General features: G+C 67.5%; 51 protein-coding genes. 17 read left to right on the top strand and 34 right to left on the bottom strand.

The genetic code is table 11. The annotated features are described in order from the left end of the window. Positions 1 to 514, bottom strand: a 514-nt coding sequence (locus N5D20_RS20645; RefSeq protein ID WP_279925098.1) for a hypothetical protein, incomplete at its 3' end; no start/stop codon positions are given. Positions 515 to 604: 90 nt separating this feature from the next. On the opposite strand from N5D20_RS20645, the gene N5D20_RS20650 reads away from it, so the two are divergent. Beyond that, complete coding sequence (locus N5D20_RS20650; protein ID WP_010484127.1) at positions 605 to 853, top strand: DUF3297 family protein; 249 nt, start codon at positions 605 to 607, stop codon at positions 851 to 853. Between the two features lie 148 nt (positions 854 to 1,001). On the opposite strand, the gene N5D20_RS20655 is transcribed toward N5D20_RS20650, so the two are convergent. The 3 genes from N5D20_RS20655 to N5D20_RS20665 form a co-directional block, all read right to left on the bottom strand. Then, complete coding sequence (locus N5D20_RS20655; RefSeq protein WP_010484128.1) at positions 1,002 to 2,651, bottom strand: Na+/H+ antiporter; 1,650 nt, start codon at positions 2,649 to 2,651, stop codon at positions 1,002 to 1,004. 117 nt (positions 2,652 to 2,768) lie between these two features. Next, a complete protein-coding gene (locus N5D20_RS20660; RefSeq protein WP_279915210.1) occupies positions 2,769 to 3,560 on the bottom strand; it encodes a class III extradiol ring-cleavage dioxygenase in 792 nt (263 codons plus the stop codon). Positions 3,561 to 3,591: 31 nt separating this feature from the next. Continuing rightward, positions 3,592 to 4,002: a DoxX family protein gene (locus tag N5D20_RS20665; protein WP_197654604.1), complete on the bottom strand. Its 411-nt coding sequence runs from the start codon at positions 4,000 to 4,002 to the stop codon at positions 3,592 to 3,594. Between the two features lie 96 nt (positions 4,003 to 4,098). Here N5D20_RS20665 and N5D20_RS20670 point away from each other — a divergent pair, with 96 nt between their 5' ends. Then, positions 4,099 to 4,980 (top strand): LysR family transcriptional regulator, encoded by an 882-nt coding sequence (locus N5D20_RS20670; protein WP_019336404.1) that lies wholly within the window; start codon positions 4,099 to 4,101, stop codon positions 4,978 to 4,980. Positions 4,981 to 5,027: 47 nt separating this feature from the next. On the opposite strand, the gene N5D20_RS20675 is transcribed toward N5D20_RS20670, so the two are convergent. Next, a complete protein-coding gene (locus N5D20_RS20675) occupies positions 5,028 to 8,090 on the bottom strand; it encodes an EAL domain-containing protein (protein ID WP_279915212.1) in 3,063 nt (1,020 codons plus the stop codon). Between the two features lie 176 nt (positions 8,091 to 8,266). Here N5D20_RS20675 and N5D20_RS20680 point away from each other — a divergent pair, with 176 nt between their 5' ends. After that, on the top strand, positions 8,267 to 10,378 hold the full coding sequence (locus tag N5D20_RS20680) for a M13 family metallopeptidase (protein ID WP_010484133.1): 2,112 nt from the start codon (positions 8,267 to 8,269) through the stop codon (positions 10,376 to 10,378). A 108-nt stretch (positions 10,379 to 10,486) separates the two neighbouring features. Here N5D20_RS20680 and N5D20_RS20685 read toward each other — a convergent pair whose 3' ends face one another. Beyond that, a complete protein-coding gene (locus N5D20_RS20685) occupies positions 10,487 to 11,416 on the bottom strand; it encodes an oxygenase MpaB family protein (protein WP_241885886.1) in 930 nt (309 codons plus the stop codon). Positions 11,417 to 11,725: 309 nt separating this feature from the next. Between N5D20_RS20685 and N5D20_RS20690 the strand changes: the two genes are divergently transcribed. Next, a complete protein-coding gene (locus N5D20_RS20690; protein WP_279915213.1) occupies positions 11,726 to 12,340 on the top strand; it encodes a hypothetical protein in 615 nt (204 codons plus the stop codon). Between the two features lie 39 nt (positions 12,341 to 12,379). On the opposite strand, the gene N5D20_RS20695 is transcribed toward N5D20_RS20690, so the two are convergent. The 13 genes from N5D20_RS20695 to N5D20_RS20755 all read right to left on the bottom strand — a co-directional run bounded on the left by N5D20_RS20695 (position 12,380) and on the right by N5D20_RS20755 (position 24,849). After that, positions 12,380 to 12,724, bottom strand: a complete 345-nt coding sequence (locus N5D20_RS20695; RefSeq protein WP_241885887.1) for a hypothetical protein — start codon at positions 12,722 to 12,724, stop codon at positions 12,380 to 12,382. 18 nt (positions 12,725 to 12,742) lie between these two features. Then, on the bottom strand, positions 12,743 to 13,513 hold the full coding sequence (locus N5D20_RS20700; protein WP_010484137.1) for a LytTR family DNA-binding domain-containing protein: 771 nt from the start codon (positions 13,511 to 13,513) through the stop codon (positions 12,743 to 12,745). Further along, positions 13,503 to 14,762, bottom strand: a complete 1,260-nt coding sequence (locus N5D20_RS20705) for a histidine kinase (protein WP_010484138.1) — start codon at positions 14,760 to 14,762, stop codon at positions 13,503 to 13,505. The genes N5D20_RS20700 and N5D20_RS20705 overlap by 11 nt, the downstream gene beginning before the upstream one ends. 176 nt (positions 14,763 to 14,938) lie before the next feature. Further along, complete coding sequence (locus N5D20_RS20710; protein ID WP_279915214.1) at positions 14,939 to 16,588, bottom strand: M28 family metallopeptidase; 1,650 nt, start codon at positions 16,586 to 16,588, stop codon at positions 14,939 to 14,941. Between the two features lie 347 nt (positions 16,589 to 16,935). Then, on the bottom strand, positions 16,936 to 18,582 hold the full coding sequence (locus tag N5D20_RS20715; RefSeq protein WP_100447564.1) for a CsgG/HfaB family protein: 1,647 nt from the start codon (positions 18,580 to 18,582) through the stop codon (positions 16,936 to 16,938). A gap of 16 nt (positions 18,583 to 18,598) precedes the next feature. Beyond that, entirely contained in the window at positions 18,599 to 19,276 is a 678-nt protein-coding gene (locus tag N5D20_RS20720; protein ID WP_019337988.1) for a hypothetical protein, read from the bottom strand. 135 nt (positions 19,277 to 19,411) lie between these two features. After that, positions 19,412 to 20,512, bottom strand: a complete 1,101-nt coding sequence (locus N5D20_RS20725; protein ID WP_049480830.1) for a hypothetical protein — start codon at positions 20,510 to 20,512, stop codon at positions 19,412 to 19,414. Next, a complete protein-coding gene (locus N5D20_RS20730; protein WP_197646512.1) occupies positions 20,503 to 21,699 on the bottom strand; it encodes a hypothetical protein in 1,197 nt (398 codons plus the stop codon). Before N5D20_RS20730 ends, N5D20_RS20725 begins: the two co-directional genes overlap by 10 nt. Before the next feature lie 107 nt (positions 21,700 to 21,806). Next, positions 21,807 to 23,069 (bottom strand): sigma-70 family RNA polymerase sigma factor, encoded by a 1,263-nt coding sequence (locus N5D20_RS20735; RefSeq protein WP_279915215.1) that lies wholly within the window; start codon positions 23,067 to 23,069, stop codon positions 21,807 to 21,809. 45 nt (positions 23,070 to 23,114) lie between these two features. Continuing rightward, positions 23,115 to 23,471 (bottom strand): DUF1428 domain-containing protein, encoded by a 357-nt coding sequence (locus N5D20_RS20740; protein WP_010484145.1) that lies wholly within the window; start codon positions 23,469 to 23,471, stop codon positions 23,115 to 23,117. 24 nt (positions 23,472 to 23,495) lie between these two features. Next, positions 23,496 to 23,906 carry a VOC family protein gene (locus N5D20_RS20745; RefSeq protein WP_279915216.1) on the bottom strand — a complete coding sequence of 137 codons (411 nt, stop codon included), beginning with the start codon at positions 23,904 to 23,906 and terminating at the stop codon, positions 23,496 to 23,498. 40 nt (positions 23,907 to 23,946) lie between these two features. Continuing rightward, positions 23,947 to 24,369, bottom strand: a complete 423-nt coding sequence (locus N5D20_RS20750; RefSeq protein ID WP_005407887.1) for a VOC family protein — start codon at positions 24,367 to 24,369, stop codon at positions 23,947 to 23,949. Between the two features lie 66 nt (positions 24,370 to 24,435). Continuing rightward, on the bottom strand, positions 24,436 to 24,849 hold the full coding sequence (locus N5D20_RS20755) for a YciI family protein (protein ID WP_043403334.1): 414 nt from the start codon (positions 24,847 to 24,849) through the stop codon (positions 24,436 to 24,438). Positions 24,850 to 25,585: 736 nt separating this feature from the next. Between N5D20_RS20755 and N5D20_RS20760 the strand changes: the two genes are divergently transcribed. Continuing rightward, positions 25,586 to 25,993, top strand: coding sequence for a YciI family protein (locus N5D20_RS20760; protein ID WP_049436979.1), 408 nt, complete (start codon positions 25,586 to 25,588; stop codon positions 25,991 to 25,993). Here the strand turns inward: N5D20_RS20760 and N5D20_RS20765 are convergent. Further along, positions 25,971 to 28,052, bottom strand: coding sequence for an NHL repeat-containing protein (locus N5D20_RS20765; protein WP_279915254.1), 2,082 nt, complete (start codon positions 28,050 to 28,052; stop codon positions 25,971 to 25,973). The two genes, N5D20_RS20760 and N5D20_RS20765, sit on opposite strands and share 23 nt — an antisense overlap. 165 nt (positions 28,053 to 28,217) lie before the next feature. Between N5D20_RS20765 and N5D20_RS20770 the strand changes: the two genes are divergently transcribed. After that, complete coding sequence (locus tag N5D20_RS20770; protein ID WP_279947602.1) at positions 28,218 to 29,738, top strand: hypothetical protein; 1,521 nt, start codon at positions 28,218 to 28,220, stop codon at positions 29,736 to 29,738. Between the two features lie 93 nt (positions 29,739 to 29,831). Here the strand turns inward: N5D20_RS20770 and N5D20_RS20775 are convergent, their stop codons facing one another. Both N5D20_RS20775 and cycA read right to left on the bottom strand, forming a co-directional pair. Then, positions 29,832 to 30,608, bottom strand: a complete 777-nt coding sequence (locus tag N5D20_RS20775; RefSeq protein WP_197602437.1) for a lytic transglycosylase domain-containing protein — start codon at positions 30,606 to 30,608, stop codon at positions 29,832 to 29,834. A gap of 319 nt (positions 30,609 to 30,927) precedes the next feature. Beyond that, a complete protein-coding gene (gene cycA / locus N5D20_RS20780; RefSeq protein ID WP_010484152.1) occupies positions 30,928 to 32,301 on the bottom strand; it encodes a D-serine/D-alanine/glycine transporter in 1,374 nt (457 codons plus the stop codon). A gap of 230 nt (positions 32,302 to 32,531) precedes the next feature. On the opposite strand from cycA, the gene N5D20_RS20785 reads away from it, so the two are divergent. Next, positions 32,532 to 34,148, top strand: coding sequence for an EAL domain-containing protein (locus N5D20_RS20785; RefSeq protein WP_010484153.1), 1,617 nt, complete (start codon positions 32,532 to 32,534; stop codon positions 34,146 to 34,148). Positions 34,149 to 34,460: 312 nt separating this feature from the next. Here the strand turns inward: N5D20_RS20785 and N5D20_RS20790 are convergent, their stop codons facing one another. Continuing rightward, on the bottom strand, positions 34,461 to 35,645 hold the full coding sequence (locus N5D20_RS20790; RefSeq protein ID WP_279915224.1) for an MFS transporter: 1,185 nt from the start codon (positions 35,643 to 35,645) through the stop codon (positions 34,461 to 34,463). Further along, positions 35,642 to 36,820, bottom strand: a complete 1,179-nt coding sequence (locus tag N5D20_RS20795; RefSeq protein WP_049480244.1) for a serine hydrolase domain-containing protein — start codon at positions 36,818 to 36,820, stop codon at positions 35,642 to 35,644. Before N5D20_RS20795 ends, N5D20_RS20790 begins: the two co-directional genes overlap by 4 nt. 228 nt (positions 36,821 to 37,048) lie before the next feature. On the opposite strand from N5D20_RS20795, the gene N5D20_RS20800 reads away from it, so the two are divergent. Both N5D20_RS20800 and N5D20_RS20805 read left to right on the top strand, forming a co-directional pair. After that, complete coding sequence (locus N5D20_RS20800) at positions 37,049 to 37,948, top strand: LysR family transcriptional regulator (protein WP_019337977.1); 900 nt, start codon at positions 37,049 to 37,051, stop codon at positions 37,946 to 37,948. Positions 37,949 to 38,211: 263 nt separating this feature from the next. Next, positions 38,212 to 39,819: an ATP-binding cassette domain-containing protein gene (locus N5D20_RS20805; protein WP_279915223.1), complete on the top strand. Its 1,608-nt coding sequence runs from the start codon at positions 38,212 to 38,214 to the stop codon at positions 39,817 to 39,819. Between the two features lie 184 nt (positions 39,820 to 40,003). On the opposite strand, the gene N5D20_RS20810 is transcribed toward N5D20_RS20805, so the two are convergent. Beyond that, positions 40,004 to 41,329: a GTP-binding protein gene (locus tag N5D20_RS20810; protein ID WP_019337975.1), complete on the bottom strand. Its 1,326-nt coding sequence runs from the start codon at positions 41,327 to 41,329 to the stop codon at positions 40,004 to 40,006. A 69-nt stretch (positions 41,330 to 41,398) separates the two neighbouring features. On the opposite strand from N5D20_RS20810, the gene N5D20_RS20815 reads away from it, so the two are divergent. Then, entirely contained in the window at positions 41,399 to 41,773 is a 375-nt protein-coding gene (locus N5D20_RS20815; RefSeq protein WP_010484159.1) for a MerC domain-containing protein, read from the top strand. 95 nt (positions 41,774 to 41,868) lie between these two features. Here the strand turns inward: N5D20_RS20815 and N5D20_RS20820 are convergent, their stop codons facing one another. Next, positions 41,869 to 42,153: a metal/formaldehyde-sensitive transcriptional repressor gene (locus N5D20_RS20820; protein ID WP_043399874.1), complete on the bottom strand. Its 285-nt coding sequence runs from the start codon at positions 42,151 to 42,153 to the stop codon at positions 41,869 to 41,871. Between the two features lie 52 nt (positions 42,154 to 42,205). Here N5D20_RS20820 and dmeF point away from each other — a divergent pair, with 52 nt between their 5' ends. Further along, on the top strand, positions 42,206 to 43,177 hold the full coding sequence (dmeF, locus tag N5D20_RS20825) for a CDF family Co(II)/Ni(II) efflux transporter DmeF (protein ID WP_197654799.1): 972 nt from the start codon (positions 42,206 to 42,208) through the stop codon (positions 43,175 to 43,177). A 123-nt stretch (positions 43,178 to 43,300) separates the two neighbouring features. On the opposite strand, the gene N5D20_RS20830 is transcribed toward dmeF, so the two are convergent. After that, positions 43,301 to 43,585, bottom strand: coding sequence for a hypothetical protein (locus tag N5D20_RS20830; protein WP_049412167.1), 285 nt, complete (start codon positions 43,583 to 43,585; stop codon positions 43,301 to 43,303). Between the two features lie 90 nt (positions 43,586 to 43,675). On the opposite strand from N5D20_RS20830, the gene N5D20_RS20835 reads away from it, so the two are divergent. The 3 genes from N5D20_RS20835 to N5D20_RS20845 all read left to right on the top strand — a co-directional run bounded on the left by N5D20_RS20835 (position 43,676) and on the right by N5D20_RS20845 (position 45,449). Then, positions 43,676 to 44,092 (top strand): hypothetical protein, encoded by a 417-nt coding sequence (locus tag N5D20_RS20835; protein WP_279915222.1) that lies wholly within the window; start codon positions 43,676 to 43,678, stop codon positions 44,090 to 44,092. A gap of 69 nt (positions 44,093 to 44,161) precedes the next feature. Beyond that, on the top strand, positions 44,162 to 44,542 hold the full coding sequence (locus N5D20_RS20840; RefSeq protein ID WP_227853692.1) for a hypothetical protein: 381 nt from the start codon (positions 44,162 to 44,164) through the stop codon (positions 44,540 to 44,542). A gap of 64 nt (positions 44,543 to 44,606) precedes the next feature. Beyond that, positions 44,607 to 45,449 (top strand): MnmC family methyltransferase, encoded by an 843-nt coding sequence (locus N5D20_RS20845; protein ID WP_279915221.1) that lies wholly within the window; start codon positions 44,607 to 44,609, stop codon positions 45,447 to 45,449. 3 nt (positions 45,450 to 45,452) lie between these two features. On the opposite strand, the gene N5D20_RS20850 is transcribed toward N5D20_RS20845, so the two are convergent. After that, positions 45,453 to 46,421, bottom strand: coding sequence for a polysaccharide deacetylase family protein (locus N5D20_RS20850; RefSeq protein WP_279915220.1), 969 nt, complete (start codon positions 46,419 to 46,421; stop codon positions 45,453 to 45,455). Positions 46,422 to 46,491: 70 nt separating this feature from the next. Next, positions 46,492 to 47,151 carry a hypothetical protein gene (locus N5D20_RS20855; RefSeq protein ID WP_279915219.1) on the bottom strand — a complete coding sequence of 220 codons (660 nt, stop codon included), beginning with the start codon at positions 47,149 to 47,151 and terminating at the stop codon, positions 46,492 to 46,494. 133 nt (positions 47,152 to 47,284) lie between these two features. On the opposite strand from N5D20_RS20855, the gene N5D20_RS20860 reads away from it, so the two are divergent. Next, positions 47,285 to 47,965 (top strand): hypothetical protein, encoded by a 681-nt coding sequence (locus N5D20_RS20860; RefSeq protein ID WP_279915218.1) that lies wholly within the window; start codon positions 47,285 to 47,287, stop codon positions 47,963 to 47,965. Between the two features lie 85 nt (positions 47,966 to 48,050). Here N5D20_RS20860 and N5D20_RS20865 read toward each other — a convergent pair whose 3' ends face one another. Both N5D20_RS20865 and N5D20_RS20870 read right to left on the bottom strand, forming a co-directional pair. After that, the gene (locus N5D20_RS20865) at positions 48,051 to 48,224 is read right to left on the bottom strand and encodes a hypothetical protein (protein WP_005412082.1); all 174 of its coding nucleotides are present in this window, start codon (positions 48,222 to 48,224) and stop codon (positions 48,051 to 48,053) included. Positions 48,225 to 48,233: 9 nt separating this feature from the next. Beyond that, a complete protein-coding gene (locus N5D20_RS20870) occupies positions 48,234 to 49,046 on the bottom strand; it encodes an alpha/beta hydrolase (RefSeq protein WP_279915217.1) in 813 nt (270 codons plus the stop codon). 221 nt (positions 49,047 to 49,267) lie between these two features. Between N5D20_RS20870 and N5D20_RS20875 the strand changes: the two genes are divergently transcribed. Together N5D20_RS20875 and N5D20_RS20880 are read left to right on the top strand one after the other, a co-directional pair. Then, a complete protein-coding gene (locus N5D20_RS20875) occupies positions 49,268 to 49,747 on the top strand; it encodes a DUF4440 domain-containing protein (RefSeq protein WP_010484170.1) in 480 nt (159 codons plus the stop codon). Between the two features lie 75 nt (positions 49,748 to 49,822). After that, positions 49,823 to 50,239, top strand: coding sequence for an XVIPCD domain-containing protein (locus tag N5D20_RS20880; RefSeq protein WP_010484171.1), 417 nt, complete (start codon positions 49,823 to 49,825; stop codon positions 50,237 to 50,239). Between the two features lie 62 nt (positions 50,240 to 50,301). On the opposite strand, the gene N5D20_RS20885 is transcribed toward N5D20_RS20880, so the two are convergent. From N5D20_RS20885 to N5D20_RS20895, 3 genes are all read right to left on the bottom strand, one after another. Further along, the gene (locus N5D20_RS20885; protein ID WP_029379926.1) at positions 50,302 to 51,372 is read right to left on the bottom strand and encodes an XVIPCD domain-containing protein; all 1,071 of its coding nucleotides are present in this window, start codon (positions 51,370 to 51,372) and stop codon (positions 50,302 to 50,304) included. A gap of 35 nt (positions 51,373 to 51,407) precedes the next feature. Further along, complete coding sequence (locus N5D20_RS20890; RefSeq protein ID WP_010484173.1) at positions 51,408 to 51,983, bottom strand: hypothetical protein; 576 nt, start codon at positions 51,981 to 51,983, stop codon at positions 51,408 to 51,410. A gap of 143 nt (positions 51,984 to 52,126) precedes the next feature. Further along, entirely contained in the window at positions 52,127 to 53,272 is a 1,146-nt protein-coding gene (locus N5D20_RS20895; protein ID WP_010484174.1) for a YncE family protein, read from the bottom strand. Positions 53,273 to 53,355: the final 83 nt, after the last annotated feature.

Genomic DNA, 53,355 nt, shown 5'->3' on the forward strand with positions numbered 1-53,355 from the left:
CCACGTTCAGCAGCGAGCACAGCGCCAGCATCGCGTCGTCGTCGCGGGTCAATGCCATCACGCCGGTGAAACCGTCGCTGCCGGCATCCACGCTCCACAGCGTGTAGTTGTGCTCGCGCAGGCGGTCGAAGGCGGTGGACATCAGCTGCACGCCGTCCAGGTCTTCGGCGAAATCCTCGTCGTCCAGGTCGCCACCCCAGTCCAGCTGCAGGTTGAAGCGCGCCGACAGCTCGTTCACCGCCGACTGCAGCGATTCCAGGTCATCGCGCTCGACCTCGAAGCCGGACTGCCAGGCGATGGCCGTGAACAGTGCCGGCACCCAGTCACTGTCCGCTTCCAGCGGCTGCCCGTCCTCGGCCAGGTGCTCGCGCCAGCGGTTGAACTGCTGCAGGGCCAGCTCTTCGTCGCCCGGGTTGATCAGCACCAGCAGGTTCCAGACCCGGGCCTCGAAGCCGTCTTCGTCGAAGTCGTGGATGTCTTCCTCGAAGTCGAAATAGTCGCTGTTGTCGGGCATGGCGGAACTTCCTCTGGGGCAGGCCGGCATTCTACGGTTTATCCTGTGCCGCTGAAGCCGGCCTTGGTGGCCGTCACTGTGAATGAAGCGATGAGCGATACCCCTCCCGACCACCTGGCGATCAACCCGGCCAGCCCCTTCCATGATGCGCAGGCGCTGGAGCGCGGCGTCGGCGTGCGTTTCAACGACGTCGAGCGCGACAACGTCGAGGAATACTCGGTCAGCGAAGGCTGGATCCGCGTGCAGGCCGGCAAGGCCCGCGACCGCCGCGGCAACCCGATGACCATCAAGGTCAAGGGCAAGGTCGAGGCGTATTTCCTGGACACGAAGCCGGAGTAACCGGCACCGGCATGTAGAGCCGAGCCTGTGCTCGGCTGCTTTTCGTTCCGGGTTCATGACGCCTGAAGCAAGCGTAGCCGAGCATGGGCTCGGCTCTACATGCCAGGGCGGAATCCGCGTCAGCGTCAGCAACGCCCGGTCCCAGGCGTCATTCGCGCTTGCGCGACTCCAGCAGGTCCAGGTTGCGGATCAGGCGCCGCGAGATCTCATCGGAGATCACCCCGCGCCGGGTCAACCGGAACAGCTCCTCGCGCTCGGCATTGAGGCCGGCACTGCGCAGCTGGCGGTAGCCCATTTCCATGCGCCGCACCTTCTCCGGGTCCACGTCGGGCCCCTCGCTGTCGCGCTCCAGGTGGCGCTGGTACAGCAGGCTCACCCGCGACGCGGCGTCGTTGTACAGCTGCACGTTCTCGGTGTTCTGGTTCATCACCAGCTGCTGGCGCATGCGCTCGACCCCGGCCAGCGCCGCCTTCGACGACAGCCGGCGCGCCAGGTCCTCTTCCTTGCGTTCACCCGAATCGGCCGGCAGCTGCAGGCCCTTCAGCAGCTGCGGCAGCGCGATGCTGGCGCCGAGCAGCGAGAACAGGATCACCGAGGCGGCCAGGAAGATCACCAGGTCACGTGCCGGGAACGCACTGCCATCAGGCAGGAACAGCGGCAGGGTCAACACACCGGCCAGGGTGATCGCACCGCGCACACCGGCCACCGAGGTCGCCACCACGATGCGCCAGTTCGGTGCCTCGCCCCGCTCCAGGCCGCGACGGCGCGCGCGCAGCAGGTTCCAGCGCAGCGACAGCCACACCCACAACAGGCGCAGCACGACCAGCGCCAGATTGATCACCACCACATACACCAGCAGCCACCACGCACTCTGGTGGCCGGTCTCGTTCATGGTGGTGGTGGCGCGTTCGACGATGCCTGGCAGCTGCTCGCCCAGCAGCACGAACATGATGCCGTTGAAGCTGAACTGCAGCATGTTCCAGACCCCGGCACGCTGCACGCGCATGCTGCCGGAGACGCGGCCGGTCAGCTCGACATAGCTCATCGCGATACCGGCGGCGACCGCGGCGAGGATGCCGGAGGCGTGGATCTCTTCGGCCAGCAGGTAGGCCGCGAACGGAATGAGCAGGTTGACCAGCATCGCCGCGCCCGGCTCTTCGCCGAAGCGGCGCCACAGCCAGCGCTGGAAGGTCGACACACCAAGGGTGACCGCCACGCCCACCGCAAGGCCGGCCACGGCCACCCACACGAAGGTCAGCGAGGCCGTGGCCAGCGAGAACGTGCCGGTCATCACCGCAGCCACCGCGAACCGGAAACAGACCAGGCCCGATGCATCGTTGAGCAGCGACTCGCCTTCCAGGATGTGCATCAGGCGCTTGGGAATCGGCGCCTTGGAGGCGATCGCACCCACTGCCACAGGATCGGTCGGCGACACGATCGCCGCCAGCGCGAAGCACACCGCCAGCGGCATCACCGGAATCAGCCAGTGGATCAGGAAGCCGGCGCCGATGACGGTGAACACCACCAGGCCGAACGCCAGCTCGAGGATCGCGCCCTTGTCGCGGAACAAGCCCTGCTTGGGAATGCGCCAGCCATCCAGGAACAGCAGCGGCGGCAGGAACAGCAGGAAGAACACTTCCGGCTCCAGCGCGTGGCCGCGGTTGAACACCCCGGCGATCACCGCGCCCAGGCCGATCTGCACCAGCGGCAGCGGCAACGAGAACGGGAGGACGCGAACCAGGTAGCCGCTGGCGACAACGGCCACCAGCATCGCCAGGACGACTTCAATGGTATGCATGCTTCTTCCAGGAAGCGGCGCGCGGGGAGGGTCGAAGGCCAGCGCCGGAAACCCGGAAAAAACTACCACATGCGGCCACGACCGCGATGGCCGGGGCCGCCGCGCGTCAGCCCCGGCTCATGCCGCCCCGTCGAAGCGGTACAGATCCATGGCGAGGAAGCCGGCATCGATGCCGGCGTCGATGCGGCGTGCACCGAAGCCGCCCTCGCCGGCCGCGCCCATCGCGAAGAACAGCGGCAGCAGGTGCTCGTCGGTCGGGTGCGCGCGCTCGGCGAACGGCGCCTGCCGGCGGTAATCGAGCAGGGCCTGGCGGTCATCGGCGGCCAGGCGCTGCTCCACCCACTCGATGAAGGGGCGCACGTACGGCGCTTCCTTGCCGTCCTGGTGGTCGCCCCAGTCGTGCAGATTGTGGGTGATGCTGCCGGAGCCGACCAGCAGCACGCCCTGCTCGCGCAGCGGCGCCAGCGCGCGGCCCAGCGCGAACTGGTGCTTGGGACCCAGCAGCGGCTGGATTGACAGCGGTACCACCGGGATGTCGGCCTGCGGGCGCAGCAGCCGCAGCGGCACCCACGCACCGTGGTCCAGGCCACGCTGCGGGTCGAGTGCCACCGGCAGGCCCGCAGCGGCGATGCGGCCGGCCACCTCTTCGGCCAGCGCCGGATCACCCGGCGCCGGGTACTGCAGTTCGAACAGCGCGCGCGGGAAGCCACCGAAGTCGTGGATGGTGGGCGGCTGCGGATGCGCGCCGACCAGCGGCTGCCGGCCCAGCCAGTGCGCCGAGGCCATCACGATGGCACGCGGCGTCGGCAGGTCGCGCGCCAGCTCGGCCAGGCGCACACCGACCTGGCCCGGATGCAGGGCAGTCATCGGCGAACCATGGGAGATGTACAGCGAAGGCAGGCGGGACATGGAATGCTCCAGTTGCAGGATCAGGCGGCGATCAGCGCGAACGCAGTGTCCACTTGCCATCGCCGACCAGGAACAGCACCACCAGCGCCAGTGCCCAGAACGCCGGGTATTCCCAGCCGCCGCCGGCATTGGCGAAACCGAAACCGTTGGCGCCGTGCACGCTGACGATGGTGCCCAGCAGCAGCGGTACGCCGACCAGGCCCACCCAGCGCGCATAGACGCCCAGCAGCAGCGCGACAGTGATCACCAGCTCGACGCCGATGGTGAGGTAGCCGAGCGCGCCGGGCAGGCCCAGCGACTCGAAGTACGCCGCCGTGCCGGCCGGGGTGAATACCAGCAGCTTGGTCAGCGCATGGGCCAGGAACAGCACGCCCAGGGCCAGGCGCAGCAGGGTGGCGCCATACGGCGCCAGCGGCGAAACAGGAGCGGTCGTGGTGTGCATGGCAAAGCACCTTGAAGGGAGTGGGCACAGGTTATTGCGCCTTCACGGACTGATAAATACGATCGATTGACCGTATTTATTTCAAAAGGCGCAACAATGGATACCCTCGAGGCGATGCGCGTGTTCGTGGCGGTGGTCGAGCGCAATGGCTTCAGCGCCGCCGCCCAGGCTCTGGACATGTCCACTGCCGGCGTCACCCGCCAGGTCGCCGCGCTGGAGAAGCGCCTGTCCACCCGCCTGCTCCACCGCACCACGCGCCGGGTCAGCCCGACCAGTGCCGGCGCCGCCTACTACGCCCAGTGCGTGCGCCTGCTGGCCGAATTCGACGCGCTGGAGGCCAGCATCGGTGCGCAGGCGCTGGAGCCCTCGGGCACGCTGCGCATCAACGCACCGGTCAGCTGGGGCATCGCCCGTCTCGGCCCGCTGCTGGCCAGCTACCGCGAACGCTTCCCGCAGGTGGAACTGGACCTGGCCCTGTCCGACCGCCTCGTGGACATGGTCGAGGAAGGCTACGACGTGGCCATCCGCATCACCCGCGAGCCGGGCCCTACCCTGATCGCCCGCCGCCTGGGCGAATCGCGGGTGAGCCTGTGCGCCGCGCCGGCCTACCTGGCCGCACGCGGCACCCCGCAGACCCCGCAGGACCTGCAGGCACACGCGTGCCTGGGCTACAGCTACTGGGCCGCCGGCAACAACTGGCCGCTGCAGGGGCCCGGTGGTGAGGTGAAGGTGGCGGTGAACAGCCTGCTGCACGCCAACAACGGCGACGTGCTGCGCGAAGCCGCGATTGCTGGCATGGGCGTGATCCTGCAGCCGGATTTCCTGCTGGAAGACGCGCTGGCCGATGGTCGCCTGGTGCGCATCCTGCCGGAGTGGGAGGCCTCGCCGATCGGCATCTTCGCGGTCTACACCAGCCGCAGCCACCTGGCACCGAAGGTGCGCAGTTTCATCGATCATCTGGTGGAAAGCGGGGTGTAGACGAGTCTGGTGTTTGCCGGCCAGCGACCGGCAAATCCGAGATCCGCTCAGGCAGCAACTTCGTCCAGCGCATCGATGATCCGTTCCAGCGGTGCCGGCCGCCCCAGCAGGTAACCCTGCACCTGGTCGCAGCCGTGCGCGGCCAGCCAGTCCAGCTGCCCCGGCGTTTCCACGCCCTCGGCGATGATGGTCAGGCCCATGCTGTGGCCCAGCGACAACAGCGCGCGGCAGATCGAGGCATTGCGCGGATTGGTTTCCACGTCGGCGACGAAGCTGCGGTCGATCTTCAGGATGTCCAGCGGCAGGTGCTGCAGGTAGGACATGCTGGAATAGCCGGTGCCGAAATCATCCAGCGACACGCTGATGCCCTGCTCGTGCAGGCGCTGCATGGTCTGCATCGCCTGCGCCGGCTTGCGCATCAGGCTGCTCTCGGTCAGCTCCACGTGCAGGGCACCGCGGGCCAGGCCGAAGTCCTGCTGCGCACGGGTGAACTCGGCCACCAGGTCGCTGTTGAAGAACTGCACCGCCGATACATTGACCGCGATCGGCAGCTCGCCCCAACCGGCCTCGACCAGCCGGCGCTGCGCTTTCGCCGCCGCGCGGATCACCCAACGGCCCAGCGCCAGGATCAGCCCGGTCTCCTCGCACAGCTGGATGAACTCGTTGGGCGGGATGAAGCTGCCGTCGGCCTGCGGCCAGCGCAGCAGCGCCTCCAAGGCGGCCGGGGTGCCATCGCTGGCATGCCGGATCGGCTGGAAATAGAGCTGGAATTCGTTGTCGATGGCGGCATGGATGCGCCCGGCCAGGCGCAGCCGGTCGGCCAGCCGTGTGGTCACCGCCGCATCGAACCAGACCACCACGTTGCCCTCGGCGCGTGCCGCGTGCGCGGCCTGCGCGGCCATGCCGATCACCTGCTCGGCACTGTGGCCGTCACCGGCGGTGTGCACGGCCACGCCGATACGCGGTTCGAACTGGTGCAGTGAATCCTTGCCGCGCATCGGCGCCGACACGATCTGCAGCAGGTCGTCCAGCACGCGCTGGGTATCGTGCTCGGCACCGATGGCCAGCACGAAGTCCTCGGCTGGCTGGAAGGCCAGCGTGCCACAGCGCGCGCCCAGGCCACCGAGCCGGGTCGCCATCGACTGCAGCACCGCATCGCCGATCTCGCGGCCCAGCGTATCGGCCACCAGCTGCAGGCCGCGCAGCTGCACGAAGGCGATGGTGTAACCCTGTTCCTGCTCATCCAGCTGTTCGGTCAACGCACGCACGTTGAGCAGGCCGGTGGCCGGGTTGTGCCGCGCCTGGTAGGCCAAGTCGCGCTCGTAGGCCAGCCGTTCGCTCACATCCTCGGCCAGCACGAGGCACGCCGGCTGTCCGTCGAAATCGAGTTTGGACAGGTGTGCGCGCACCTCGAACACGCTGCCATCCTTGCGCCGGTGCAGGCGCACGGTCGCGTCCGGAGGATCGCCCACCTGTGCGCGCTGGATGGCACCACGCACTTCGTCCCAGCCTTCGCGCGGGCGGATGTCGAGGATGCTCATCGCCAGGAACTCCTCGCGACTGTAGCCGTACTGGCGCACGGCGGCATCGTTGACCTCGATGAAGTGCAGCGTGTCCGGATCGAACACCCAGAACGGCGCCGGATTGCGGTCGAACAACAGGCGGAAGCGGCGTTCCACCTCGCTCATCTGCTCGCGGGCCTGGTAGCGCTCGCTGAGGTCGGTCAGCGCGCCGATCATGCGGCGCTCGCTGTCGGCCACCTCCACCCGCTGCCCACGTGCGCCCACCCAGCGCACTGCGCCCCCGGGCAGTACCAGGCGGAACACCTGGTCGAGCACCGCGCCACCGGCGAAGGCCTGGTCGAAGGCCTGCTGCAGGCGCGCGGCATCGTCGCGGTGCACGCGTGCGAAGAAATCAGCCACCGGCAGCGCATCGGTCTGCACGCCAAAGATCTCGCGCGCCAGCGGCGACCAGCGCAGCAATGCGGCGTCCTCATCCACGTACCAGGTACAGACACGACCGACCTGGTGCGCAAGACGCAGCTCGGCGTGGCCTGTTTTCAGCTCCTCGGCCATCGCCTGCTGGCTGCGGGTGCTGCGGCGCACGGCATACAGCAGCACCAGCAACACCGCGATGTAGGCCAGTACGATCGCCACCGACGCCTGCAGGTAGGGCCACCAGGGCGCGAGCACGTCCTCGTCGGCCAGGCCGACCTGCACCGCCAGCGGGCTGCGTTCCAGCGTGCTGATGGTGATGATGCGCGGCACACCGTCGACGACGCCCGGCATGCTGCCCAGTTCGACCACCGCCTGCTTGCCGAGCAGGTCGCGGCGCGGGAGATCGTAGCGACGGCCCACCGTGCCATGCGGATCGGGTACGCGGGCCAGCATGTAGCCCTCGGCATCGCTGATCGAGACCAGTCCGTTCGGGCCAACATCGAGCCCGCCGACGATGCGCTGCAGTTCGCCACAGCGCAGCCGCGCCAGCAGCCAGCGTTCATCGGCCATCGGCAGCGCCAGCGGGACCACCCAGCCACCGTCGCTGGCCCGCTGCGGCGGGCCGATGTACAGGGCGCTGCCCTGGCCACGACGCTGCGGGTCGGTCCACAGCGGCAGCTGCAGGTCGCCCTCGCCGGCCGTCAACGGTCGGCCATGGCGGTCGAGCACGGCGATGCTGTGCAGTTCGGCATGCCGGCCCAGCACCCCGCCGATGGAGGCATCCATCAAGGCCGGCGCCTGCGCCGGCACACTGCGGAACAGCTCGGCGGCGTCGGCGGCGATGCCGGACATGGCCCGCTCCAGGTTGCGCAGTTCCAGCGCCAGCAGGCGCTCGCTGCCCACCGCCAGCGCCCGGCTCTGCCGCTGTGCCGCTTCCAGGCGGCGGTGGTAGTCATTGACCAGCATGAGGGTCAGGCCGGTTACCAGCAGCACGCCCAGCAGCACTCCGCCCCAGGTAATGGCGCGCAGCGGGCGGGCCAACGCGCGTTTCAGCGCGGGCATCGGCGGGTGTTCCTTGTGCAGTCGGCTGGCTTCATGCGCGAACGAATCCTCCACGTCCCCGACCTCAACGGCCGGCGGACGCCATTCTTGACGCCTGACCCCACCCCGCATGGCCACCTCCCCGTGCCCGCGCAGGGTTCCCGGGCCCAGCATGCACCACCCCGGTGACGGCGTGAAGATCGCTTCCGCGCGTTCAGCCAGATCCCGCACAGGGCAGGTGCCACAACGGGAGGGCCAGCCGGGGCGGAGCGGATTAGACTTGGGGTTTTCCGCTGCAAGAGAAGTCCATGTCCAAGCTGCGCCGTCCCACCCTGGCACTGGCCATTGTTGCCAGCCTGACCCTGGCCGCCTGCGACCGCCCGGCCGATCCGGCCGCTGGCAACGCCAAGCCCGCCGAAGCTGCGCCCGCTGCGGCCAAGCCGATGCTGGGCAGCTTCGGCTTCGATGCCAGCGGCATGGACCGCAGCATTGCCGCCGGTGATGACTTCTTCGGCTTCGCCAACGGCACCTGGGTGAAGAACACCGAGATCCCGGCCGACCGCTCGCGCTTCGGCAGCTTCAACGTCATCGCCGAGAAGACCCTGGCCGACACCCGCGCCATTCTTGAGGGCGCCGCCGGCAACACCCAGGCCAGCGGTGACGACAAGCTGATCGGCGACTACTACGCTGCTTACATGGACGAGGCCGGCATCGAGCAGCACGGCATTGCGCCGGTACAGCCGCAGCTGAAGGCGATCGACGCGATCGCCGACAAGGCCGGCCTGGCCCGTGCCCTGGGCGGCGACGTGCGTGCCGACGTCGACCTGCTCAATGCGACCAACTTCTACACCGACCGCCTGTTCGGCCTGTGGGTGTCGGTGGACCTGCTGCAGCCAGACCGCAACGCGCCGTACCTGGTGCAGGGCGGCCTGGGCATGCCCGACCGCGACTTCTACCTGGGCGGTGGCCGCATGGCCGAGCTGCGCAAGCAGTACCAGGCCTACATCGCACAGATGCTGCAGCTGGCCGGCGTCGCCGATCCGGCGGGCAAGGCACAGCGCATTCTCGCGCTGGAAACGAAGATCGCGCAGGCGCACGCCACCCAGGAAGAAACCAATGACGTGACCAAGGGTGCCAATCCGTGGACCCAGGCCGACTTCAATGCGAAGGCGCCGGGCATGGACTGGAGCGCCTTCCTCGACGCGGCCGCACTGGGCAAGCAGCAGGACTTCATCGTCTGGCAGCCCAAGGCCGTGGCCGGCCTGTCCAAGCTGGTCGCCACCGAGCCGCTGGATGCCTGGAAGGACTACCTGGCCTTCCACGCGCTGGACCGCGCCGCTGCCTACCTGCCGAAGAAGTTCGCCGATGCCCGCTTCGCCTTCCACGGCACCGCGCTGAGCGGCACGCCGCAGCAGAGCGACCGCTGGAAGCGTGCGGTGGACGACGCCAACCATGCCGTCGGCGAAGCGATCGGCAAGCGTTACGTCGAGAAGCACTTCGACGCCAGGACCAAGGAACGCGCGGACGAGATGGCGAAGAACATCATCGCCGCCTTCGCCAAGCGCATCGATGCGCTCGCGTGGATGTCGCCGCAGACCAAGGCCAGCGCCAAGGCCAAGGTGGCCGGCCTGACCGTAGGCATGGGCTACCCGGAAAAGTGGCGTGATTACACTGGCCTGGAGATCCGCCGTGATGACGCGCTGGGCAATGCGCAGCGCGCCGAACTGTTCGAGTACCAGCGCAACATCGCCAAGCTGGGCAAGGCAGTCGACCACAGCGAGTGGGCGATGCTGCCGCAGACCATCAACGCGATGAACGTGCCGCTGGAGAACCGCCTGGTGTTCCCGGCCGCGATCCTGCAGCCGCCGTTCTTCGACGGTGCCGCCGACGACGCGGTGAACTACGGTGCGATCGGCGCAGTGATCGGCCACGAGATCAGCCACGGCTTCGACAACGCCGGCGCGCTGTTCGACGAAACCGGCAAGCTGCACAACTGGTGGACCGCCGAGGACCTGAAGCAGTTCAACGCCGCCGGTGATGCGCTGGCCGCGCAGTTCAGCAGCTACGAGCCGTTCCCGGGCGTGCATGTGAACGGCAAGCTGACCCTGGGCGAAAACATCGCCGACGTGGCTGGCCTGGGTACCGCCTACGACGCCTACCAGCTGTCGCTGCAGGGCAAGCCGGGCCAGACCCTGGAGGGCTTCACCCCGGACCAGCGCTTCTTCCTCGGCTTCGCCCAGGCGTGGCGCAGCAAGAGCCGCGAACAGGCGCTGCGCAACTCGCTGCTGACCGATGTGCATGCACCGGGCCAGTTCCGCGCACTGACCGTGCGCAACATCGACGCCTGGTACCCGGCGTTCGAGGTGAAGGAAGGCCAGAAGCTGTACCTGGCGCCGGACAAGCGGGTCAAGGTGTGGTGATGTAACCGGAACGGGCGCCGCAAGGCGCCCGTTTCACTTGCGGGTAGCTGCCAACCTTGGTTGGCGCTTCCGCGGCACCGCGAAAAGCGTGCCAACCAAGGTTGGCACCTACCAGGCAACCGCGGGCCACTCGCGCAGGATCTCCACCGGCGCGCCCATGCGTGCACAGGCGCGGCTGGCGAGGCCGTCGGGCAGCGCACGGCGGAACAGCGGCGCCATACCCTGCATCAGCTTCGCAGACGCCGCAGCCTGGGCGCGCTGACGGCCACTGCGTGCAAGCATGCCTTCGGCCCAGTCCGGCAGCAGCGCCGCGCCCGCACCGAGGAACACCTCGCGCGACAGCCCCGGCACCGGTACCGGCAGGCGCACGCCGGACAGCACCTCCAGCACCTCGCGCGAGCGCTCATCCACACGCAGCTCCGGCTGACGTGCACAGAAGTACGCCGCCACTTCCGCTTCGCTGCGCGGCACATCCACCGCGCCCAGTGCCTCGGCCACGCAACGGTACTCGTCGTAATAGCGATCGGCGATGTGCGCCGGCACCTCGCGCCCGTAGCGTCGGAACCCATGCAGGAAACCGAAGGCTTCGGTCACGTGCACCCACGTCAGCAACTGCGGATCGTCGGCGGCGTAGGGCTCGCCCTGCGCGGTCTGGCCGCGGATCTGCGCATGGATGCGGCGCACCCTAGCCACCAGCGCCTCCACCTCGCCGCTGGGCGCATAGCTGGTGCCGGCAACGAAGGCCGTGGTGCGGCGCAGCCGACCCACCAGGTCCTGGCGGAAATTGGAGTGGTCATAGACCCCGGCCAGCGCGCGTGGGTGCAGGGTCTGCAGCATCAGCGCGCACAGGCCACCGGCGAGCATCGAGGGAAATTCGGCGTGCAGCCGCCAGGTGACGCTGTCCGGGCCGAACCAGCCCGGATCGCCCTGCGGATGGTCGTAGTCGATACCACTCTGGCCGCGCGGGAAGGCGTCCAGTACCCAGCGTCGGATCGGCGCCGTGACGGGGCGGGAGAGTCGCTGCAGCAAAGCCGGCATCACAGGTCCAGGAGAGGCGGAAGAACAGTCGCGTCTTGCGCGGTTGGCTCCGATTCTCGGCGATCACGCCTCCGGCGGCGAGCCTCCCCGCTCAGCGACGGTTTCATGTGCGGTCGCAGCACGTTTCACCCTGCGACATCCTGTCGCAGGCCTCGACTGCGATGCTGCATCGCATCAATTTTCACTCCCACCGGTCAAACCCTTGCGCCGCTTGGCATTGCCCCCATTGCACGGCTCGCTGGAAGTGCTAGAACTGGATCCGCCACACCGTCCAATGCTGATCGACGCACGTTCCACAAGGAGCCAGCCATGATTGCCTTGTTCAAGGGTTTGGGAATTCTGCTTCGCGACAACGAGCTCTACAGCAGCCCGTTCGACAAACAGGTGGCGCACTGGCGCAACCTCAGCGAGCAGCAGATCCGCGATGAAGTGGCTGTGCTGGCCCAGGCCAAGTGCCAGTGGCTGATCGCCTCGATCGTCGGCTGGCAGGCGGCCTCGCTGCTGATCCTGGGCCTGATCGCCAGCTACCTGTGGCGCGACGACTTCCATATCACCTTCACCCGCGTGGTGATCGTGTTCGGCTCGTGGGTGTCGATCCTGTTCGTGATCTGGTTCATGGCCAACATGTTCGATCAGCAGGCCGGCTTCGAGCGCTGGATGAAGGCGTTCAACAGCCGCGCCCGCATCAGTTCCAAGGCCGACAGCGTCGAGCACGTGGCCGAGGCGCTTGACCTGGCCGAGCACTATCCGGAAGTGCTGGACTACAAGCAGGCGGTCACCGCCAAACGCGAGCTGCGCCACGAGGACATCCGCATCATGACCGAGATCGGGCGCATGAAGCAGCACTCCGAACTGGTCGGCCGCCTGAACCATGTGGGCGAGAACGAGCACCACCACGACCTGACACTGCAGCCTGCCTACTGACCCTTCAGGGAAGCGGGGGGACCCACACTGCCACCGTGATCACTCACGGTGGCAGTGTTCTATCCGGTCCTGGCTGACGCACTGGTGGAAGCCCTTGGGCAGGTCACGCATCGCCTCGGTCTTCCCCACCGCCACGGCAAACCGGCGCAATGGTGGGGTCGCACACGCGGCGTCGGTACTGCACGCTGGGCCCAGCACCAGGTAGTGGCATTGGCCACTACTGCTGGCGATGCACTGGAACCGTGCCTCGCCGTCGACCACGCTGCCCTTGCTGTAAAGCGTGTCCACGCCGTTGGCACGGGTGCGGGTGATCGAAGTATTGCTGGATTTCTCACAGCCAGCCAACGACAACGCAGCGATGCAGGCAAACAGGAACAGGCGCATGGTGCCTCCAGGATGCGGCTACATGCCGCGGAACAGGCTCATGAACGGCTGGCTGACCACCAGCGTCTCCGTGCGCCCGCGCAGGCGCAGCACGCCGCGCCCGGTATCGTCGCGGCTGACCGCCGCCACCGCCTTCATGTTGACGATGGTCGAGCGATGGATCTGGCGGAAATGCTGCGGGTCGAGCACTTCCAGCAGTTCGCGCAGCGGCGTGCGCAACAGGCTCTCGCCGGCAGCGGTCACCACGGTGGTGTACTTGTTGTCGGCACGGAAGTAGGCCACGTCTTCCAGCATGATCAGCTGCGTCTCGCGGCCGTTGCTGGCGGTGATCCAGGCCAATGGCGGGCGCTCTGCCGCACCCTGCGATGGCCCCAGGCGCCGCAGCAGGCGCTCGAGTACGGCATCGTCCTGGCGCGTTGATGGCAGCCGCGACAGGATGCGTTCACGGGTGGCCAGCAGGCGCTCGTCGCTGACCGGCTTCAGCAGGTAATCCATCGCGCCCTGCTCGAACGCGTCGATGGCGTACTGGTCGTAGGCGGTGACGAACACCACCTGGGTGCGCGGGCTCAGCTCGGACAGCGAACGGGCTACTTCAATGCCACTGATGCCGGGCATGCGAATATCGAGGAAGGCGATGTCCGGCTGCTTCTCGGCCAGCTGCTCCAGTGCACTGGCGCCATCCTCGCACTCGGCCACCAGCTTCAGGTCCGGCCACAACCGGCCCAGCTGCTCGACCAGCGACTGCCGCAGCAGTTCCTCGTCTTCGGCAATGAGCGCCTCAAGCGGCATGGCTGCGCTCCTTGCTCGACTGCGGCAGGGTCATGGTTGCGGCCACGCCGCTGGGGAAGTTGGCGACGATCGCCACGCCGGCCTGCTCACCGCAGGTCAGGCGCAGGCGCTCGCGCAGGTTCTTCAGGCCGATGCCGGTACCGCTGGTGCCCTGGCCGAAGCCGAGGCCATCATCGGCCACCGTCACCGTCACATGGTCATCGAAGCCACGGGCCAGGATCCAGATCGTGCCACCGCCGGGCTTGGGTTCCAGGCCATGCTTGATCGCGTTCTCCACCAGCGTCTGCAGCGCCATCGCCGGCAGCTGCACGCCGTGCAGCTCGTTCGGCACCTGCACCTCCACCCCCAGCCGTGCGCCCATGCGGATACGCAGGATCTCCAGGTAGGCACGGGTGCGCTCCAGCTCCACGCCCAGCGTGGACAGCGATTCGTCCACCTGTGGCAACGAGCTGCGCAGGTACTGGATCAGGTGGCCCAGCATCTGGTCGGCACGTGCCGGGTCGGTGCGGGTCAGCACCTGCGCGTTGGCCAGCGTGTTGTAGAGGAAGTGCGGTTCCACCTGCGCATGCAGCAGATTCAACCGGGCCACCGACAGTTCCTTTTCCACCTGGGTCTGCTCGGCCGCGGCCTGCTCGTCGCGGCGCTGGTCGGCAACACGGCGGCTGATCGCGCGGGTGACCGCTTCGGCGTTCTCGAAGTTGCTGCCCTCATCCAGCGCCAGCAGGTCGGCCCACCAGCCGGCATCCGGTTCAAACAGCAGGGTGACGGTACTGGTGCCCTGCCCCGGCGTGACCGTCGCCAGCACGCTGTTGCGCTTGATCGCCAGCCGAGCCGGCAGATTCCAGCGCGACGGCTGGCGGCCGTTCCAGGCATCCACGCGGCGCACGTAGGCCCGTACCTGCAGGCTGCCGGCCGAACTTTCCACGTCTTCAACGCGCGGCAGTTCGGCGATGGCCGCTTCCACCACCGAGAATGCCTGGCCGGCGTCCATCGGCAGTTCCACCTGGCGGCGCTGGCGGCCGGAGAGCGTGGTCGAATCCAGCCGGCCGGCGACCAGCCAGACGCGGCGTACATGGGTAATCGCGCTGCCCAGCGCGGAAATCATCAGGAACATCGCCAGCAGGCCGAAGATCCAGCCCGGGCCATCGTTCATGCCGCTGAAGATGCCGCTCCAGACCATGCCGGCGACAAACAGCGCCGCAGCCCAGGCCAGCAGGTGACGAAGCAGGAGAGAGAGGCTGGCAAACACGGCGGCGCCTTGGAGGAAGGGGGTGAGCCGAGCATAGGGCGGCCCGCCGGGCAAACAAGCGGGCTGCGACGAAGGGCCCGAAAGCGGGGATGGAAGCCGTTACGGAAACGCCGGGCATGGCCCGGCGTTTCCGGGCGGGGGCAATGCCGGCCAGCGGCCGGCACTACCGAACGCCGTTATTTGCGCTGGTCGGCGCTGGCATCACGCACGGCGCGGAACGACTCGTCCCTGCTCCAGTTCGGCCAGCTGCGCGAATTGGCCAGCTGGTTGCCCAGCGTGTACAGCACTTCCAGGTCGCGGGCGGCACCGGCGAACACCCAGTCCGGTTGCCATTCGTCGCCCTGCTGGTGGTAACGCTTGGCGGTGTAGTCCTCGGAGGCCTTCTTGCCCGCGGCCACGCCGCCATCCACCCAGTCCTGGCCGGCCGACCAGGACAGCGCCGGCACGCCACGCTTGGCGAACGGGAAGTGATCGGAGCGGAAGAACAGGCCGGCTTCCGGCTTCGGGTCCGGCGTGTAGCGGATGTCCCAGCCCTTGGCCACGTCCTTCAGCTGGTCCAGCAGCTCGAAGCGCGCGGCGCCGTAGATGCCGAAATCACGCGACGGCCCGAACGGTGCCATGCCATCCATGTTGATCACCGCCACGGTCTTTTCCAGCGGGTACAGCGGATGGGTGGCGTAGTACTCCGAACCCAGCAAGCCCTTTTCCTCGGCGGTGACCGCCAGGAACAGCACCGAGCGCTCGGGGCGCCTGGCCTTGGCGAAGCCGCGCGCCAGTTCGATCAGCGATGCGGTGCCACTGGCGTTGTCCAGTGCGCCATTGAAGATCCGGTCGCCACGCGCGTCCGGCTCGCCCACGCCGATGTGGTCCCAGTGCGCGCTGTAGACGATGGTCTCGTCCGGGTGGCGGCTGCCTTCCAGGCGTGCGGCCACGTTGTGCGAGGTGATCACTTCGGTCTTCACCGCGTACTTCGCGTCCAGGCTGGCGCCGGTCAGCGGCACCGGGGTGAAGTCGCGCTGCTGCGCCTTCTTCTTCAGCGCTTCGAAGTCCTGCCCGGCAGAGCGGAACAGCTCCACGGCCAGGTCGCGCTGGATCCAGCCTTCCAGCAGCGGGTGGCTGTCGGCCGGGTTGTCACGCACCACGTCGAACATGGTGTTGGTGTTGGAGCCGGCCACGGTGGCCCAGCCGTACGACGCCGGTGCGGTCTCGTGCACGATCAGCACGCCCAGCGCGCCCTGGCGGGCACCTTCTTCGTACTTGTAGGTCCAACGGCCGTAGTAGGTCATGCCCTTGCCGTCGAAGTCGCCCTGGCCGGTCTCGAAGTCCGGGTCGTTGATCAGCACGACGGCGATCTTGCCCTTCAGGTCCACGCCCTTGAAGTCGTCCCAGTTGCGCTCCGGGGCCTTCACGCCGTACCCGAGGAACACCAGCGGGGCCTTGCTGATGTCGACGTTGCTGGCGCCGTTCATGGCGGCGCGCACGGCGATCTGCTTGCCCTGCTCCAGCGGCACGGTCTTGCCGCCCTGGTGCAGCTCCAGCTGCGGTGCGCCGACGATGTCGCCCTTGCGCAGCGGCACGGCCTGGGTCCACAGGCGCTTGCCATCCTTGAGGTCACCGCCCGGCTGCAGGCCGGCATCGGCGAACTGCTTGCTGAGGAAGGCGATGGTCTTCTCTTCGCCGGCGGTGGCCGGGGAGCGGCCTTCGTAGGCGTCGGAGGCCAGTTCCTTGACGTCGGCGGAGATCCGCGCGCCGTCGAATTTCGGGGTGGCGGCCATCAGTGCGCTCGACACTGACAGGGCCAGCAGGCCCAGTGCTACTCGCTTCATTGCTCTCTCCAGCAGGGAAATCCTTCTGGAGTGTAATGGGATTCGGCAGGGCTGCGCCCTGCACCTGCAGAGGCCAGGGCAACAGCAACAGCCGAAGCAACAGCGGCATTCCGTGGGATGGCGGGGTGGGTCCGGTTGCGGGGGTCGCTGCAAGTACGTCCATGTAAGCTCGGTCGCCGCATCCATGCGGCTCACGCCCCCGCAACCGGACCCACCCCGCCTTCGACAGATTCCCGCTGCTGTTGGTAGGTGTCGACCTTGGTCGACACGCTCGGAAACACGAAGGGGTCAGATCCCTTTCCCGTCGGGAAAGGGCTCTGACCCCATCTGTGTGTTGCTTGAGCCTGTTACCAGTTCGGGTCTTCGGCCGGGGCCGCCGCGGCCTTGGGCTTCGGCTTGGCGGCCGGGCGTGCGGCGGCGGCGGGAGCGGCCGAGGCGGTCGCGCCTGCGGCGGCCGTTGCCGGCTTGCTGCCCAGCTTCTGGCGCAGTTCGATCTGGCCCGGGCGGAAGCCGCCGCGCATCGCGTCGACGCCGTCTTCGATGGTGCCGTAGGACGTCTGTGCAGCCACGCGATCGATGCGGATGGTGCAGCACGGGTGTTCGCTGCGGCCCAGCGAGCGGCCGGTCTGCGGGTCCTTCAGTTCTTCGCCCAGGCGCACGGCCTGCCAGCGCTGGCCAGCCTGCAGCGTTTCGCCGCCCTGGCTCAGTACCACCTGGTCGCCGTCCACCGAGACCACCGACACCGGGAACAGCGTGGTGACGATGGTGGTGCCGATCTGGCCGGACAGCGACTCCATCATCGCCGCCGCCATGTTGCGACCGTTGACCACGCGCGGCAGGGTGCTGGGGCCGGTCGAGGCCAGCTGGTGGTCGAAGCTGTCGGACATCACCACCTGGCCGGTGGTGGCGTTGATCAGGCGCAGAGTGATGCGCCCGCCACCGGAGTACGAGGTCACCTGGCGGTCGGACATGCGCAGGTTGCGCACGCTGCGCGGGTATTCGAAACGTTCGATGGTCGGGATCAGGATCAGGTCGGTCGCCAGCTGCTGGCCCACGCGTGCGGTGTCCTGCAGGCGCACGTTGCCGCTGTTGATGTGGTCGATCTCGGCCTGCAGCTCGTCACCAAACTCGCGGTCCAGCACGATAAAGCGCTGGGTCTGGGTCAGCGTGTCGGACAGGCGTGCGCGGATCGCGTCGGCCACTTCGTCCGCGTCCACGCGGCCGTCGCCCACGGCGTAGCTGCCGGCCTTGGTGCGCGGCAGTGCAACCACGATCTTCGGCTTGCCCTGCTCGTCCGGTGCACGGTACTGGGCGATCTGTGCGCGCACGCGCACCTTCCAGTAGCTGCGCATGCTGCGATGGGTCACATCGGAATCGTAGGAGCTGGCGCCACGCTTGGCATCAACACTCACCTTCTCGTCGTAGCTTTGCTTGACACTGGCCGAGGCCGAACCGCCCTTGGCCGAGGCTTCGCCGGACGCACTGGCCGACGCCGAGCCCTTGAAGCTCCAGCCTTCGTCGCTGGCGCGCACGCGGGCGATGGTTTCCTCGTCCAGCTGCCGCACTTCTTCCTGCGACAGGATTTCATAGCCCAGCACCGCGCCCTGCGAGCCGGCGATCATCTGCTGGGTGAACGCGTCGGCGCGGATATCGCCGACGTGTTCGTCATCCACATCCACATGCAGGCCTGCACGCAGGCTCTGCATCTGGCTGGCCACGCGTACGCCGTTGACCTGCGCCACCGCCGACTGCAATGCCGCCAGCACCGCCAGTTCCGGGGTGCTGCCGATGCCGTCGGCTTCGCGCGCGACCTGGGTGGTGCCGCCGAAATCCGGCGTGCCACGCAGGGGCGCTGCTTCCACGGGCGCATTGCTGGCCAGTGCACTGGTTGCCTTGTCCTTGGCGGGCGCGGCGGCCGGGGTGTCCTGCTTGCCACAGGCTGCAAGCAGCGTGGCAGCCAGGCCCAGGCCGATCAAACGGTAGGTCATACGCATGGAGATTCGCCTCGGATCAGAGCTTGTCGAGCATCGAATCGGCGTTGGACGGCACCTTCACCTTGCTCTTCTTGGCGAAGGTCACGGCCGACTTGGTCGAGCCGTACAGGCCCTGGATGAAGCCCGGCGATTCCTTGGCCACCCATGCACCTGCCGCCAGCTTGCGGCCGACGGTGGCCAGCTGGGTCGCACCCAGGTTCTTCATGCCGGCGGTGAAGTTGCTGGCTTCGCCGCCCAGCTTCTGTGCTTCGGCCGCCGAGGACAGCAGCGAGACCAGGCCTTCGGCGTAGTGCTGCTTGGATTCAGCGTTCAGTTCCGGCTGTGCGGCCTGGCGCTCGTTGATCGCCGCCTGCGCCGCTTCGCTGACCGACACCGACTTCTTCATCGCATCGACGCTGACCGAACCCGACGACAGCGCCTGGCGCTCGGCTTCCAGCAGCTGCACCTGCTCGGCCAGGCCGAAGGCGCGGGCGAACGAGGTCTGGGCCTGCAGCGAGTGCGACTGCGAGGTAACGAAACGACGCACCAGCGCTTCCTGCGCGGCTTCGTCCGGAGCGGCGGCGCTGGAAGCGCTGCTGCTGGAGGTGCCGGTGGCGGCACCGGCCAGGTCCTTCAGCTTGCCCAGGCCAGCGTGGGCCGGCATCGACAGGGTGGCGGCAGCGATGGCCACGACAAGAGCGGTAGTGCGGATCATGGGATTTCCTTTATGAGAGAGACGGCCGCAGCGCGGCACGCGAGATCGGGGATGGCAGCGAGTCAGTGCCGAGCAAGCTCGGCACCCACCAGAGCCGGTAGCGCCGGGCCATGCCCGGCGAGCGCAGCGGTAACGTCAGCGGACCGCCTTGACGTTCAGTTCGTTGATCATCTGCTGCGCGGCCTTCTCGGCGGCCAGCTGCAGGGCGTTGGTGCGAGCGACGGTTTCATTCGGGCCGGTGCCGGAGAACTGCACCGGGCCCACCGACGACACGGTGCGCGGGAAGCGACCGGTCACGTCCAGCACCTTGCCGGTGACGGTGACGAACACGCGGGTATTGCCGCTGGCCGGATCGCGGTCGCGCATGCCGACGTCGAGGGTACCGACGGCGATGTACGGGATGTTGGCCGCACGGATGCCGTTGGCGGTGTCACGCAGGGTGGCGGCAGACAGGTCGTTGCCGGTGCTGAAATCCTTGCGGATGCGCTCGATGCTCAGCAGGCCGCGCGATTCGCCTTCCACGTACTCGGCTTCAACCACTTCGTAGCCGGCAGCGCTGAAGGCACCGGTCATCGCAGTGTTGACCTCGGCCGCGTTGGCCACCTTCCAGCTGATGTTGTCGCTGCGCTGGGTGGTGCTGCCACCGCTGGTGACCGACATCGAACCGTTCTGGTTGATGCTGCCGTTGGTACTCACCGAGTTGCCGCGGAAGCTGTCGCCTTCACGGGTGTTCTCGCTGTAGCTGCTGCTGGCGTCGACGCGGCGGTATTCCTTGTCCTGGAACGACTGCACGGTGTCCTGCGAGCGCGCCATGAACAGGAAGGTCAGCAGCGAACGCTGCGCGGCGGTGGCACCGGCCACGGCCGAACCCGCATCCAGCTTGGTCTGCAGCAGGGTGGTGTTGATCTCGGCGCGGACGGTGACGGTGTAGGTCTTGGCCTTCTTGTCTTCGGTGTCCGACAGCTGCACGGCACTGAGCACGTAGCGGTCGATCTCGCCGATGAACTCGGCGCGGCGCGCTTCGAACAGGCGCAGCTTGGCCGCACCGGTTTCGGCGATGTACGCCTCCAGTGCATTGACCTTGGCCTTGTTCAGGGCCTGGGCACGGGTATCGGCACTCAGGCGCAGGCCGTAGCTGGCCGAACCGGTACCGCGCGAACTGGCGGTCTGTGCAGCGACCGGCGAGGCCACCACCAGGGCGATGAGGATGAGCAGGATGGTACGCATCAACGACATGACTTGATCAACTCCTGGAGGGCTTGGGTCTGCTGCTGCAACGGGCGGCCGCCCGGCTTCTGTTCGTCCAGCCAGCCGCGCGAATCGGCACGCTTGGCGGCGGCGCCGGCAAAGGCGTCGAAGCCGGCCAGCAGGGTTTCGTAGCTGGCCGACCACTGGTCGACCTGCCACTGCGTGACCGGCACCACCTTGGTGGCCCCCTTGCGCAGCGGCTGTTCGAAATAGACCTTGCCGGAGAACGGCTCGGTCACTTTGGCGGTGAAGAACGCGCCGAACAGCATCGTCTTCATCGCCGGGGTTTCTTCGATCACGCCGTTCTTCAACGCATCCACCTGCAGGTTGATGACGTAGTCCGGCTCGGGGATCTTCAGCTGGTAGACCTTGCCGTCGGCAAAGCGCGCCGCCATCGCACCACCGATCGCCTGGCCCGAGGCCGGCGGCAGCAGGCCGACGCCGGTATTGGACGACAGCGTCTTGGACAGTTCATGGGCCAGCGTGGCGCGCAGCGGGGCGTCCCACTTCGGGTCGGGCAGCTTGGCGCGGACCGCGTCGGACAGGGTCACGCCACCGACCTGCAGGCGACGCACCGCGGCATCGGGCAGCTTGGCCTGGGCCAGGCTGGCGGCCAGCACCTGCGACAGGCTGGTATCGGCGCTGCCGTACAGGAGATCGGCGACGATCGCGTCGATATCGTCGTTGTCCGGCCGGTAATCCTGCACGTCGATGCGCTGCAGGGTCAGCGGATAGGACGCGATCACCTGGCGCTCGCGGAAATCGAAGAACAGTGCCTGCAGCGCCACTTCCACCAGCACCTTGTACTGGTCACCGATCGGCTCGACCGAGACCAGTTCACGGTCCAGTGCCGCGGCCAGCACGGTCGCGCTGGTGGTGCCGTCGAGCATCGCCACCGGCTGGTCGATCAGCTGCAGGTGGGCCGGGGCGCGGCGCTTGAGCGACTGTGCCAGCGCCTGGTTCAACGGAATCAGGCCGCGCTGTTCAAGCACCGCATGCGCATGCGGCGTAGTCGCCTGCACGGCGGCGGCATCAGCGGTGTAGGCAAAACCGGCCCAATAGGCCTGCTGTGATTTGTCTGCCGCCTGCACGGCCATCGGCCATACGGCCAGGCACAGGGCACAGGCAAGCAGGCGCGCAAAAGCGCGCGATGCGCTCTTCGTCCTTGAATACATCCAACCGCTCCTCGGTCAATACGCATGGAAAGTGGACGCTGACGCGTCCGCTGGGCGCGAAACATAACGGCTCGCGGGCCCGCCGACAAGTGCTGCCTTCGTCGGGGTCACTCCGTGGGAGGCAGGCCGGCCCGTTGCCGCAGCAGGCCCCGCTCTGCCTGATTCTGGCTGAGTCCGGCGGCTTCCGCAAAAGCGTGACGTGCGTCCAAGTCGCGTCCCAGCGCCTGTAGTAATTCCCCGCGCACCACCTGCAGCGGCGCGTACTCGCGCAGTCGCGCATCCACCAGCAGCGGCTGCAGCTGCGCCCACGCCGCGAAGGCACCGTCGCTGCGCAGTATCGCCACCACGCGGTTCAATGCGACAACTGGCGAAGGCTGCACCTGCAACAGCTGCGTATAGAGCGTTGCGATGCGCGGCCAGTCGGTATCTTCGGGACGCCGCGCCGCCGCATGGCACGCTGCGATGCGCGCCTGCAGCACATAGGGATCGTCGCCGCCACCGGCGGCCAGCGCGCGCGCCAGCACCTGCTGCCCGCGTTCGATCTGCAGCCAGTCCCAGCGCGCGCGGTTCTGCTGGTCCAGCAGCACCGGCACGCCCTGCGCATCGGTCCGTGCTGCGGCACGCGAGGCCTGCAGCTCCATCAGCGCCAGCAGGCCCAGCACCGGCGGCACCGGCAGCCGGTGCGCCAGAATGCGCGCGAGTCGCAGTGCCTCCTCGCACAGCGCCGGACGCATCCAGTCGTCACCGGCACTGGCCGCATAGCCTTCGTTGAACACCAGGTAGATCGCCTCCAGCACCGAGCCGAGCCGCTCGGGCATCGCGTCAGCACGCGGGACCTCGTAGGGCACCTGCTTCTGCGCCAAAGTGCGCTTGGCGCGCACGATGCGCTGGGCGATGGTCGGCTCGGGCTGCAGGAAGCCACGTGCGATCTCAGTTGTGGTCAGGCCACCGAGCAGACGCAGGGTCAGTGCCACCCGTGCATCGGCCGGCAGCACCGGATGGCTGGCCACGAACATCAGCCGCAGCAGATCGTCACCCAGATCATCCTCCAGCGCCTGGCTGTCATCGGGTGCCGGCAGCGCCGCCGGATGCAGTTCCTCGCCCCACTGCGCATGCTGCTGCGCCACCCGCTGGTGCTGGCGCAGCACATCAATGGCACGGTTGCGCGCAGTGGTCATCAGCCAGGCTCCGGGATTGTCCGGGATGCCCTGCTCCGGCCAGCGCTCCAGCGCGGCCAGCCAGGTGTCCTGGGCCAGCTCCTCGGCACGGCCGACATCGCCCCCGAGCAGCCGCGCCAGGCGCGCGATCAACACCGGCGACTCCATCCGCCAGAGGGTTTCCAGACGCTGCGTCAGTGCGGGATCGGGCATGCGCCGATCACAGCACGCACGCCCGGCCCGCACAAGCGCCATGGCTCACGCTTCGACGATGGGCTTGAAGCCGCCCCAGAACATGCGCTTGGTATCGAACGGCATGTCCTTCGGGCCCAGCGACGCCAGCCGCGGGTCGGCCATCACCCTGGCGTTGATGCGGTCGCGCGCCGCGCGCGAGCGGAACACCACGAAGGCGACGATCACCGTTTCGCCGGGCTTGGCTTTCACCGCGCGCGGGAATGACGTGCTTTTGCCCGGCTCCACGTCGTCGGCCACGCACTCCATGTACTGCAGCGCGCCATGGTCCTTCCACACCGCGCCGGCCTTGCGGGCAAGGCGGCGGTAGGCCGCCACCTTGTCCTGCGGGCACGGCAGCACGTAAGCATCCACGTAAGCCATGAGGGTTCTCCCTTGCGGCGGCCGTCAGCCCGGTTCGCCGTCCATGTGTGCGATTTCCCAGAGATGGCCATCCAGGTCCTGGAAGCCACGCTGGTACATGAAGCCCAGGTCACGCGCCGGCTGCGGCTCGCTGGCGCCGGCGGCCAGTGCCTTGTCCACCAGCACATCAACGGCCTCGCGACTGGGCGCCGAGAGCGCATTGATCACTTCCGTGTGGGTGTGCGCATCGGCAATCGGCTTGTTGGTGAACTGCTGGAAAAAAGGTTGGGTCAGCAGCATCACGTAGATGCTCTCGCTGATGACCATGCCAGCCGCATCGTCATTGGTATAGGTTGGATTGAAGCTGTAGCCCAGCGCGGTGAAGAACGCTTTGGACCTCTCCAGATCCTGCACGGGCAGGTTGACGAAGATCATCTGCGGTTGTGGTGCACTCATTGGTAACGCTCCTTGTGGATGAAGAGGAAAGAGGGAGGGATCAGGGCTGCTTCATGCAGTTGACCATCCACGGCTTGCCGTAGCGATCAATCAGCATGCCCCAGCGGTGCGCCCAGAACGTTTCGGCGATCGGCATCTGCACCTGGCCACCTTCGGCCAGCGCAGCGAACACGCGTTCGGCTTCTTCGATGCTGTCGACGTCGACATTGATGGTGGTCGAGCCGCCCTCGCCACCGCCGGGACCGTCGGCCGCCATCACGATGGCGCTGCCGATTTCCAGCTGGCTGTGCGCAACGTGGTCGAGGGTTTCCGGCGGCATCTCGTTGCAGCCTGGCGAGCCATCGGAGGGCGGCATGTCGCGGTATTTCATTTCCGACGTGACCTGGCCACCGAGTGCCTTGGCGTAGAACGCCATCGCCTCATGGGCCTGGCCGCTGAAGCCGAGGAAGGGAATCAGTTTCATGGCAATACTCCGTTGTGCGGTTCAGGCAGTAGTGCCGGGTCCTGCCCGGCAGGGAGATGAATCGGGTCAACCTTCCAGCTGTGCACGCAGACGCTGTTCCTGCTGCTGTAAGTCGGGGGTGAAGGCTTCACCGAAGTCTTCGGCGGTGATCAGCGGGCGCAGTTCCAGCGTGCCGCCACTGCCGAACGGCGCGCGGCTGGCCCACTCGACAGCTTCCTCCAGCGACCGCACGTCCCACAGCCAGAAGCCGGCGATCTGTTCGCTGGCGGGACCGAACGGACCGGCCTCGACCCTGGGTGCGCCACTGCCGAAGTGAATGCGGCGACCGCGCTGGGTGGCGTGCAGGCCTTCACCGGCCAGCATGATGCCGGCGGCCACCAGTTGTTCGTTGAAGGCGCCCATTTCGGACAGTTCCTGTTCGCTGGGCATGCGGCCGGCTTCGGAGTCGGCGTTGGCCTTCACGATCACCATCACTTTCATTGCAGTCTCCCGTGGGGACGCGTGGTGCGTGCCCTTCACTGGGTACAACGAACCAGGGTCATCGGAATCGACACGTTTCCGGAAATTTTTTTTCTGCGTGGAAAGCACGCCTTCGGCGGGAGGCGGCGAACGGCGGAGCCCCTCCGTGGCGGGTTTGGGTTGGTCGCTGAAAGCTCGGGTTCATGGGTTTGGCCGGGTGGGTAGGCGGGTCGGGGGACGCCGTAAACCCATCCATGGGGGCTTGGCCGCGGCATCCATGCCGCGGACACCCCCGCCCCGCCTACCCACCCGGCCTTGGACAGTTTCTTGCCTCCGGTACCCACCACGGGAAGATCAAGAGAAAAGGCAAAAGCAACAGCAACAGCAACAGCAAAAGCAACGGCGGTTGGCTGGCGGCCTCTGCTTTGCGAGCGAAGCGACCCGCTTTTGCTCTTGTTGTTGATTTCCCGTGGTGGATCGGCCGCCGGAATCTGTCTGGGGCCGGGCGGGTGGGGTTGGCGGGGTATCCGCGCCATGGATGGCGCGGCTAAGCCCCCATGGACGGGTTCACGGCGTCCCCGCCAATCCCACCCGCCCGGCCCACCCTCAGGAAACCCGCTTTCAGCGACCAACCCACCCCACCACGGAGGGGCTCCGCCGTTCGCCGATCGCCCGCCGCAGGCGGCTTTTCGCGCTGCAGCATGCCGGCAGGCAAACCTGCGCCATCATGGGCACCCGCCCCCGCCAGGACAGTCCCATGCAGCAATACCTACTTCTGATCTACATCGAGCCTGCCCTGCTGCAGGCCCTGCCCATCGAAGAATTCAACGCGCTGATGCGCGACTGCCTCGCCCACGCCGACCAGCTGCAGGCCGAAGGCACGCTGCTGGCCGCGCAGAAGCTGCAGCCGGTCGACACCGCGCAGACGCTGCGCGTGCGTGACGGCCACAGCCGCGTATTGGATGGCCCGTTCGCCGAAACCCGCGAACTGCTGGCCGGCTTCAACCTGATCGTGGCCCGCGACCGCGACGAAGCCATGCGCATCGCCCGCGACTTCCCGTGGGCACGCTTCGGCAGCATCGAAGTGCGGCCGCTGGAAGACATGGACGCCGAGCGCGAACGCTGCGGCGCCCCGGCTGCCGCTATGGCAGCAGCCGTACCCTGATCTCGCGCGGGCCGATGCCTTCGTTGCCGCTGTAGTCGCGCACACTGGCGCGCACGATGTACTCACCCGGCGGCAGCGCCGACGGCTGCCAACGCCCGGTTTCCATCAGGCCGTCACGCACGGTGTTGGTGGCCAGATAGCGGAAACGGGTCACCGCGCTGCCATGCACGGTGATCCCACTGTCGGGGGCGTAGGCCACGCGCACCGCTTCCTTCTGCGGCGGCATGCGGTTGAACACGATGTTCCAGCGCGGCTGCTCGTAACCCTGCAGCGGCTGCCCAGCCGCATCGAGGATCTGGTAGCCCACCTGGTACATGCCCAGGCGTCGGCGTGGCAGGTTGTTGTCGACCTGGTCCCAGGCCTCGATCACGATCTGCACGCCACGCCCCTGCCGCGCCACCATCACCACACCGTCGCTGCCGGCGGCCATGGGCTGGTCGGTGTCGTCCAGCAGCGCCACATCGGTGATGCGCGGTGCGAAGTGGTCGGCGTAGTTCTGGAAGCCCAGCGCCACGGCGTTGGTCTCGAAACCACCGGTACCCACGGCCAGGTGCACATGCGCCTGGTTGTTGATGCTGCCCAGGCGATCGCCGACGTGGATACGCATGCCGCGGCGCACGCGCATCCGCTCCAGCCTGCCCTGCTCGTCGTACAGCGCCTGCCAGCGCGCATCGAACGGTTCATTGCGTGGGGTGCGGCCCACCCGCATGTGGATGTACTTGAGGCGATCCACGGCCAGGCCCTCGGCCTGCTCGCCCAGGCTCCAGGCCGCCATCGGGCTGCTGATCTTGCCATCGGCGATCGCCAGCACGGTCTGGCCCACATCACCGCGCACGTCGAAGCCACCGTGCAGGTGATGGCGACTCTCGCCCTTGAAGTTGCCGCGCACTTCACCCAGTGTGCCGACCACTTCGTGCCAGCCATCCTGCGGCGCCAACGGCCAGCGCCCGCCGGTATCGGGCAGGGCGGCATCGGCGGCCGGGCCGACCAGTGCCGGCGCGGGCAGGTCGCCTACCGGCAGTGGGCGCAGGCGATGCAGACGGTAGCTGGCGGCGTCGGCCACCAGCACGCTGCCATCGGCATCCATCGCCAATCCGCTGGGGCGGGCCAGGCGTGGCAGTCGACCGTTGCCGACCAGCGCGATCTGGTGGCCCTGGGGCGTCACCTGCACGATGCGGCCATCAAGATCACCCACGTACAGCACGCCGTCGTGGGTGGTGGCCAGCGACAGCGGCCCATTGATCACGCCACCGGCGGCGACCACGGTGCTGACCGTGCCATCAGCGCCTATGCGGCGTACCGCGTTGTTGAACAGATCGGCCACCAGCAGCGCGCCCTGCGCATCGAAGGCCAGTGCCACCGGCGTATCGAAGCGCGCCGCAGCGCCCACGCCATCGGCCATTCCCGGGCGCTCACCACCGGCCAGGGTGCGCACGTTGCCATCAGTACCGATCACCCGGATGCGGTCGTTGTAGGTATCGGCCACGTAGACCTGGCCCTGCGCGTCCACCGCGATGCCCATCGGCGCATCAAAGCGCGCCTGCGCGGCCGGCCCATCGGCATAGCCCTGTTCACCACCCGCCAGCGTGGTCACCTGCCCATCGGTGCCGATCCGGCGGATCGCATGGTTGCCGGTGTCGGCCACATACAGGTTGCCCTGCGCGTCGGCGGCAATGCCCGAGGGCGTATTGAAACTGGCCTGCAGTGCCGGGCCATCGACGCGCCCCTCGCCCTGCCCGGCCACCGTTTCAACACGGCCATCGGGAAGGCGGCGACGGATCCGGTTGTTGTCGCCGGCATCGGTGAAATAGACGCTGCCATCGGCACTGCGCAGCAACGCGTAGGGATCGGCGAAACGTGCCTGCGCGGCGGCGCCGTCGCGGTTGCCCGGGTGGCCATCGCCGGCCAGCGGTTCGATCTGCGCGGTCCACGCCAGCGGCGTTGGAACCGGACCCACCGGTTCAGCCAGCGTATGCAGCGGTGTCTCCCACCAGGTCGCAGCCAATGCCACTACCGTCGCCAACGCTACGCCTGCCGCCATCCATTGCCACCGTGCCATCGTGCTGCGCTGCCTGCCTGCTGCCTGAAGAGGCACCGACAATAGACGCTGAACGCACGATCCGCCATGGCCAATCGTACGGCCAAACGCCAGAGTTCCATCCATCGCGCTTGTTCTCGCTGGCTGCAGCGGGTTCAATGCGGTTCCCACGGATGGAGATCCTCCATGCCCCGCATCCTCCCCCTCGCCGCCCTGCTGATTGCCGCATTGGCCAGTTCATCCGCCACCGCCTCGATCACGTTGGTGCCACAGAAGCCGTCCGTCACCGCCGATGCAATGCACCAGGCCTATGCCACGCGATGGGATGAGGCCATCCAGCAGTCGCGCAGTGGCAACACGCTGGGCGCGCTGATCGCGATGGAACGGCTGATGGAAGATCCGATGCTGGATGACTTCGATGCCGAACATCGCGGCCGCGCCGCGCAGGTGGCTGGCTGGACCGCGATGGTGCAGAAGAAGCCGGATCAGGCCCGCCGCTACCTGCAGCGCGCTCAGGAAGCACTGCCGGACGATGCGCAGATCCTGCTGACCCTGGTCTCGGTGGAACTGTCCGAGAACCAACCAGCGCCCGCCACGAAGCACCTGGTGCAGGCACTGAAGCATGCCGACGCGCCGTTGCCGGTGGACCGCCACGCGATCAACTACCTGCAGTTCCGCCTGCGGGACCAGCCGCAGCAGCGCATGGAACTGCTGCAGGCGCTGTTCGACAACGGCTGGAAGAGCGGCGGCCTGGAACCCACCGGAATGTGGCTGGCACTGGCCACGCTGCAGGCCGACAACGGCCGTGGCGACGATATTCCCGCCACGCTGGCGCGCATCACCGGTCCCGCCGAAATCATCCGCCTGCGCAGTGACAAACGGTTTGACCGCTATGTCGACCGCGCCGATGCCCGCTTCGATCCGGTGCAGGCTGCACAGAAGCACCTCGACGAACTGCGGGTTTCCGGCCTGCTCGACCGGGCGCTGGATGCACGCATGGCCGAGTTCAGCAGCACGCTGCTGATGCTGGACCGCAACGAGGAAGTGCTGGCACTGACCGATGGCATGGCCAGTGCGGCGGCCGAGGGCGAGTCGCCCTCGGCGGCGGAAGCCGAATGGGTGGCGTGGCTGCTCAACAGCCGGCTTACGGCGCTGCGCCGGCTGGGCCGTACCGATGATGCGCTGGCGGCAGCCAAACTGGCCGCACGCATCGGCGCACTGGGCCCGGATGGTGCCGAGCACCAGTTCAACGTCGGCTTCGTGTTCAGTTCGCTGGGCCGCATGCAGGATGCCGCCACCGCGGTGAATGACATGCCGGGCCTGGCCGGATACGGCAAGGCGGCCCAGGCACTGCTGCAGTTCGTTGCCGCCCGTGAACGTGGCGATGCCAAGGCCGAACAGGCCGCGCGTGCAGCGATCCTGGCCCAGGGCGATGACGCGCGCCTGTTCCAGCGCGAGATGCTGCTGGACGAGGGCAATCTCGACGGCGCCGCTGCCGTGCTGATCGAACAGCTGCGCTCACCCGTCGAGCGCGGCGAGACACTGGCCTCCCTGCAGGACATGCGCACCTATCCGTCGCTGCCCGGTGACGTGAAGATCGATGCGGCCTGGCGTGCGCTGAAGCAACGCGCCGACGTGCAGGCCGAGGTTGACCGCCTGGGCCGCATCGAACGCTACGAACTGGTCAGCACTTCCACCTCGCGCTGAGGAGCTTTTGTGTAGCGCCGAGCCCATGCTCGGCTGCAATTGGCGCAGCCGAGCATGGGCTCGGCGCTACACCGCGCGTACAGCGCCACTGGCCTAGCGCGCCGGCACCTCGGTACGGATGCCCATCGCCTCGCGGTAGCGCGCGTACAGCGCCATCACCTTGTCCACATAGGCCAGGGTTTCGGCATAGGGCGGCACGCCCTTGTAGCGGGTGACCGCGCCGATGCCGGCGTTGTACGCAGCCGCTGCCAGCGGCCGGTCACCGTTGTAGCGACGCAGCAGCGCACGCATGTAGCGGGCGCCGCCATCGATCGACTGCTGGGGCGAGAACGGATCATTCACGCCGTACTCCTGCGCGGTGTCCGGCATCAACTGCATCACGCCCTGTGCGCCCTTGCTGGACACCGCCAGCGCATCGAAGTTGCTTTCAGCATGGGCAATCGCGCGCAGCCACGCGTCATCGACGCCCGTAGCCTTGGCCGCAGCCTTGAACTGTTTGGCGTGCTGCGCCAGCTGCGGCTTGCCGACCTTGCCCAGGCCTTCGTGGGCCGGCTCGCCCGGCGGCGTGGCCATGGTGAACTTCAGGAACACCCGCGAGCCGGGCAGGTTGCGGGTGGAGTAGACCAGCGCGCCATCCTGCTCGCGCTCGTACAGCACGCCGCTGAACACGCCCATGTTGCCCCACAGGTTCGGGGTCTGGATGGCGTTGTCGTCGATTTCCTTCGGGGTGCAGCGTGAACCGGGTTCCGGCGCGGTGGCCAGGCTGACGGTGTTGCCCTGCACGCAGCGGTAGACGGTGCGCGCGGCAGCCAGCCCGGGCCACAGGCTGGGCAGCAGCAACAGCGCTAGCAGGAGAGGGCGACGGGGCATGGCGGCCGGATGATCCGGCCGTGCCCGCTAATGTTGGGTGAATGGGGGCCGGCAGGGCTGCGCCCTGCACCTGCAGAGGCAACGTCAACAGCCAGAGCAGCGCTGGGCAGTTGAGGGCTGGTCGGGTGGGTGTGGCCCGGCAGGACACGCCGTAAACCCATCCATGGGGGCTCGATGGCGCCATCCATGGCGCCAACGGTCCTGCCGGGCCACACCCACCCGCCCTCGACAGTTTGCTGCGGCTGACAGTAGATCCACGCCATGCGTGGATGAAGCTGCCTGGAGACGATGGATCAATCGATGTGACGGAACACCTGGATCACTTCGCGGTCCTGCGGCGCACCCAATACCCCACGCCCAGCAGCACGAACCACACCGGGCTGGCGATCAGCGCCTGGCGGGTGTCGCCCTGCAGGCTCAGCAGCACCAGCACGGCGGCGAAGAACACCAGGCAGGCCCAGCACATGGCGACGCCGCCGGGCATCTTGAAGATCGAGGCAGCGTGGCGTTCCGGGTAGCGGCGGCGATAGGCCATGTAGGCCACCAGGATCAACGACCAGACGAAGATGAACAGCACCGTCGCCAGCGTCGTCACCAGGGTGAAGGCGGTCACCAGGTTTGGAATCAGGTAGATCAGCAGGGTGCCGCCGAGCAGGCACAGGCACGAGAACAGCAGGCCGCGGGCCGGCACTGCAGCGCGCGACAACTTCGACAGCCCCCTCGGTGCGTGGCCTTCCTCAGCCAGGCCGTACAGCATGCGGCTGGTGGAGAAGATCCCGCTGTTGGCCGAGGACGTGGCAGAGGTCAGCACCACGAAGTTGATCAAGCTGGCCGCGGCCGGAATACCAGCCAGCACGAACAGCTGCACGAACGGGCTCTTGTCCGGCACCACCTGGCGCCACGGGGTGACGGCCATGATCGCGATCAGCGCCAGTACGTAGAAGATGATGATGCGCACCGGAATCGAATTGATCGCCTTGGGCAGGTTGCGCTCGGGGTCGGCGGTTTCGGCGGCCGTGGTGCCGACCAGCTCGATGCCGACGAAGGCGAACACTGCAATCTGGAAGCCGGCGAAGAAGCCGACCAGGCCCATCGGGAACATGCCGCCGTCATTCCACAGGTTCGACAGCGCCGCGGTATGACCACTGGGCGAGGTGAAGCCCCATGCCACCAATCCGGCACCGGTAATGATCAGCGCGCAGATCGCCACGATCTTGATCAGCGCGAACCAGAATTCCATCTCGCCAAACAGCTTCACCGTCACCAGGTTCAACGACAGCAGCAGCATCACGCAGGCCAGCGCCGGCTTCCAGGCTTCAAGCCCGGGGAACCAGAATTGTGCGTAGGCAGCGATCGCGATCACATCGGCGATGGCGGTGACGATCCAGCAGAACCAGTAGGTCCATCCACAGAAGAAGCCGGCCCAGGGGCCGAGCAGATCGGTGGAAAAATCGATGAAGGATTTGTACTGCAGGTTGGACAGCAACAGTTCGCCCATCGCGCGCATCACGAAGAACAGCATCGCGCCGATGATCAGGTAGACGAAGACGATGGACGGGCCGGCCAGGCTGATGGTCTTGCCCGACCCCATGAACAGGCCGGTGCCGATGGCACCGCCAATGGCGATCAACTGGAGGTGGCGGTTGGACAGGCTGCGGCGCAGGTGCTCGGGGGGCGTTGCGGGCTCGGTCATGGGCGCGGGCAAAAGGGCGGGCGAAGCGTTCGACGGTAGTCCTCCTCAGGCAGGAGCGCCAGCGCCGGATGAGCCAATCCCGTCAAACTTGGCCGCTTTCATCACAATGTGACCAAATACCGGATTCATCCCATTCCGCCCGGCCCGGCGCCATGCTCAGATAGCCGCACCTGCCCAAGGATCGGCCCGACCATGCGCCCTGCCCTGCCCGCCCCGCTGGAGCCCCGGCCATGAGCCGGCTGCGCGTCATCATTGGTGGCACCGCACTGGCGCTGCTGGCCGCGGCCGTGCCGATCGCGGTGATGGCCTATGCCACCTGGGACCGTGCGGTCAGCGTCGAGCAGCAACGCCTGCGCGACATTGCCGGCCGTGCCCTGCGCCGCGCCGACCAGTCCTACCAGGAAGCACTGGCGGCACTGCAGTCGGCCGAGGTCGGCGCCCACAACGCCTGCGGGCCCGACCATATCCGGCGCATGCAGACGCTGGTGATGACCTCGCCGTCGGTCGACCAGATGGGCTACTTCGAGGGTGGCAAGCTACGCTGTACGTCGTGGGGGCCGTTCCTGTCCGACGTCAACCAGCCCAAGTCCGACCACGTCACCAGTGATGGCGCCGGCATCGCCGTGGATGTGCGCCCCGAGGCAAGCGGACGGCGCCAGGTCCTGTCGATCCTGTACGGCAACTATGACGTGCTGGTCGATCCGCGCCGCTTCGTCGATGTCATCGCCGACCCGAACGTACGCCTTGCCCTGGCCAGCCCGGACGGCCGCCTCCTGGCCAGGCAGGACGGCATGGATCCGGCATTGCTGGAGACCCTGCTGCGCGCGCCGGGTGAAGGCCTGGACCACAACACCCTGTACGCCACCGCCCGCAACGAAGAGTGGCTGGCGATCGCGACCACACCGCGTACCGCGCTCGCCGCGACCTTCCGCCAGCAGGCGTGGCTGTTCGTGCCGATCGGCGTTCTGCTGGCCGCTGTCGGTGCCGGCCTGGTGATCTGGCTGTCGCGTCGCCGCCTGTCGCTGCGCGGCGAGCTGGCCACGGCGATCCGCCGCCGCGAGCTGTACCTGCACTACCAGCCCATCATCGAACTGGATACCGGCATCTGCGTCGGCGCCGAAGCGCTGGTGCGCTGGCAGCGCCCGGATGGCACCCAGGTGCGGCCGGACCTGTTCATTCCGCTGGCCGAAGAGGCCGGCATGATCGGCGCGGTCACCGATCTGGTGATCGAGAACGTGGTGCGCGACATGCGCGAGCTGCTGGTGGCCGACCGCAGCGCGCACATCGCGATCAACCTGGCCGCCGAAGACATCAGCAGCGGCCGCGCGCTGAAGATGATCTCCAAGCACATGGCCGGCAGCGGCATCCTGCCGCAGCAGATCTGGATGGAAGCCACCGAGCGCGGCTTCCTCGACCTGGACCGCGCCCGCACGATGCTGGCACAGGCACGTCGGGCCGGGCACAGCGTGGCCATTGACGATTTCGGCGTCGGCTTCTCCAGCCTGCAGTACCTGGAACAGCTGCCGCTGGACGCGCTGAAGATCGACAAGTCGTTCATCGATGCGATCGGCACCGAGAGTGCGACCAGCCCGGTGACGCCGCACATCATCGACATGGCCAAGGAGCTGGGCCTGTGGGTGGTGGCCGAGGGCGTTGAAACCGAGGCACAGCTGGCGTATCTGCATACCCGCAAGGTCGAGTTCGCGCAGGGCTGGCTGTTCTCGCGGCCGCTGCCACGGGATGAGTTCGTGGTGTTCCATCACAAGCGGCAGCAGCGCTATGGCGCGGCGCGGGAGCACATGCAGAATCCGCGCAGCGTGCCGATCGAGCGTGAGGGAGTGGAGTAGGACGGCGAACGGCGGAGCCCCTCGTGGTGGGTCGCGTACTGCTATCCCCGGGGCGGCCGGGACGGTCGGGTTCGCGGGGGACGCCGTAAACCCGTCCATGGGGCTTGGCCGCGGCATCCATGCCGCGGACACCCCCGCGAACCCGACCGCCCCGGCCTCTGACAGGTTCCTGCAGCGTCCCACCACGGAATCAACGGGAAAAGGCAAAAGCAAACGCGGGGCGCTGCGCTCGGTAGATCCACGCCGCGTGGATGGCGGGGACCACGGTAGTGCCGGCCGCTGGCAGGCACCGCGCCATCACTGACTCGCCGCCTACGCCCAGGCCTTCGGCCGTGCCAGCAACCACGCCACGCTCACCGCCAGCAGCAGCAACGGCAGCCATCCCAACTGGTTTGGGCCGCCCGCCTGCAGCAGCACACCCCCTGCAACGCCACCGGCAGCAATGGCCAGGTTCCAGCCGGTCACCAGCATCGACTGCGCCAGATCCGCAGCGGCACCGGCACGCCGTGCCAATGCGGTCTGGAACAACGTAGGCACCGCGCCGAAGGCCACGCCCCACAGCATGGTCGCCAGCAGCAGCGCGGTCGCTTCGCCCGGCCACAGCAGCAGCGCGAGCACCGGCACGATGAAGCCGATCACCGCGGCCCACACCAGCGTGCGCAGATGACGGTCCACACCCCAGCCGGCAATGACGATGCCGGCGATGGCGGCCAGGCCGAAGGCCAGCAGCAGGCGGTCCAGCCACGGGCCGGCACCGGCCTCCACCGCCAGCGGTTCGATGTAGGTGTAGAGCACGTTGTGCGCCAGCACGTACAGCACCATCACCGCCAACGCACTGCGCACGCCCGGCATGCGCCACACCGTAGCCAACGACGTACGCTGACCGGCCGCCGCCGCCGGCAACGCGGGCAATGCCCAGCGCGCGTAGGCCAGCAGCACGGCTGCCAGCACGCTCATCAGCGCGAATGCCCAGCGCCAGCCGATCTGCTGGCCCAGCAACGTGCCGGCCGGTACGCCCAGCGACAGTGCCAGCGGCGATCCGACCATCGCCACCGCAATCGCCCGGCCCTGCAGCGAGGGCACCACCATGCGCGCGGCGTAGCCGGCCACCAGCGACCACAGCAGCCCGCCGCTCACGCCGGCCAGGAAGCGCGCGGCCAAGATCAGCGGGTAGCTGCTGCTCAATGCAGTCAGCGTATTGACCACCACGAAGCCGGCAATCGCGGCGAGCAGCAAGGGACGTCGCGGCAGGCGCTGGGTCAGTGCGGTCATCGGCAGTGCGGCCATCACCGAGCCAAGCGCATACACGCTGACCAGCTGGCCAACCGCCGCGTCGCTCACACCGAGGCTTTCGCCCATCGGCCGCAGGACGCCGGCCGGCAGGGTCTCGGTCAGCAGAGTGATGAAGCCGCCACCGGCCAGCGCCAGCAGTCCCGCCCACGGCAGGCGCGTGGCTTCACCGGCCGGGCCAGCCGCATCGATGGCATGGCCGCTCATCGCGCGGTCTCCAGATCAGCATAGACCGCATCGCGCAGCTCATCGACGAAGGCACCGTCCATGCCTTCGTACAGGGTGTTGGTCAGCGCCACCACGCTGAGCCCACGCGCAGGATCGACAAACCAGCTGTGCCCGTAGGCACCGCCCCAACGCCATGTACCTACGTTCTGCGGCGTACCGCTGGCGGCCGCATCGCGCAGCACCGCAAAGCCAAGGCCAAAACCCCAGCCGGCCGGTTCCGGCGGCCCCTGTTCGCCCACCTGCGGGCTGGCCATCTCCGCTGCCAGTGCGGGCGGCAACAGGCCTGAACGCTGCACATCACGCAAGGCCTCCAGCACCGCCATCACTTCATCGGCGCTACCGACCAGGCCTGCCCCGGCCGAGGGGAAACGGCTGGCATCGGTGGCGCGCGCGAGGCTGTACTCGATACCGACGGTACCCTCGAACGGAGCGACCACCTCGCCTTCGCGCAGGCGGTGCGGCTGCGGTGTGTCGCTCACATAGGGCGTGGCCAGCCGTGCCGCGTTGCGCGCAGCGAAGGCGGTGTCCCGCAGGCCCAGGGGTGCGGCCAGCAAGCGCTCGAACAGTGCCTGCAGGGATTCACCGGTCGCTGCTTCAGCCACGGCACCGGCAACGTCCACGCCCAGCGAGTACAGCCACTGGCTGCCCGGCGCGAACAGCAGGGGTGCCTGCGCGATGCGGCGCACGTTGTCGGCCAGAGAGAGCGGGTTCGCGTCCATGCCATCGCTGACGCCAGCGCGTGCGTAGGGACCCTTCGCATCGGCTTCGAGAAAGCGATAGCCCAGCCCGCTGCTGTGGCTGAGCAGCTGGCGCAGGCTGATCGCTGGCGTGCTGCCATCAGCCAGCGCCGGGCGGAAGTCCCGCAGCCAGCGCTGCACCGGTGCATCCAGGTCGAGCACGCCCTCGGCCACCAAGCCCAGGATCACCGTGCTCAGCAGCGGCTTGCTCACCGAGGCCAGCCGGAACAGCTGGTCGCGCTGCATCGGCGTGGCCGACTCGCGATCCGCCAGGCCCGTGGCGCTGGCATGGCGCAGCGCGCCGTGCTCGCGCACCAGCACCACCGCACCGACCAGGCGCTGCGGGTGGACCTGCTGCAGCAGCCGCTGCACCGAAGGCAGTGTCGGCGCAGGTTCGAAGGAAGGAGCGGCATTCATCGCGGTGATCCGTGGGGGAGAGGCCGCCACGTTAGGCAGCGGGCGTCCGCGCAAAAAGCCGGTTGCCGCTCCGGGCATCATGGACCGTGTAGTCCGCAATCGGCATGATGGCCGGAACCGCAAGGCCGCAACGGTCTCCACGCCACCCCGCACCACAGTGTTGCGATGGCGGAGCCGCCCGCTACAGCCGCGCCGGCCTACCCTGCCGCTTTCATTGCCCGCACGCCCATGTCAGTCCTGGACAACCTCGCCAACCTGCAGACCTTCGTGCATGCCGCCGACACCCGCAGCTTTGTCGAGACCGGGCGCCTGCAGGGCATATCCGCCTCGGCAGCGGGCAAATGCGTGGCGCGGCTGGAGCACGCACTGGGCGTGCGCCTGTTCCACCGCAGCACGCGCAGCATCACGCTCACCGCCGAGGGTCAGCTGTTCCTGGCGCGTTGCCGGCGCATCCTCGACGAGCGCGATGCCGCACGCACCGAGCTGGCACAGCCGCACGCTACACCCCGCGGTACGCTGCGCATCAGCCTGCCGCTGGTGGGCGACCTCACCCTGCCGTTGATGGCCGAGTTCATGGCCGCGTATCCGGATATCCGCCTGGACCTGGACTTCAGTGACCGCCTGGTTGATGTCATCGAGGAGGGCTTCGATGCGGTGCTGCGCGTCGGCGAACCCAGCGACTCGCGGATGAACGCACGCCGGCTGGGGGTATTCCCGCGGCGTGTCGTTGCCTCGCCGGGCTACCTGCAGCGCTGCGGCGTTCCGCGCACGCCGGCAGGCTTGATGCAGCACACGCTGCTGCACTATCGCTTCCCCACCACCGGCAAGCTGGAACCGTGGCCGATCCACTGGCCCGACGATGAAACGCCGCAGGAGCTTCCGGTGCACATGGTGGCCAACACCATCGAAGCGCGGGTAGCGCTCGCACTGCGCGATATCGGCCTGGCCTTCGTGCCGGTGCACTCGGTGCGCGATGCCCTGGCCGACGGCCGCCTGGTCACGGTGCTGGACGAACACGTGCATTCCTGCGGCACCTTCCATCTGCTGTGGCCGTCGGGCCGACACGTACTGCCGAAGCTGCGGGTGTTCATCGACTTCGTCGGCGCCCGCCTGGGTACCGTGCCGTAGATCCACGCCATGCGTGGATGCGTCTCGCGGCGAAAGGAAGCCGAGCATCGGCTCGGCTCTACAGAACCGCCCGATCATCGGTAGCGCCGGGCCATGCCCGGCGGCCGCGCACCCGACCATTCAGCCACTGCCGCTATACTGGCCGCTCATTCCTCCAAGAGGCTCGCGACCAATGCGCCATTGATGCCGCCGTCTTCCCACTAGACGGCCTGACTCTTCCCGCCCCTGCGCGCAGGGGAGAACCCGGCATCCATGGAGGTCGCATGACCCCGCATTCCCTCACGCTCGATCGCGTGTCGTATCGATTGGCCGACGGCCGCCCGCTGTTTTCCGATCTGACGTTTTCCTTCGAACCGGTCGCCACCGGGCTCGTCGGTGCCAATGGCGCCGGCAAGAGCGTGCTCGCACGCCTGCTGGCCGGCCGGCTGCTGCCCGACAATGGCCAGGTTCGCGGCAGTGGCCGCGTGTTCCTGTTGCCGACGCCCGGCTATCCACCCGTCGGCACGGTCGGTGAACTGGCCGGTGTCGGCGCGGAACTGGCTGCACTGCAACGCATCGAAGCCGGCAGCGTGGACGAGGCCGACTTCGCCCGCGTCGGCGACCGCTGGGATCTGCGCGAACGCCTGCAGCAGCAATGGCGTACGCTGCAGCTACCCGACGACCTCGATCCGGCCCAGCCGGCCGCGCGCCTCAGTGGTGGCCAGGCCATGCAGGTGGCGCTGTCCGGTGCCTGGGCCAGCGGTGCCGACTGGCTGATCCTGGACGAACCCAGCAACCACCTCGACGCACGCCATCGCCAACAGTTGTATGAACAGTTGCAGCAGTGGCGCGGCGGCCTGCTGGCGATCAGCCATGATCGCGAACTGCTGGCGCACATGCAGCAGATCGTCGAGCTCGATGCGCGTGGGCTGCATCGCTATGGCGGACCGTGGCAGCACTACGCCGACGCGCGCGCCGCCGAACGTGAAGCCGCCGCCGCCCAGCTTGACCATGCACGTGCACAGCACCGGCAACAGCAACGCAGCGCGCGCGAACAACACGAACGCCAGCAGCAGCGCCAGGCACGTGGCAACCGTGATGCGAAGCAGGCCAACCAGGCCCCGATCCTGCTCGGCCGGCAGAAGCAGCGCGCCGAGGCCAGCCACGGCCGCGCACAGCAGGTGCAGGCCGAGCGCCTGCAGGCCAGCGCAGAGCAGCTGCGCGCAGCTGCATCCGCGGTGCATGCGGCGCCGGAACTGGCGCTGTTTGCCGGTGCGGGCGAGCGTGGCAGCGCGCGTCTGCTGGAGGCCGAGGCGCTGGTGCTGCCACATGGCTGCAGTGCGCCGTTGCAGCTGGAGATCCGCCGGGGGCAGCGCATCGCCGTGGTCGGTGACAACGGCAGCGGCAAATCGACCCTGCTGCGTGTGTTGGCCGGCCAGCTGCCTGCATGCAGTGGCACCGTGCAACGGCATGCACCACTGGCCCTGCTCGACCAGCAGTTGCTGGGGCTGTCCGGCGCGCGCAGCATCCTCGACACCGTGCAGGCCGCCAACCCGCGCGCGGACCCAGGCGAGCTGCGCACGCGGCTGGCCCTGCTCGGGCTGGATGCACAGCGCATCCAGCGGGCGGCCCACAGCCTCAGTGATGGCGAGCGGGTGAAGGGTGCGCTGGCCAGCGTGCTGTATGCCGATCCCGCGCCCCAACTGTTGCTGCTGGACGAACCCGGTAATGCGCTGGATCTGAGCGCGTTGCAGGCGCTGGAGGAACTGCTTGCGGCGTGGCCGGGCGCGCTGGTGATGGTCAGCCACGACCGGCACCTGCTGCAGGCATTGCGACCGACGCACGTGCTGCAGGTGAGCACTGGGGGTTGGCAGTGGCGTGACGCCTTGTAGATCCACGCCATGCGTGGATTCGATTCTGTAGAGCCGAGCCCACGCTCGGCTGCAATTGCAGTAGATCCACGCCATGCGCGGATGGAATGATCCGCCAGCCGAGCGTGGGCTCGGCTCTACAAGGCGGGCAAAGGCCGGTTGAACCGCCATCCACGCATGGCGTGGATCTACAGGAGCCGTTAGCTCAGCGCTTCCACACCGGGAATGCCTGCGGCATCTGCTGCCACAGCAGCGGTCCCGCACGCAGCTCCTGTTCGTTGAGCAGGCAGGCATCCAGCTCTGCGCGCACGGCGCGCTCGTCCATGTGCACGCCAATCACCACCAGTTCCTGGCGCCGATCGCCCCACAACGGGTGCCACAGGCGCTGCATTGCCGAATGCGCGGCCGCGTCCGGAAACTCCTCCGGTCCCGGCAACGGCGCGCTCCAGCAGTCGGCCTGCTGGCGCGCCCATCCGAGGTCGCTGTACGGCAGCGGTGTCGGCGGCAACAGCGGTGTGGTGTCCTCGATGCCCGCACGCACGCGATCGCGCGCGGCGTACCAGAAGCCCGCCGCCTGCGTCCGCGTCGCGGCCCCCACGGTGTTCAGCTCGCCCACCCAGTCCATCCTGTTGGCCAGCCAGAACCAGCCTTTGCTGCGGATCACGCCGGGCATGCCCGACTGCAGCGCGCGGGCGAATCGCGCGGGGTGGAACGGACGTCGCGAGCGGTAGACGAAGCTACCGATGCCGTACTCCTCGGTTTCCGGTGTGTGCTCGCCCCGCAGTTCCTTCACCCAGCCCGGCGCACGTTGCGCACGCTCCATGTCGAAGCGACCGGTATCCAGTAGCTCGGCCAGCGGCACATTGCCGAAGCTGGACAGCAGCAGCTTCGCGTCGCGGTTCAGGCCACGCAGCACGGCCAGCGTGTCCTGCAGCACTTCGTCATCCACCTGGTCCACCTTGCTGACCACGATCACGTCGGCAAACTCCACCTGCTCGCACAGCAGGTCAACCACGCCGCGATCGTCCTCCGGGCCGGCCTGCTGGCCGCGCTCGGCCAGTCGCGACGTCGAGCCGAAGTCGGCAAGGAACGCGCTGCCGTCGACCACTGTCACCATCGTGTCCAGCCGCGCGATGTCACTCAGGCTGAAGCCGTGCTCGTCGCGCACCGCGAAGGTGGCCGCCACCGGCATCGGCTCGCCGATGCCCGTCGATTCGATCAGCAGATAGTCATAGCGGCCCGCATCGGCCAGGCGCCGCACTTCCTGCAGCAGGTCATCGCGCAGCGTGCAGCAGATGCAGCCGTTGCTGAACTCCACCAGCGTCTCTTCGGTGCGGCGCAGTTCGGCCCCACCTTCGCGCACCAGCTGCGCATCGATGTTGACCTCGCTCATGTCGTTGACGATGACCGCTACACGCAGGCCCTCGCGGTTGCGCAGGATCTGGTTGAGCAGGGTGGTCTTGCCGGCCCCCAGGAAGCCGGACAGCACGGTGACCGGAAGGCGACGGTCGGCGCGGGAAACAGTGTTCATGTCGGAGCGGGTTGGCTGCGGAACGGAAATGTTACTGTATAACAATTGTTGCGCAAGGAACCTCCCCCGATGAAGTCGCCTTCTGCCGCCCTGCTCGATGCCGGCGCGGTCGCCCTGTCCAGCCTGTGCCTGCTGCACTGCCTGGCGCTGCCCCTGCTGGCCGCCGCGCTCCCCCTGTTCGGCACCTGGGCCGAAGCGGAATGGGTGCATCTGCTGTTCGTGGCCATCGCCCTGCCGCTGACCGGCTACGCGCTGTGGCGGGCCGAGCGCCGTCACCCGCTGCCGGTGCTGGCCTGGGCCACCGCCGGCGCCGGTCTGGGCCTGTTGCTGGCCGGCGCGCTGGCGCTGCCCTCGCATGACTGGGAAACGCCGATGACCGTCACCGGCAGCCTGCTGCTGGCCGCCACGCACATCTGGAACGCACGGCACCGGCACGCGGGGTAGAGTCGACTGTTAGTCGACTCTCGCGCGAAGCGCGGGATCTCATGCCGCCTGGGCGAAGAGCAGTCGACTAACAGTCGACTCTACCGCCCCTCGGCCTATTTGCCGTAGCGGCGCAGCAGCTCCACCAGCACCTCGGCCTCGGCCGCCCGCTGCTGCGGGTCGTCGGCAGCCACCACATGTTCCTGCAGGTGCTCGTGCAGCAGCTCCATCAGCAGGCTGTGGGCTGCACCGCGCACGGCGGCGACCTGCACCAGCACGTCCGCGCAGTCGCCCGCCTCGCCCTCGGGCTTGTCCAGCGCCTGCTCCAACGCCGCCACCTGACCCGCGATACGGCGCACCCGGGTCAGCAGCTGCTTTCGATTCTTGTGTACATGGGCCATGACTGGATCATATACCCTATGGGGGTATCCACTCCACCCCCCTTGGTCCCCCATGCACCTGGACGCCCTCGCCGCCGCCCGCCGCCACGAACACCGCTTCGACGACGGCAATCCGCTGGCCGAACGCAATACCCGCCGCGCCCTGTGGCTCACCGTCGGCATGATGCTGGTGGAGATCATCGGCGGCTGGTGGTTCAACTCCATGGCCGTGCTCGCCGATGGCTGGCACATGAGTTCGCACGCGCTGGCGCTGGGCCTCTCGGTGTTCGCGTACCGCTGCGCGCGCCGCTACGCGCACGATCCGCGCTTCGCCTTTGGCACCTGGAAGATCGAGATCCTGGCCGGCTACACGAGCGCCATCGCCCTGCTCGGCGTCGCCGCGCTGATGGCCGTGCAGTCTCTGGAGCGGCTGTGGGTACCGGCGCCGATCCACTACAACGAAGCCACCGCCATCGCTGCGGTGGGCCTGGGCGTGAACCTGCTCTGCGCATGGTGGCTGCACGACAGCCCGGGCCACGCGCATCACCACCACGGGCATGACCATGGCCATCATCACGCGCATGACCACGAACACCACGATCACGGCCGTGCGCACGGTCACGACCTCAACCTGCGCTCGGCCTACGTGCACGTGCTGGCCGACGCCGCCACCTCGGTGCTGGCCATCGTCGCCCTGCTCGGCGGCAAGCTGCTGGGCCTGACCTGGCTGGATCCGGTGATGGGCCTGGTCGGCGCCGTACTGGTCACGGTGTGGGCGATCGGCCTGCTGCGCGACAGCGGCCGCATCCTGCTCGACGCGCAGATGGACGCACCGGTGGTGGCCGAAGTGCGCGAAGTGATCGAACAGGGCCCGTGGCCGGCGCGCCTGGCCGACCTGCACGTCTGGCAGGTGGGCCGCGGCAAGTATGCGGTCAGCGCCAGCGTGGTTACCAGCGACGCAGGTCTGGATGCCGATACCGTGCGCAACGCGCTGGCGATCCATGAGGAGCTGGTGCATGTAACGGTGGAGATCCACCGCAGCTGATCCTGCGCGACTGCGGTCGAATCTGTAGAGCCGAACCCATGCTCGGCTTGCCGTTGCCTTTGCAGCGCCGAGCCATGCTCGGCTGTCGCAGGCCATCAGCCGAGCACGGGCTCGGCTCTACAGTCAGAACTTCAGCATCATCCGCAGCAGGTACATCAGCAGCGGCAGCGCACTCAGCACCGCACCACCGATGCCGATCCACGGCCAACGCTCACCGCGCACGCGCGAAGCCACCGCCAGACCGCCGCCCACCAGTGCCGCACCCAGCACGCCCACGCCCAGCCCGGCGGCCATGCCATTGCCGCCTGCGGCCACCGCCGCCTGCGCAGCCAACGTGCCCGCGCCCCAACCCACAGCGATCCCCAGCCAACTGGCCATGCCGCACCACGGTGCCTTGCCCTGCGCCATCCGAAAACCCCTTTGTTCTTGCCGAATTTCTGTACGGGCCGTGCCCGCATGCTGCCTACACTAGCCGCACCTGCCCCGTAGGGACATCCCATGCGCACGCTCCGCCTGCTGCTGCCCGGTGCCCTCCTGCTGCTCACCGCCTGCGGTGGTGATGCCGGGCTTCCTTTCAGCGCCGACCCGTTGCAGGGCTGCTTCGCCACCGGCGCGCGCAAACCGGCCGACTTCCGCGTCGACAAGGAAGGCGGCCAGTACTTCGTCTCCTTCAGCCGCGGCGACCAGTGGCAGCGCGAGCCGAATGCTCTGCACAAGGCCACCCGCAGCGAGATCAGCCGCTACTTCCGCGATGACGCCGAGCAGATCGACAGCGCGCTGATCCGCATGGCCGGCGGCTTCGGCATCTTCCACTTCAACAAGGGCGCGACATTGAAGGGCAAGGCCAGTGATAGTGACTACATGGCGCTGATGCTGATCGGTGCTGGGCCGGTGTATGCGGTGAAGTGCCCGTAAGACGCAATGATTCTGATGGCGACTCAGGGCACTATGGGCGCATCCTGCCTTCTTTGAGGAGCGATGCCAATGCTGCTGTTTCTGCTGCTTGCGGTAAGCGCGCCGAAGACCCAGGGTGCCTATGACGAAGTCCGGCAGCTGCCCGATGGCCAGATCCTGATAATGCGCACTCTGGATTGGGACCTCGGCGATGGCACGAAGGAGCGCGTCATCGTGCACTGGCTGCTGCAGGAGGACGGCCGCATGCGCTACGACTTCGATCGGCAGCCACCGCAAACCCAGGAGGCCCATCGTCGATCGTGCGCGCGGCAGGGCATGCAGCCGTCGCGTGGCGTCGGCATGATCGCGGGGGAAGGGACCACACACGGTTACAGCTGCACCAGCGCTAGCGTCGGGCCCACGCCCGACTCCTCCCTGCCTGCATCCACGCATGGCATGGACCTACTTTGACATCGGCTTGGCTCTACAACAGCTGCGGTACCATGCCCTCCCCCGAACCGCCCCGGTACCCGCCGTGCCCCATTACACCGGCCCCCTGCTGACCCGCGACAGCGCCGACACCCTGCGCCGTGCCCATGACAAGGGCGCCGCCGACTGGCAGGGCTCGCTCGACCTCGGCCGCAGCGAGGACAGCGTGGCGCTGGATGCCGACGGCTTCCACTTCCGTGGCCAGGCCTACCCGTGGCCGGGCAAGCTGAAGGACCGCACGCTGTACTACTGGGATGGCGAGGAGTTCGCACCGATTTCGCGCTACAGCGGTTCGCTGATCAAGCTGGTGCCCACCGAATGGGGCGCACCGACCTTCGAGATCGACGGCATCAAGATGCTGCCGACCTCCAAGCTGTCACCCTTCGAGGATGCGCGCCGCAAGGTCGAGCTGGTCGCCCCGGCCGGCAAGGTGATGCTCGATACCTGTGGTGGCCTGGGCTACTTCGCCGCCTGCGCGCTGGAGGCCGGTGTCGGCCAGATCCGCTCGTTCGAGAAGAATGCCGACGTGATGTGGCTGCGCACGCTCAACCCGTGGTCACCGGATCCGGAATCGGCTGCGGCCGGTGGCCGCCTGCAGTTCAGCCACGGCGATGTCTCGCAGCAGATCGAACAGGTGGCCAGCAACAGTGTCGACGCGATCCTGCACGACCCGCCGCGTTTTGGTATCGCCGGCGAACTGTATTCACAGGTGTTCTACGACCACCTCGCCCGCGTCATCCGCAAGGGCGGCCGGCTGTTCCATTACACCGGCGCGCCGAACAAGCTGACCAGCGGCCGCGACGTGCCACGTGAAGTGGCCAAACGTCTGGAAAAGGCCGGCTTCAAGGCCGAGCTGGCGCTTGACGGTGTGCTGGCCGTCAAGCGCTGAGCCTCACTCCGAATCCACCTTGGCCAGCTTCATCACCCACGCCGGCACCTCGGGTTCACCGGCGTAGAACTCCTTCGGTTTCTTCTCCGCCATCGCCCAGCGGTGCAACCAGCTCGGGCCGTAACGGCCGCTGTAGCCTTCGGCACCACGTGCATAGGCCGGGTCACGCATCGCTTCATCCAGTGAGATGAAGCGATAGCCGCGGCGCTTCGTCGCCGCCACCAGTTCGGCAAACGTGGCTGCATTGAGTTCGTTGGCGTGCATCAGCCAGACCTGTGGCAGCGCGTAGCCCAGCAGTGCCTGCGACTGCTTCTCGTAGTAGTCCAGCTTGTTCAGCATGTACGGCACGTAGCCCTTGCGCAGCTGTGCCAGCGTCGCCTCGCGCGCCGGTGAATCCGGCTGCTCGTTCATCACGTTGGCGTAGGCGAACGCCCACACCCACTCGCCGTTGTCGACCGTCACCGGTGCCACGCGGTAGCCATGCTGCTTGAAGAACGCGTCCATCTCCGCGCGTTCTTCCGGCGTGCGCCCGGCACGCAGATAGGGGTGACGCATCCACTGCGGCTTCAGCCCACGCTCGACCAGCAACGGCCGCAGCACCGTCTCGCCACGCAGGAAATCCTGCTGGAACGCAGGTACGCCCTTGGCGTTCAGATCCATGTGCGAGTAGGTGTGGTTGCCGAGCACATAACCGGCGTCCAGCCAGTCGCGCAGCATCTGCGCCCGCGCCGGCTGCACCTGCCCGTCGATCTCAAGCTTGTTCTCGTTGACGAAGCCGACCACCGGCACACCCGCCTGGCGCAGCTGCGCCATCAGTGCTTCATGCCGCGACTGCAGGTCCGGCGGAACGATCTGGTCCACCCGCGCCCAGGGCAGGTCGTCGATGGTCACCGCGATCCGACGATCCACTTCAGCGGCGTGTACCGCCAGCGAGCACAGCAGCAACGGCACAGCACGCAGCAACCAACGCATCAGCACATCCTTGCAGGAGCGAAGTGCTGACTTTAGCGCGATTGTGGATGCATGGTCGGCCACGCACCCGCTATGGGCTGGGCGACTGCACCTGACGTTCGCGCACGATCGCCCGCCACAGCATGAAGCCCGCCGCCATCGCCATCAACAGCAGTGCGGCCAGAACCAAGGCCAGATCATCAGGATTGCGCAGCAACGGTGCATGCGCGCGGGTAAGAATCTCGAACACCACCTGTTGCGCCTGGGCCAGCGGCAACCGCCCCTGCTCACCCAGCTCCACCAGACACGCTGCCGGCGAAAGCGTGGCTACGCTGGTCCACGCCATGTCGTACAGGTGCAATGCCCTGACGGCCAGCGCCAGGATGGCAGCGTGCAGCGCCATCAACCCCCAGTTGGCGCGTCGCAGGCGTTCGGACAGGCGGCCCAGCCGGTAGATGCTGATCGACATCGCACCCAGCAGCGCCAGCACCACACCGGCCATCGGAACCCACTGCAACGGTTGCCACGGCGCCAACGCGGTGGAACGTGCCATCAGCTGCTCTGCCACCTGCATGCGTGCGGCAGCGTCAGGGCCACCACAGGCTTCATCCACAGGCTCGAGCAGCAACCCCACGCGGCTGTGGAAGAAGCCGGCGGCAAGCGCCACCGCCAGCAATGCCACCACCTGCAGAACCAGCAGGATCGGGCCCGGGCCACAGATACGGCAGAAGCGGGTAGCAGCAGAGGCCATCGGTTCATCCATGACAACAAAGGACCATCCTAACCAAGCACCCTGTGCTTGTCGGCTGTCGGATACGACAACCGTCGCGTGGTCCCGGTAGGATGTGGATGAGCATGGATGGTCGTATGTAGAGGTGTTGTGGATGGTCACGCTGTATCTGTGGGTGAGAACGCTGCTTCCGCTGCTGGCATTCGTGATCGCGTGGATGCTGCTGTCGCGCCTGATCAAGGCCCGCGTGGCGCGCCTTCCACGGGTTCCCTTGAACCTGCCCGAGCACAGCACCAGCCCGCGCCGGAAGGACCGGCGCATCTACGCACGCAAACTGCGGCGCAGACCGGGCCTGCGCACCGCAACGCGCCCGGCCACCGCGCCGCGCAGCTGGAACCTCGCGGCGGTGTTCGTCTCGTTCTCCGCATTGATCGCCACCGTGCTGGTCATGCCGGATGGCGCGCGCTTCCAGGTGATGGTCGAGAGCCTCACTGGCTACCCGGCCACGATTGCAGAAGTACAGGTTCCCGCTGCCGGGCAGCCTCTCGTGCTGCAGGCGTGGCAGCCCGCACTGGCGCAGCTGTCGCGGCCGGTAGCGATGCGCTACCCGATCGGGCGCACCGGCGGCGAGCACGACGCGCACGCCACGCTTCCGGTGCAGGTGAGGCATCAGGGTGATCGGCTGCAGGTGGCTGCGGCCTTGCCGGTGGATACCAATGTGCTGCGTGCAGAGCTTGCGCGCTTGGCGGGGCTGCCGGTTGAGGCCATCACCGTCCGCCAGAAAAAGATCGCGCCCTGGCTGGAACCCGGCTGGACGCCGCTGGCCAACCTGTAGAGCCGAGCCCACGCTCGGCTGCTGTTGCCCGCCGACCAAAGGCACGCGCTGGGCGCGCAAGCCGAGCATGGCTCGGCTCTACAGATCAGGATCCCCGCGGCAGCTTCGCGGCCCACATGTTGTCCACCAGATTCGGATAACGCCGTCCGTTCTCTTCCGCACGCTGTCGCGCCGCCTCTTTCTGCGCAGGCGACAGCGGCTGCGAAGTCTGGCCCTTGGGGTTGGGCTTCTTCCACGGGGGTGTCTTGGTCTGGCGCATGGCCGCAGCTTACCGCTTCAGGAAGTTCAGCAGCGCCAGATTGAAGTGGTCCGCATGGCTCGTGTTGCAGCCATGCGGCGCACCTTCCAGGATCACCACTTCGCTGCCCGCGATCGCCCGGTGCGTGCGCTGGCCAGAACCTTCAAACGGCACGATGGCATCGCTGTCACCGTGCAGGATCAGGGTTGGCACGGTGATCTTCTTCAGGTCATCGCGGAAGTCCGTGGTGGCAAACGCCTTCATGCAGCCGAGCGCCGCCGTCTGGTCGGATTGATGGCACAGCGCGATGGCCGCCTGACGCGTCTCTTCGGTCACCATCAGCTGGCCATTGGCGCTGAAGAAATCGCGGGTGAAGCCATCGAAGAACGCCTCGCGATCCTTTTCCAGACCGCTGCGCATTTCGTCAGCCTTGTCCTGGGTCAGCGGGCCGTCCGGGTTGTCGTCGCTGCGTAGCAGGAACGGCGGCACCGCCGCAGCAAACACCACACTGTGCAGGCGTTCCTGGCCATGGTTGGCCACGTAACGCGCCACCTCGCCACCGCCCATCGAGAAGCCGACCAGGGTGACATGGCGCAGATCACGTTCCTCGATCAACCCGGCCAGGTCCGCCGCCAGCGTGTCGTAGTCATAGCCATCGGCAGGCTTGTCAGAACGGCCGAAGCCACGCCGGTCGTAGCTGATCACCCGGTGCTGCGCGTCGCGCAGGATCGACACCTGCGTCTTCCAGGCATCGGCGGACAGCGGCCAACCGTGAATCAGAATGACCGGGCGGCCATCGCCACCGGTGTCTTCAACGTGCAGGCGGACGCGGGAAGCAGGCATGGGAGCTCCTGTGGAAGGGGAGGCTTTCAGGCTATGGGCCGGCCCCTATCGCGACCGTGATGGAATCGCCGGCCGCCATGACACCGCCTGCACAAGGGACGCCCCCTGGCCAATCCATAGATGCGGGCATTCACTCCCTGGAAATCCCGTTTCGTCGCAGCGCGGCTGCGGCCCTCGGAGCACCGTGCGAGCCTGCATGAATCCCGCCCTGGAGCCTCGCCATGCTGCTGCTCACCCTGCCCCTGCTGGCCGCCGGCCTCGCCGCCGCACCCGCGCCCTCCGATGACCTGCGCGAGCAGATCCACCAGGCCGACGCGCAGCTGTTCGCCGCTGCGTTCGACGACTGCGACGCTGACAAGGCGGCAGCCATGACCACTGAAGACATGGAGTTCTTCCATGACAAGGCGGGCAAGTCCGCCAGCAAGCGCGACGACTTCCGCCGCAGCGTGGCCGCCCTATGCGAGAGCACGCGCGTCAACCACACCCACCTGCGCCGCGAGCTGGTGGAAAGCTCGCTGCAGGTGTTTCCGCTGCACGATGACCGCGCCCTGGAGATCGGCGACCACCGCTTCCACGAGCGCGATGCAAACGGCATCGAGCACTGGACCGGCCAGGCCCGTTTCATCCAGGTCTGGCGCCGCGTGGACGGGCGCTGGCTGGCCGAGCGGGTGATCAGCTACGACCATCGGCCGGCGGACTGATCGCCGCGATGCGGTGGTTCACGGACCGGTTCTATACTGCCCAGGTCCGTCACGACTACCGCTGCAGATCGCCCCATGGCAGAGATCACCCCCAACCATCCCGAGTACGGCCTCAACCAGCAGATCCGTCAGGGCGTGGCTGCCCTGGACGCGCAGCATGGCCGTCCGTTCGACCAGACCAGCGAGCGTCTGACCGCCAGCCTGACCGTGCTGGCCCGCGAGCAGGGCCTGCAGCAGGTCGACCACGTGCTGGTCAGCAACGCCACGGCCAACCAGCCGGCGGGACACAACATCTTCGTGGTACAGGGCGACCCGGCCAATCCGGCGCACCTGCGGGCGATGATGCCGACCGCAGTGGCCGCGCAGACGCCGGTGGAGCAGTCGATGCAGAAGCTCGGCATTGCCCCGCAGCAGCCGGCCATGGGGCAGCTGCCCGAACAGCAGGCCCGTGAGCAGGAACAACAGCAGAACCCGGCACACCGCCTGGGCTGAGCCGCCTCCAGCGTTACCGGCGGCCCACCGCGAGAACGTCGGCTCGCCGTACGCTTGCCGCCCTAGGCCATGCGCGGCCCGGACTGCTCCTGCACCTGGCGCTGCTGCAGCTCATCCTGCGTACGCGCCTGCCCAGACTGCGACAGCTGCTCAGCGCGCTCGAAGGAGATTTCTGCCGGTGTCTGCGCGGCCACCGCCGTTGGCATGCTGGCCCGCAACTGTGCCGGGTCGTTGCGCTCCCCCTGGACGATGAAGATGCTCTGCGCCACATCGGCCTGCGCGGTGCGATCGCTCAACAGCACATGGTCGACCTGGGTCAGGCCATTGGCCTTGGCCAGCGCGTACAGGCTGGCACTGATGTTCTCGCTGGTGGCATCGAAGGCACGGCCCCGCTCTGCATCGAGCCGGGCCACGCCCTGGTGGATCTGCGAGAGCAGCGGGTCGTTGCTGTGCCGGGCCAGAAGATCACCGCTTCGTTCGCCCATGCCCTCGGCATCACTCAGCATGTGTTGCTTGAGACTGCGCTCCGGCAGGGGATTGGTTTTCCTCTGGTTGAGCTCGCTGTCCGGAAACGGCGGATCAATGCTATCCACACCGTGGATGTTGCGCAGCGGTCGGAATGCATCCTTGCCTGCCCCCTTGATGTCAAGAGGAATGCGAACATCCGGAAGAAGCTGGCCGGCGGGACCACCCAACGCGTTCACGTCGATGCTGCTTTTCCGCTGGATGCCCGCGTGATTCAGCGCTTCCCAAGTGAAGTCCACGCAGTTGTGGCGAACATCCTGATAGTGCTTGCTGAAACCGAATTTCTCCGGGTCCGAGCCGAACTGCTGGAGCTTCCTGTACTGATCTTCGCTGATCTCGAGGGTACGGGTGTAGCGCGGGTCTCTATAGACCGTTGCGTCATCCTCCATGATGGCGCCAGGACCATTCATGCTTCCGTGCTCCTTGGGAGCAAATCCATAGCTCTTCGCAGGCACGCCGGGTGCATGCAGGACGTAGAACATATGTCCTGGGGCGGACGTCTGCGGAACACCCTCAGTGTCGACGGCCGGCTTGTGCGTCCTGGGGTCGATCAGCGGTGTGCCAGGTGCAGCAATAACGATCTCTACGGTATAGCGCGGCTTGTCCATAAGGTGATTCTTTCGTTCCTTCCAGTGGTAAGTGATTACTTGCCTGGCGGCCGGGCTGCGTGTACCCGCAACTGAGCCGAGTAATGCTGCAGTTCCGGCGAGGCCTGCGCAGTGCGAACCTGTACGCGATAGCGGGTATCAAGCTCCAGTGGCAGAGCAACCAGGCTCAGCGTGTATTGGCCGTCACTGCCCATGTGCGGCGACGTATACCGCCATTCGCTGGATGCATGCCATTCCGGAAGCTGTTCACCTGCATTGAGCACCCCGGCCTGATAGCTATCGTAGGTGGGAACATCCTTCCAGGCATCAGTGCCCCATTGCTGCAGAGTCACCTCGAACGGGACCCTTGATGTGCCCACGTCAGGCTCGTCCGGCCTTCGTGTCCCTTGGCGCTGCAACTCCAGCTCCAGCGCATACGTGCGACCCGGCTTGAAGTTGCGGGCATTCGTCTCGAACTCGAACCGCACCGCCTGGCCGGGCTCGGCAACGATAATTGGCTTGACCAGATCCAGTGGCTCCGGCGCATCCGGTACGCGGCTGCTGCAGGCGCCGAGTGCGCCCGCCAGCGTGAAGACCAGGCCGGCGCGCAGCCAGCGGTGGATACCCAGCATGATTCAGATCCTTTGGCTCCCTGCCATGAGGTTCAACCCTAGCCGCCGGCTGCTGGCGCCGCAACCGGCCAATGAAAAAGGCAGGGTCTTCACCCTGCCTTCTTCACGCGGCTCGCCGCCGGGCGTGCCCCGGCGTCACCCCATTACAGCTGAATCCGTGCCACGCTCTCGTCAGCGCCCTTGTCATCCTTCTCGCCGTTCTTGATGCTCACGAACAACACGTTGTTCTTCGCATCCAGCGCCAAGCTGTTCGGGTGGGTCGGCACCTTGTAGGTCGCCACCTTCTGGTAGCTGTCACTGTTGTACGCGGTCACCGTACCGGCTTCGCGGTTGGTCACGTACAGGCGCTTGCGCGGTGCATCCAGCAGGATGCCCAGCGGGCCGGCATCGGTCGGGATGCTGGCCAGTTCCTTGCCGGTACTGCGGTCCAGCACCAGCACGCGCTGGCCCGGATGCTTGCTGACCAGGCCGCTGCTCTTGGCCTGGTAGCCACGCAGGAATTCCGAGCCCTGGTCGGTCACGAACAGGCGCTTGCCGGCCGGGTCCAGCGCGATGTTCATCGGCTGCTCGGCAGCGATCCTGTGCTGCGCCACCACCTTGTTCGACTCGGTGCCCACCACCACCAGGTCGGCCAGCAGGTTGCTGGTGTAGACGCGCTTGTTGGCCGCATCCAGCGCCAGGCCCGGCGCCTTGGCATTGCCCAGGCCGTCGATGGTGTTGATCACCTTCAGCGTGGTGGTATCGATCACGAACAGCACGCTGCTCACGTCCGGCTGGCTGCTGTGGCCGGTCACGTACAGGCGGTTGGCGGCGCTGTCGACCACCAGCTCGCGCAGGTCGTGGGTGTAGGCGGCCTTGCCGTCCTTGCCGGTCTTCTTCTCCATCAACTGGATGGTGCCCACGGCCTTGTTCTGCGCGGTGTCGACCACGGTCACCGACAGGTCCACGGTGTTGCCCACGTACAGGCGGTTGTGGGCGTCGTCCAGCACCACGCCGAACGCCTTGCGCTCCAGCGGGATGCGGGTTTCCACGGCCAGCGTGGACGGGTTCAGGCGCAGCACCTGGGCCGGGCCGGCGTCATCGCCGAAACCGCCGGAGGAGGCCACGAACACGGCGTTCTGCTTCGGGCTGTAGGCCAGCTCGTACAGGCCCTTGGCCACGGCCTGGCGCTGCACGGCGGCGGTAGCACTGGCAGCGGGTGCGTTGTCGGCGAATGCGGAGGGCACGCCGAGGCTGAGCGAAACGGCAACGGCCAGCGCGGCCGAGCGGAAGAGAGGATTACGGAACATGCGAGCGTCCTTGAATGGGCACGGGAAGGTGTCCTGGCTCGCTGGGCCGTACTGCGACGGCCCGCCCCGCATCTGTCTGCGCG

The organism is Stenotrophomonas sp. GD03877 (assembly GCF_029840555.1).
In the GTDB taxonomy this organism is placed as follows: Bacteria; Pseudomonadota; Gammaproteobacteria; order Xanthomonadales; family Xanthomonadaceae; genus Stenotrophomonas; species Stenotrophomonas geniculata.

Excerpts from the sequence above, each read along its gene's own strand:
- N5D20_RS20650 (WP_010484127.1), top strand. The coding sequence starts at position 605 with ATGAGCGATACCCCTCCCGACCACCTGGCGATCAACCCGGCCAGCCCC.
- N5D20_RS20655 (WP_010484128.1), bottom strand. The coding sequence starts at position 2,651 with ATGCATACCATTGAAGTCGTCCTGGCGATGCTGGTGGCCGTTGTCGCC.
- N5D20_RS20660 (WP_279915210.1), bottom strand. The coding sequence starts at position 3,560 with ATGTCCCGCCTGCCTTCGCTGTACATCTCCCATGGTTCGCCGATGACT.
- N5D20_RS20665 (WP_197654604.1), bottom strand. The coding sequence starts at position 4,002 with ATGCACACCACGACCGCTCCTGTTTCGCCGCTGGCGCCGTATGGCGCC.
- N5D20_RS20670 (WP_019336404.1), top strand. The coding sequence starts at position 4,099 with ATGGATACCCTCGAGGCGATGCGCGTGTTCGTGGCGGTGGTCGAGCGC.
- N5D20_RS20675 (WP_279915212.1), bottom strand. The coding sequence starts at position 8,090 with ATGCGGGGTGGGGTCAGGCGTCAAGAATGGCGTCCGCCGGCCGTTGAG.
- N5D20_RS20680 (WP_010484133.1), top strand. The coding sequence starts at position 8,267 with ATGTCCAAGCTGCGCCGTCCCACCCTGGCACTGGCCATTGTTGCCAGC.
- N5D20_RS20685 (WP_241885886.1), bottom strand. The coding sequence starts at position 11,416 with ATGCCGGCTTTGCTGCAGCGACTCTCCCGCCCCGTCACGGCGCCGATC.
- N5D20_RS20690 (WP_279915213.1), top strand. The coding sequence starts at position 11,726 with ATGATTGCCTTGTTCAAGGGTTTGGGAATTCTGCTTCGCGACAACGAG.
- N5D20_RS20695 (WP_241885887.1), bottom strand. The coding sequence starts at position 12,724 with ATGCGCCTGTTCCTGTTTGCCTGCATCGCTGCGTTGTCGTTGGCTGGC.
- N5D20_RS20700 (WP_010484137.1), bottom strand. The coding sequence starts at position 13,513 with ATGCCGCTTGAGGCGCTCATTGCCGAAGACGAGGAACTGCTGCGGCAG.
- N5D20_RS20710 (WP_279915214.1), bottom strand. The coding sequence starts at position 16,588 with ATGAAGCGAGTAGCACTGGGCCTGCTGGCCCTGTCAGTGTCGAGCGCA.
- N5D20_RS20715 (WP_100447564.1), bottom strand. The coding sequence starts at position 18,582 with ATGCGTATGACCTACCGTTTGATCGGCCTGGGCCTGGCTGCCACGCTG.
- N5D20_RS20720 (WP_019337988.1), bottom strand. The coding sequence starts at position 19,276 with ATGATCCGCACTACCGCTCTTGTCGTGGCCATCGCTGCCGCCACCCTG.
- N5D20_RS20725 (WP_049480830.1), bottom strand. The coding sequence starts at position 20,512 with ATGTCGTTGATGCGTACCATCCTGCTCATCCTCATCGCCCTGGTGGTG.
- N5D20_RS20730 (WP_197646512.1), bottom strand. The coding sequence starts at position 21,699 with ATGTATTCAAGGACGAAGAGCGCATCGCGCGCTTTTGCGCGCCTGCTT.
- N5D20_RS20735 (WP_279915215.1), bottom strand. The coding sequence starts at position 23,069 with ATGCCCGATCCCGCACTGACGCAGCGTCTGGAAACCCTCTGGCGGATG.
- N5D20_RS20740 (WP_010484145.1), bottom strand. The coding sequence starts at position 23,471 with ATGGCTTACGTGGATGCTTACGTGCTGCCGTGCCCGCAGGACAAGGTG.
- N5D20_RS20745 (WP_279915216.1), bottom strand. The coding sequence starts at position 23,906 with ATGAGTGCACCACAACCGCAGATGATCTTCGTCAACCTGCCCGTGCAG.
- N5D20_RS20750 (WP_005407887.1), bottom strand. The coding sequence starts at position 24,369 with ATGAAACTGATTCCCTTCCTCGGCTTCAGCGGCCAGGCCCATGAGGCG.
- N5D20_RS20755 (WP_043403334.1), bottom strand. The coding sequence starts at position 24,849 with ATGAAAGTGATGGTGATCGTGAAGGCCAACGCCGACTCCGAAGCCGGC.
- N5D20_RS20760 (WP_049436979.1), top strand. The coding sequence starts at position 25,586 with ATGCAGCAATACCTACTTCTGATCTACATCGAGCCTGCCCTGCTGCAG.
- N5D20_RS20765 (WP_279915254.1), bottom strand. The coding sequence starts at position 28,052 with ATGGCACGGTGGCAATGGATGGCGGCAGGCGTAGCGTTGGCGACGGTA.
- N5D20_RS20770 (WP_279947602.1), top strand. The coding sequence starts at position 28,218 with ATGCCCCGCATCCTCCCCCTCGCCGCCCTGCTGATTGCCGCATTGGCC.
- N5D20_RS20775 (WP_197602437.1), bottom strand. The coding sequence starts at position 30,608 with ATGCCCCGTCGCCCTCTCCTGCTAGCGCTGTTGCTGCTGCCCAGCCTG.
- cycA (WP_010484152.1), bottom strand. The coding sequence starts at position 32,301 with ATGACCGAGCCCGCAACGCCCCCCGAGCACCTGCGCCGCAGCCTGTCC.
- N5D20_RS20785 (WP_010484153.1), top strand. The coding sequence starts at position 32,532 with ATGAGCCGGCTGCGCGTCATCATTGGTGGCACCGCACTGGCGCTGCTG.
- N5D20_RS20790 (WP_279915224.1), bottom strand. The coding sequence starts at position 35,645 with ATGAGCGGCCATGCCATCGATGCGGCTGGCCCGGCCGGTGAAGCCACG.
- N5D20_RS20795 (WP_049480244.1), bottom strand. The coding sequence starts at position 36,820 with ATGAATGCCGCTCCTTCCTTCGAACCTGCGCCGACACTGCCTTCGGTG.
- N5D20_RS20800 (WP_019337977.1), top strand. The coding sequence starts at position 37,049 with ATGTCAGTCCTGGACAACCTCGCCAACCTGCAGACCTTCGTGCATGCC.
- N5D20_RS20805 (WP_279915223.1), top strand. The coding sequence starts at position 38,212 with ATGACCCCGCATTCCCTCACGCTCGATCGCGTGTCGTATCGATTGGCC.
- N5D20_RS20810 (WP_019337975.1), bottom strand. The coding sequence starts at position 41,329 with ATGAACACTGTTTCCCGCGCCGACCGTCGCCTTCCGGTCACCGTGCTG.
- N5D20_RS20815 (WP_010484159.1), top strand. The coding sequence starts at position 41,399 with ATGAAGTCGCCTTCTGCCGCCCTGCTCGATGCCGGCGCGGTCGCCCTG.
- N5D20_RS20820 (WP_043399874.1), bottom strand. The coding sequence starts at position 42,153 with ATGGCCCATGTACACAAGAATCGAAAGCAGCTGCTGACCCGGGTGCGC.
- dmeF (WP_197654799.1), top strand. The coding sequence starts at position 42,206 with ATGCACCTGGACGCCCTCGCCGCCGCCCGCCGCCACGAACACCGCTTC.
- N5D20_RS20830 (WP_049412167.1), bottom strand. The coding sequence starts at position 43,585 with ATGGCGCAGGGCAAGGCACCGTGGTGCGGCATGGCCAGTTGGCTGGGG.
- N5D20_RS20835 (WP_279915222.1), top strand. The coding sequence starts at position 43,676 with ATGCGCACGCTCCGCCTGCTGCTGCCCGGTGCCCTCCTGCTGCTCACC.
- N5D20_RS20840 (WP_227853692.1), top strand. The coding sequence starts at position 44,162 with ATGCTGCTGTTTCTGCTGCTTGCGGTAAGCGCGCCGAAGACCCAGGGT.
- N5D20_RS20850 (WP_279915220.1), bottom strand. The coding sequence starts at position 46,421 with ATGCGTTGGTTGCTGCGTGCTGTGCCGTTGCTGCTGTGCTCGCTGGCG.
- N5D20_RS20855 (WP_279915219.1), bottom strand. The coding sequence starts at position 47,151 with ATGGCCTCTGCTGCTACCCGCTTCTGCCGTATCTGTGGCCCGGGCCCG.
- N5D20_RS20860 (WP_279915218.1), top strand. The coding sequence starts at position 47,285 with ATGGTCACGCTGTATCTGTGGGTGAGAACGCTGCTTCCGCTGCTGGCA.
- N5D20_RS20865 (WP_005412082.1), bottom strand. The coding sequence starts at position 48,224 with ATGCGCCAGACCAAGACACCCCCGTGGAAGAAGCCCAACCCCAAGGGC.
- N5D20_RS20870 (WP_279915217.1), bottom strand. The coding sequence starts at position 49,046 with ATGCCTGCTTCCCGCGTCCGCCTGCACGTTGAAGACACCGGTGGCGAT.
- N5D20_RS20875 (WP_010484170.1), top strand. The coding sequence starts at position 49,268 with ATGCTGCTGCTCACCCTGCCCCTGCTGGCCGCCGGCCTCGCCGCCGCA.
- N5D20_RS20880 (WP_010484171.1), top strand. The coding sequence starts at position 49,823 with ATGGCAGAGATCACCCCCAACCATCCCGAGTACGGCCTCAACCAGCAG.
- N5D20_RS20885 (WP_029379926.1), bottom strand. The coding sequence starts at position 51,372 with ATGGACAAGCCGCGCTATACCGTAGAGATCGTTATTGCTGCACCTGGC.
- N5D20_RS20890 (WP_010484173.1), bottom strand. The coding sequence starts at position 51,983 with ATGCTGGGTATCCACCGCTGGCTGCGCGCCGGCCTGGTCTTCACGCTG.
- N5D20_RS20895 (WP_010484174.1), bottom strand. The coding sequence starts at position 53,272 with ATGTTCCGTAATCCTCTCTTCCGCTCGGCCGCGCTGGCCGTTGCCGTT.